The organism is Paracoccus sp. S-4012, from assembly GCF_009674885.1.
GTDB lineage: Bacteria > Pseudomonadota > Alphaproteobacteria > Rhodobacterales > Rhodobacteraceae > Paracoccus.
Genome location: NZ_WKKA01000012.1, coordinates 1 through 56,149, shown reverse-complemented (window position 1 = coordinate 56,149; position 56,149 = coordinate 1). Strand labels below are relative to the sequence as shown.

50 protein-coding genes, 1 tRNA gene and 4 pseudogenes (1 of these 55 cut by a window edge) are annotated in these 56,149 nt (G+C 70.6%); 24 read left to right on the top strand and 31 right to left on the bottom strand.

Annotation, left to right across the window (positions count from 1 at the left end):
- Together GI374_RS14285 and GI374_RS14280 are read right to left on the bottom strand one after the other, a co-directional pair.
- Positions 1-1,469, bottom strand: the 5' portion of a protein-coding gene (locus GI374_RS14285; protein WP_154337740.1) for a penicillin-binding protein 1A. The gene continues 1,084 nt to the left of window position 1, outside the view; 1,469 of the gene's 2,553 nt are visible here — the first part of the coding sequence; its start codon is at positions 1,467-1,469; its stop codon lies beyond the left edge, outside the window.
- A 69-nt stretch (positions 1,470-1,538) separates the two neighbouring features.
- Positions 1,539-2,771 (bottom strand): N-acetylmuramoyl-L-alanine amidase, encoded by a 1,233-nt coding sequence (locus GI374_RS14280; protein WP_229583305.1) that lies wholly within the window; start codon positions 2,769-2,771, stop codon positions 1,539-1,541.
- A gap of 121 nt (positions 2,772-2,892) precedes the next feature.
- Between GI374_RS14280 and GI374_RS14275 the strand changes: the two genes are divergently transcribed.
- Entirely contained in the window at positions 2,893-3,648 is a 756-nt protein-coding gene (locus tag GI374_RS14275; RefSeq protein ID WP_154337739.1) for a DsbA family protein, read from the top strand.
- Positions 3,649-3,653: 5 nt separating this feature from the next.
- On the opposite strand, the gene ispG is transcribed toward GI374_RS14275, so the two are convergent.
- From ispG to hemA, 3 genes are all read right to left on the bottom strand, one after another.
- A complete protein-coding gene (gene ispG, locus GI374_RS14270; RefSeq protein WP_154337738.1) occupies positions 3,654-4,784 on the bottom strand; it encodes a flavodoxin-dependent (E)-4-hydroxy-3-methylbut-2-enyl-diphosphate synthase in 1,131 nt (376 codons plus the stop codon).
- Positions 4,785-4,844: 60 nt separating this feature from the next.
- The gene (locus GI374_RS14265; protein ID WP_154337737.1) at positions 4,845-6,083 is read right to left on the bottom strand and encodes a helix-turn-helix domain-containing protein; all 1,239 of its coding nucleotides are present in this window, start codon (positions 6,081-6,083) and stop codon (positions 4,845-4,847) included.
- A gap of 112 nt (positions 6,084-6,195) precedes the next feature.
- Positions 6,196-7,425 carry a 5-aminolevulinate synthase gene (gene hemA, locus GI374_RS14260; protein ID WP_154337736.1) on the bottom strand — a complete coding sequence of 410 codons (1,230 nt, stop codon included), beginning with the start codon at positions 7,423-7,425 and terminating at the stop codon, positions 6,196-6,198.
- 160 nt (positions 7,426-7,585) lie between these two features.
- Between hemA and GI374_RS14255 the strand changes: the two genes are divergently transcribed.
- The 3 genes and pseudogenes from GI374_RS14255 (at position 7,586) to GI374_RS14245 (ending at position 9,526) form a co-directional block, all read left to right on the top strand.
- Positions 7,586-8,974 (top strand): M20/M25/M40 family metallo-hydrolase, encoded by a 1,389-nt coding sequence (locus tag GI374_RS14255; protein WP_154337735.1) that lies wholly within the window; start codon positions 7,586-7,588, stop codon positions 8,972-8,974.
- A gap of 64 nt (positions 8,975-9,038) precedes the next feature.
- A pseudogene (tnpB, locus tag GI374_RS14250) lies at positions 9,039-9,202 on the top strand (IS66 family insertion sequence element accessory protein TnpB); the annotation flags it as partial.
- Positions 9,203-9,262: 60 nt separating this feature from the next.
- Positions 9,263-9,526 carry a hypothetical protein gene (locus GI374_RS14245; RefSeq protein WP_154337734.1) on the top strand — a complete coding sequence of 88 codons (264 nt, stop codon included), beginning with the start codon at positions 9,263-9,265 and terminating at the stop codon, positions 9,524-9,526.
- 292 nt (positions 9,527-9,818) lie between these two features.
- On the opposite strand, the pseudogene GI374_RS14240 reads toward GI374_RS14245, so the two are convergent.
- Together GI374_RS14240 and GI374_RS14235 are read right to left on the bottom strand one after the other, a co-directional pair.
- Positions 9,819-10,122, bottom strand: a pseudogene (locus GI374_RS14240) (transposase); the annotation flags it as partial.
- 91 nt (positions 10,123-10,213) lie between these two features.
- Positions 10,214-11,265: pseudogene (locus GI374_RS14235) on the bottom strand (IS256 family transposase); the annotation flags it as partial.
- A 111-nt stretch (positions 11,266-11,376) separates the two neighbouring features.
- On the opposite strand from GI374_RS14235, the gene GI374_RS14230 reads away from it, so the two are divergent.
- Positions 11,377-12,441, top strand: coding sequence for an alpha/beta fold hydrolase (locus GI374_RS14230; protein WP_154337733.1), 1,065 nt, complete (start codon positions 11,377-11,379; stop codon positions 12,439-12,441).
- A gap of 136 nt (positions 12,442-12,577) precedes the next feature.
- Positions 12,578-13,630, top strand: a complete 1,053-nt coding sequence (locus GI374_RS14225; RefSeq protein ID WP_154337732.1) for a class I SAM-dependent methyltransferase — start codon at positions 12,578-12,580, stop codon at positions 13,628-13,630.
- Positions 13,631-13,801: 171 nt separating this feature from the next.
- Here the strand turns inward: GI374_RS14225 and rpsD are convergent, their stop codons facing one another.
- From rpsD to GI374_RS14195, 6 genes are all read right to left on the bottom strand, one after another.
- Complete coding sequence (gene rpsD, locus GI374_RS14220) at positions 13,802-14,422, bottom strand: 30S ribosomal protein S4 (protein WP_370515369.1); 621 nt, start codon at positions 14,420-14,422, stop codon at positions 13,802-13,804.
- 239 nt (positions 14,423-14,661) lie between these two features.
- Positions 14,662-18,309, bottom strand: a complete 3,648-nt coding sequence (locus tag GI374_RS14215; protein ID WP_154337730.1) for a vitamin B12-dependent ribonucleotide reductase — start codon at positions 18,307-18,309, stop codon at positions 14,662-14,664.
- A 422-nt stretch (positions 18,310-18,731) separates the two neighbouring features.
- Positions 18,732-19,319 carry a 5-formyltetrahydrofolate cyclo-ligase gene (locus GI374_RS14210; RefSeq protein ID WP_154337729.1) on the bottom strand — a complete coding sequence of 196 codons (588 nt, stop codon included), beginning with the start codon at positions 19,317-19,319 and terminating at the stop codon, positions 18,732-18,734.
- On the bottom strand, positions 19,304-20,677 hold the full coding sequence (gene mgtE, locus GI374_RS14205; RefSeq protein ID WP_154337728.1) for a magnesium transporter: 1,374 nt from the start codon (positions 20,675-20,677) through the stop codon (positions 19,304-19,306). The genes GI374_RS14210 and mgtE overlap by 16 nt, the downstream gene beginning before the upstream one ends.
- The gene (locus GI374_RS14200) at positions 20,674-21,462 is read right to left on the bottom strand and encodes an inositol monophosphatase family protein (RefSeq protein WP_154337727.1); all 789 of its coding nucleotides are present in this window, start codon (positions 21,460-21,462) and stop codon (positions 20,674-20,676) included. The genes mgtE and GI374_RS14200 overlap by 4 nt, the downstream gene beginning before the upstream one ends.
- Positions 21,463-21,572: 110 nt before the next feature.
- A complete protein-coding gene (locus tag GI374_RS14195) occupies positions 21,573-21,947 on the bottom strand; it encodes a helix-turn-helix domain-containing protein (RefSeq protein ID WP_154337726.1) in 375 nt (124 codons plus the stop codon).
- A 210-nt stretch (positions 21,948-22,157) separates the two neighbouring features.
- Here GI374_RS14195 and GI374_RS14190 point away from each other — a divergent pair, with 210 nt between their 5' ends.
- From GI374_RS14190 to GI374_RS14180, 3 genes are all read left to right on the top strand, one after another.
- On the top strand, positions 22,158-23,075 hold the full coding sequence (locus GI374_RS14190; protein ID WP_370515368.1) for an NADPH:quinone oxidoreductase family protein: 918 nt from the start codon (positions 22,158-22,160) through the stop codon (positions 23,073-23,075).
- A gap of 117 nt (positions 23,076-23,192) precedes the next feature.
- Positions 23,193-23,936, top strand: a complete 744-nt coding sequence (locus GI374_RS14185; RefSeq protein WP_154337724.1) for a Bax inhibitor-1/YccA family protein — start codon at positions 23,193-23,195, stop codon at positions 23,934-23,936.
- Positions 23,937-24,002: 66 nt separating this feature from the next.
- Positions 24,003-24,572, top strand: coding sequence for a DUF1643 domain-containing protein (locus GI374_RS14180; RefSeq protein WP_154337723.1), 570 nt, complete (start codon positions 24,003-24,005; stop codon positions 24,570-24,572).
- 5 nt (positions 24,573-24,577) lie between these two features.
- Here the strand turns inward: GI374_RS14180 and GI374_RS14175 are convergent.
- From GI374_RS14175 to GI374_RS14165, 3 genes are all read right to left on the bottom strand, one after another.
- Positions 24,578-24,654, bottom strand: a tRNA-Arg gene (locus GI374_RS14175).
- 49 nt (positions 24,655-24,703) lie between these two features.
- Positions 24,704-25,186, bottom strand: coding sequence for a GNAT family N-acetyltransferase (locus tag GI374_RS14170; protein WP_370515367.1), 483 nt, complete (start codon positions 25,184-25,186; stop codon positions 24,704-24,706).
- Complete coding sequence (locus tag GI374_RS14165) at positions 25,174-25,482, bottom strand: ETC complex I subunit (protein ID WP_154337722.1); 309 nt, start codon at positions 25,480-25,482, stop codon at positions 25,174-25,176. Before GI374_RS14165 ends, GI374_RS14170 begins: the two co-directional genes overlap by 13 nt.
- Before the next feature lie 152 nt (positions 25,483-25,634).
- Here GI374_RS14165 and GI374_RS14160 point away from each other — a divergent pair, with 152 nt between their 5' ends.
- Positions 25,635-26,354 (top strand): superoxide dismutase family protein, encoded by a 720-nt coding sequence (locus tag GI374_RS14160; RefSeq protein ID WP_154337721.1) that lies wholly within the window; start codon positions 25,635-25,637, stop codon positions 26,352-26,354.
- A gap of 88 nt (positions 26,355-26,442) precedes the next feature.
- The gene (gene uvrB, locus GI374_RS14155) at positions 26,443-28,629 is read left to right on the top strand and encodes an excinuclease ABC subunit UvrB (protein WP_154337720.1); all 2,187 of its coding nucleotides are present in this window, start codon (positions 26,443-26,445) and stop codon (positions 28,627-28,629) included.
- A gap of 154 nt (positions 28,630-28,783) precedes the next feature.
- Here the strand turns inward: uvrB and GI374_RS14150 are convergent.
- The 7 genes and pseudogenes from GI374_RS14150 to GI374_RS14120 form a co-directional block, all read right to left on the bottom strand.
- Positions 28,784-29,071, bottom strand: a pseudogene (locus GI374_RS14150) (S-(hydroxymethyl)glutathione dehydrogenase); the annotation flags it as partial.
- Positions 29,072-29,117: 46 nt separating this feature from the next.
- Positions 29,118-29,699 (bottom strand): S-(hydroxymethyl)glutathione synthase, encoded by a 582-nt coding sequence (gene gfa, locus GI374_RS14145; RefSeq protein WP_154337719.1) that lies wholly within the window; start codon positions 29,697-29,699, stop codon positions 29,118-29,120.
- A 90-nt stretch (positions 29,700-29,789) separates the two neighbouring features.
- Positions 29,790-30,161 (bottom strand): hypothetical protein, encoded by a 372-nt coding sequence (locus GI374_RS14140; RefSeq protein ID WP_154337718.1) that lies wholly within the window; start codon positions 30,159-30,161, stop codon positions 29,790-29,792.
- Positions 30,158-30,781 (bottom strand): hypothetical protein, encoded by a 624-nt coding sequence (locus GI374_RS14135; RefSeq protein ID WP_154337717.1) that lies wholly within the window; start codon positions 30,779-30,781, stop codon positions 30,158-30,160. The genes GI374_RS14140 and GI374_RS14135 overlap by 4 nt, the downstream gene beginning before the upstream one ends.
- A gap of 97 nt (positions 30,782-30,878) precedes the next feature.
- Positions 30,879-32,207, bottom strand: a complete 1,329-nt coding sequence (locus GI374_RS14130; protein WP_370515366.1) for a hybrid sensor histidine kinase/response regulator — start codon at positions 32,205-32,207, stop codon at positions 30,879-30,881.
- Position 32,208: 1 nt separating this feature from the next.
- Positions 32,209-33,309 (bottom strand): FIST N-terminal domain-containing protein, encoded by a 1,101-nt coding sequence (locus GI374_RS14125; RefSeq protein ID WP_154337715.1) that lies wholly within the window; start codon positions 33,307-33,309, stop codon positions 32,209-32,211.
- A gap of 65 nt (positions 33,310-33,374) precedes the next feature.
- Positions 33,375-34,088: a response regulator transcription factor gene (locus GI374_RS14120; protein ID WP_154337714.1), complete on the bottom strand. Its 714-nt coding sequence runs from the start codon at positions 34,086-34,088 to the stop codon at positions 33,375-33,377.
- Between the two features lie 172 nt (positions 34,089-34,260).
- Between GI374_RS14120 and GI374_RS14115 the strand changes: the two genes are divergently transcribed.
- Genes GI374_RS14115 through GI374_RS14105 form a run of 3 tightly spaced genes read left to right on the top strand, consistent with a single transcriptional unit; the run spans position 34,261 to position 36,689 of the window.
- Positions 34,261-35,256, top strand: coding sequence for an ABC transporter substrate-binding protein (locus GI374_RS14115; RefSeq protein ID WP_154337713.1), 996 nt, complete (start codon positions 34,261-34,263; stop codon positions 35,254-35,256).
- Positions 35,249-36,073: an ABC transporter permease gene (locus GI374_RS14110; protein WP_370515365.1), complete on the top strand. Its 825-nt coding sequence runs from the start codon at positions 35,249-35,251 to the stop codon at positions 36,071-36,073. Before GI374_RS14115 ends, GI374_RS14110 begins: the two co-directional genes overlap by 8 nt.
- On the top strand, positions 36,063-36,689 hold the full coding sequence (locus tag GI374_RS14105; protein ID WP_154337712.1) for an ATP-binding cassette domain-containing protein: 627 nt from the start codon (positions 36,063-36,065) through the stop codon (positions 36,687-36,689). Before GI374_RS14110 ends, GI374_RS14105 begins: the two co-directional genes overlap by 11 nt.
- Here GI374_RS14105 and GI374_RS14100 read toward each other — a convergent pair.
- From GI374_RS14100 to GI374_RS14075, 6 genes are read right to left on the bottom strand one after another with little or no spacing between them, the layout of a single operon-like run.
- Positions 36,652-37,251, bottom strand: a complete 600-nt coding sequence (locus GI374_RS14100; protein WP_154337711.1) for a hypothetical protein — start codon at positions 37,249-37,251, stop codon at positions 36,652-36,654. The two genes, GI374_RS14105 and GI374_RS14100, sit on opposite strands and share 38 nt — an antisense overlap.
- Complete coding sequence (locus tag GI374_RS14095) at positions 37,248-38,105, bottom strand: ABC transporter permease (RefSeq protein ID WP_229583303.1); 858 nt, start codon at positions 38,103-38,105, stop codon at positions 37,248-37,250. Before GI374_RS14095 ends, GI374_RS14100 begins: the two co-directional genes overlap by 4 nt.
- Positions 38,105-38,848 (bottom strand): ATP-binding cassette domain-containing protein, encoded by a 744-nt coding sequence (locus tag GI374_RS14090; protein WP_370515364.1) that lies wholly within the window; start codon positions 38,846-38,848, stop codon positions 38,105-38,107. Before GI374_RS14090 ends, GI374_RS14095 begins: the two co-directional genes overlap by 1 nt.
- Positions 38,845-39,390: a hypothetical protein gene (locus GI374_RS14085; protein ID WP_229583301.1), complete on the bottom strand. Its 546-nt coding sequence runs from the start codon at positions 39,388-39,390 to the stop codon at positions 38,845-38,847. The genes GI374_RS14090 and GI374_RS14085 overlap by 4 nt, the downstream gene beginning before the upstream one ends.
- 10 nt (positions 39,391-39,400) lie before the next feature.
- Entirely contained in the window at positions 39,401-40,378 is a 978-nt protein-coding gene (locus GI374_RS14080) for a YVTN family beta-propeller repeat protein (RefSeq protein ID WP_154337709.1), read from the bottom strand.
- 10 nt (positions 40,379-40,388) lie between these two features.
- Positions 40,389-41,570 (bottom strand): ABC transporter substrate-binding protein, encoded by a 1,182-nt coding sequence (locus GI374_RS14075; protein WP_154337708.1) that lies wholly within the window; start codon positions 41,568-41,570, stop codon positions 40,389-40,391.
- 124 nt (positions 41,571-41,694) lie between these two features.
- On the opposite strand from GI374_RS14075, the gene GI374_RS19670 reads away from it, so the two are divergent.
- Positions 41,695-41,961 carry a DUF2380 domain-containing protein gene (locus GI374_RS19670; protein ID WP_255453721.1) on the top strand — a complete coding sequence of 89 codons (267 nt, stop codon included), beginning with the start codon at positions 41,695-41,697 and terminating at the stop codon, positions 41,959-41,961.
- On the opposite strand, the gene GI374_RS14065 is transcribed toward GI374_RS19670, so the two are convergent.
- The gene (locus tag GI374_RS14065) at positions 41,935-43,317 is read right to left on the bottom strand and encodes an L-serine ammonia-lyase (protein ID WP_370515363.1); all 1,383 of its coding nucleotides are present in this window, start codon (positions 43,315-43,317) and stop codon (positions 41,935-41,937) included. The genes GI374_RS19670 and GI374_RS14065 overlap by 27 nt on opposite strands.
- A 222-nt stretch (positions 43,318-43,539) precedes the next feature.
- Between GI374_RS14065 and dusB the strand changes: the two genes are divergently transcribed.
- The 9 genes from dusB (at position 43,540) to hflX (ending at position 55,367) form a co-directional block, all read left to right on the top strand.
- The gene (dusB, locus tag GI374_RS14060; RefSeq protein WP_154337705.1) at positions 43,540-44,556 is read left to right on the top strand and encodes a tRNA dihydrouridine synthase DusB; all 1,017 of its coding nucleotides are present in this window, start codon (positions 43,540-43,542) and stop codon (positions 44,554-44,556) included.
- Positions 44,553-45,629 (top strand): nitrogen regulation protein NR(II), encoded by a 1,077-nt coding sequence (locus GI374_RS14055; RefSeq protein WP_154337704.1) that lies wholly within the window; start codon positions 44,553-44,555, stop codon positions 45,627-45,629. Before dusB ends, GI374_RS14055 begins: the two co-directional genes overlap by 4 nt.
- Before the next feature lie 10 nt (positions 45,630-45,639).
- Positions 45,640-47,019 (top strand): sigma-54 dependent transcriptional regulator, encoded by a 1,380-nt coding sequence (locus GI374_RS14050; protein ID WP_154337703.1) that lies wholly within the window; start codon positions 45,640-45,642, stop codon positions 47,017-47,019.
- Positions 47,020-47,134: 115 nt separating this feature from the next.
- Positions 47,135-49,360 carry a PAS domain-containing sensor histidine kinase gene (locus tag GI374_RS14045; protein ID WP_154337702.1) on the top strand — a complete coding sequence of 742 codons (2,226 nt, stop codon included), beginning with the start codon at positions 47,135-47,137 and terminating at the stop codon, positions 49,358-49,360.
- Entirely contained in the window at positions 49,357-50,745 is a 1,389-nt protein-coding gene (locus GI374_RS14040) for a sigma-54 dependent transcriptional regulator (RefSeq protein WP_154337701.1), read from the top strand. Before GI374_RS14045 ends, GI374_RS14040 begins: the two co-directional genes overlap by 4 nt.
- 27 nt (positions 50,746-50,772) lie before the next feature.
- Positions 50,773-52,149: a Trk system potassium transporter TrkA gene (trkA, locus tag GI374_RS14035; protein ID WP_154337700.1), complete on the top strand. Its 1,377-nt coding sequence runs from the start codon at positions 50,773-50,775 to the stop codon at positions 52,147-52,149.
- A 1-nt stretch (position 52,150) separates the two neighbouring features.
- Positions 52,151-53,701 (top strand): TrkH family potassium uptake protein, encoded by a 1,551-nt coding sequence (locus GI374_RS14030; protein WP_154337699.1) that lies wholly within the window; start codon positions 52,151-52,153, stop codon positions 53,699-53,701.
- Between the two features lie 103 nt (positions 53,702-53,804).
- A complete protein-coding gene (gene hfq / locus GI374_RS14025) occupies positions 53,805-54,038 on the top strand; it encodes an RNA chaperone Hfq (RefSeq protein ID WP_154337698.1) in 234 nt (77 codons plus the stop codon).
- The gene (gene hflX / locus GI374_RS14020) at positions 54,039-55,367 is read left to right on the top strand and encodes a GTPase HflX (RefSeq protein WP_154337697.1); all 1,329 of its coding nucleotides are present in this window, start codon (positions 54,039-54,041) and stop codon (positions 55,365-55,367) included. It begins immediately after the preceding gene.
- A gap of 238 nt (positions 55,368-55,605) precedes the next feature.
- Here the strand turns inward: hflX and GI374_RS14015 are convergent, their stop codons facing one another.
- The gene (locus GI374_RS14015; RefSeq protein ID WP_229583299.1) at positions 55,606-55,845 is read right to left on the bottom strand and encodes a hypothetical protein; all 240 of its coding nucleotides are present in this window, start codon (positions 55,843-55,845) and stop codon (positions 55,606-55,608) included.
- Positions 55,846-56,149 lie beyond the last annotated feature (304 nt).

Sequence of the window (56,149 nt, the reverse complement as noted above, 5' to 3'; positions counted from 1 at the left end):
TTAAAGGACGAGCCGGGCTGGCGCTGCGCCTGCGTGGCGCGGTTGAAGACCGAGGACTGGTAGCTGAAGCCGCCCTGCATGGCGTAGACGCGGCCGGTCTCGACGTCCATCGCCATGAAGCCGCCCTGCACCGCCGGCACCTGCCTCAGCGTCCAGCGGATGAAGCTGCCGTCCTCGTCGCTGGTCATGGCGCGGACCAGCACCACGTCGCCCACCTCCAGCAGGTCCGAGGCCCGCTGCGCCCGTGGTCCCAGCCGCCCGTCCGGCCCGCGCTTGCGCGCCCATTCCACGTCGCGGGCCGGGATCCAGTGGCCGTCCTCGTCCTCTTCGATCCCCTCGATGCCGATGCGGGCGTCGTTGTCGCCGAGCAACAGCACCACGGCTGCGTGCCAGCCAGGAATGTCGCGCGGCACTTCGGCGTCGCGCAGCGCCTCGCGCCACGCGGCCTCGTTGGCCAACGCCTCGGGGGCGAGGCTCTCGCCCGTCCCGCGCCAGACGCCGAGGCCCCGGTCATATTGCTCGAGCGCCTCGCGCAGCGCCTCGGCGGCGATGGCCTGCAACTCCGGCTCCACGGTGGCGCGGATCTGCAGGCCGCCGCCGAAGAACTCCTCCTGCCCGAACTGCGCCGAAAGCTGGCGGCGGATCTCGTCGGTGAAATAGTCGCGGGGCGGCAGGCCCTCGCGGAAGGAGGGAAAATCGCCGTTCTGCACGGTCCTCAGCGGCAGCTGCGCCTCGGCCTCATAGGTCTCGCGCGTGATGTAGCCGTTCTGCATCATCTCGCGCAGGACGTAGTTGCGCCGCTCGGTGATGCGCTCCTTGTCGCGGACGGTGGAGCGCGAGGGCGCCTGCGGCATCGCCGCCAGCATCGCCGCCTCATGCGGGGCGAGCTGGTCCAACGTCTTGTTGAAATAGGTCTGCGAGGCGGCGGCGACCCCGAAGCTGTTCTGCCCGAGGAAGATCTCGTTGAGGTAAAGCTCGAGGATCTGGTCCTTGGTCAGCGTCTGCTCGAGTCGGCTGGCGAGGATCAACTCCTTCACCTTGCGCTCGACCGTGCGGTCGGAGCTGAGCAGGAAGTTCTTCATCACCTGCTGGGTGATGGTCGACGCCCCCCGCACCGCGCCCCCGCGCGCCGCCTGCAGCGCCGCGCCGACCATGCCGCGCGGGTCATAGCCGCGGTGGACGTAGAAGTTCTTGTCCTCGGCCGAGATGAAGGCCTGTTTCACCAGGTCGGGCATCTCGTCGCTGGACTGGAAGACGCGCCGCTCCTCGGCGAACTCGTCCATCAGGTGGCCGTCGCCGTCGTAGATGCGGCTGATGGTCTTGGGACTGTAGCTGGCGAGTTGCTCGTGGCTCGGCAGGTCGCGCGAATACATCCAGAAGACGCCGCCGACGGTCAGCACGATGAAGGCGAGCGCGGTGACGAACCACGAGAAGACGCCACCGAGGAAGGAAAGCACGAAACGAAGCAAACGACCGGTCCCCGGAGGAATGGGGGCCGCTATAGACGCGGCCGCCCCTCAGGTCAAAACAAGCTTCGGTCAGCGGCGCAGCAGCGGCGCCCGGGCGGCGTCGTCCTCGGCCCAGGCGACCACGGCGCGCGCAACCGCCCCGGCGAGGCCCGCGCGCCATTGCGGGTCGAGCAGGTTCGCGCGGTCGCCCGCGTCGCTGAGAAAGCCGGTCTCCACCAGAACCGAGGGGATGTCGGGCGATTTCAGCACGCTGAATGCCGCGCCCTTCACGGGCCGGTTGCGGATCGCGATGCGGCCGAGGGCGAACTCGCTGAGCAGGAACTTGGAGATGTTCTCGGATCGCGGCTGGGTGTCGAGCCGGGCGATGTCCATCAGCGTCGCCGCGACCTCGTCATCGGCCCCGGCAAGGTCGAGCCCGGCCAGCAGGTCGTCGCGGTCGTGACGCAGCGCCAGTTCCGCCGCCGCGCGGTCGTCGCCCTCCGGGTCCCAGAGAAACACCGCCGCCCCCGCCGCCTCGCCCTCGGGCAGCACGTCGGCGTGGAGCGAGATGAGCAGGTCGGCATGGGCGGAGCGCGCGACGGTCATGCGCCGCTCGAGCGGCACGAAACGGTCACCGTCGCGGGTGAGCGTGACCTCGACGCCCTTGGCGCGCAGGGCGGCGGCGATCTCGTTCGCCACGGTCAGCATCAGCGCGGCCTCAGTGATGCCGCCCGCCACGGCGCCGGGGTCGAAGCCGCCGTGGCCGGGGTCGAGCGTGACGCGCAGAGCTCCCGGCGCGCGCGCTATGGCGGGCGGCAGGGGCGCGGGATCGGGCAGATCGAACAGCAGCGGCAACGCATCGCCCCGCGCCTCGGGGGCGAAGTCCTCGGGCGCGACGGGCACGAGCCGCAGCGAGAGCCGTGCGGCGGGGCCGGTGCCTGTCAGGACGGCGCGATCGATGGCCATCGGCGAGGGCAGCTCCAGCACGATCCGCACGCGGTCGCCCGCGATCGCCCCCCAGCGGATCGCCGGCACGAGCGCCGCTCCCGGCAGCGCCGTCGGCTCAGCGGCGGAGAGGCCGACGCCCTGCAGGTCGAGGACCAGCCGCGGCGGCCCGTCGAGCAGCATGGCGCGGTACGGCACCGCCCCGCCCGGCACGAGGGTCAGCGCGAGCGGCCGAGGCTCGCCCCGGTCCTTGCCCTCGGCCGCGAGCGAGGAGGCCGCCAGATCCAGCCGCGGCGCTTCCGCTGCCGCCAGCGGCGCCGCGCACAGCAGGACCAGCAGCGCCAGCATCGCCGCCCGGATCGTCGCACCTGCCTGCATCCATCCGCCCCCTTGTCCGAGGCGCCGCTATCACAAGCGTGTTCGCCACGGTCAAGCGCGCGCCTTGTCATCAAGCCTGCAAGGCCCCACTGTTTCGCGCGACCCTGAAAGGACGCCCCTCATGACCCGCACCCTCCTTGCCGCGCTCGCCCTGTCGGGCGCCCTCGCCGCGCCCGCCGCCGCCTTCGATCCGTCTGCCATGACGGAGGCCGAGAAGGCCGCTTTCGGCGAGGCAGTGCGTGAATATATTCTGAAAAATCCGGAGGTTCTGGTCGAATCCTTCACCATACTCGAACACCGGCAGGCCGCGGCGGAGGCCGCGGGCGACCGCGAATTGGTCGCGATTCACCGCGATGCGCTGACCGCCGACGGCCACTCCTGGGTCGGTGGCAATCCCGACGGGTCGCTGACCGTGGTCGAGTTCATGGACTATCGCTGCGGCTACTGCCGGCAGGTGCAACCGCAGGTCGCCGACCTGATCGCGACCGATGACGACGTGCGGCTGATCGTGAAGGAGTTCCCGATCCTTGGGCCGGAGAGCGAGGCCGCCTCGCGCTTCGCCATCGCCGTCAAGCAGGTGGCGGGCGATGACGCCTACCAGCAGGCGCATGAGCGGCTGATCGCGCTGCAGGGGCCGATGAACGACGACAGCCTCGGGGGCATCGCGGACGATCTCGGGCTGGACCGCGCGGCGATCCTCGCGCGGATGGACGCGGATGAAGTCACGGCCGTGATCGAGGCGAACCGCGCGCTCGCCCAAGCGCTGCGGATCGCCGGGACGCCGACCTTCATCATCGGCGACGAGATGATCCGCGGCGTGCCGCCGCAGGGCCTCGCCACGGTGGTGGATGCGGTGCGCGAGGCGGCGGGGGGCTGAGGCCCCTACTCCGCCGCGGCCACGGGCGCCTGCGCGGCCTCGATCGCCTCCGCGCGGCGCTCGACCAGTTCGACGATGTGGTCGATCATGCGCTCGTTGCCGAGCTTGTGGCTCTGCCGTCCGGCCATGTAGACCATCCCCGACCCGGCGCCGCCGCCGGTGAAGCCGAGATCGGTCATCAGCGCCTCGCCCGGCCCGTTCACCACGCAGCCGATGATCGAGAGGCTGATCGGCGTCTTAATGTGCTCGAGCCGCCGCTCGAGTTCCTCGACGGTCTTGATGACATCGAAACCCTGCCGGGCGCAGCTGGGGCAGGAAATGATCTGGACGCCGCGGGTGCGGAGGCCAAGGGACTTCAGGATCTCGAAGCCGACCTTCACCTCCTCGACCGGATCGGCGCTCAGGCTCACGCGGATCGTGTCGCCGATCCCGCCCCAGAGCAGGTTGCCCATGCCGAGCGCCGACTTGACAGTGCCGCCGCGCAGACCCCCCGCCTCGGTGATGCCGAGGTGGATCGGCGCATCGGTTGCCTCGGCCAGTGCCTGATAGGCGGCGGCGGCGAGGAACACGTCGCTCGCCTTCACGCTGATCTTGAACTCGTGGAAGTCGTTGTCCTGCAGCAGCTTGATATGGTCGAGCCCGCTCTCGACCATCGCATCCGGGCAAGGCTCGCCGTATTTCTCCAGCAGGTGCCGCTCCAAGGAGCCCGCGTTCACGCCGATGCGGATCGAGCAGCCGTGGTCCTTGGCGGCCTGCACCACCTCGCGGACGCGGCGGGCGTCGCCGATGTTGCCGGGGTTGATCCTGAGGCAGGCGGCGCCGGCCTCGGCCGCCTCGATGGCGCGGCGGTAGTGGAAATGGATGTCGGCCACGATCGGCACCGGGCTCTCGCGGCAGACCTCGCGCAGGGCCCGCGTGGTCGCCTCGTCGGGGGCCGAGATGCGGACGATGTCGGCGCCCGCCTCCGCCGCGGCGATGACCTGCGCCAGCGTCGCACGCACGTCCGAGCCGTCGGTGTTGGTCATGGTCTGCACGCTGATCGGCGCGTCGCCGCCGACCGGGACGTTGCCGACCATGATCTGGCGCGAGCGCCGACGCTCGATGTTGCGCCAGGGGCGGATCGGGTTGTGGCTCATCGCGGACCTCGGCTTCCTCGGGCAGGCCCTACATAGGCGCGCGGGTCCCCGAGGTCTATGTCAGTCCGCGGGATCGGGCGCGAGCGGCGCGGCCGAAGCGAGCGCGATCATCGAAGCCAGCTCCGGGTCGGCGTCGAGGTCGGCCGCGGCATAGTTCGCGGTCAGCGCCGCGGGCGAGAGCTCGACATTGCTCACCACCTGCGCGCCCGGCGCAGCGGGGCCGTAGGTGCGCCCGGCGATGTCGAAATAGACCCCGCCGGAGTTCCCGGTCCGCAGCACCGGCGCGGCTTCGAGCTTCGGCAGCGCGAAACGCTCGCCCGCATCCATGGTCTTTTCGAGGATCACGGTGCCATCGCCCGAGGTCACGCGCACCCAGGCCGGGCGCACGGCCAGCAGTTCGACCTCGGGCGCGTCGGGGGCGAGCGTGCGGACCGCCTCGCCCGCGTCGGGCAGTTGCGGGCCGGCGGCCATCGCCTGGCTCAGCGCGGTCATCACCGCACCCCCCTCGGGCGAGGTCGTATCGGCCGCGGCCCCGGATTCCGCCGCCACCGAGACGGTCAGGCCGGGGTCGATCGCGGCGATCGGCGTGTCGCGCTTGGTCAGCACCGGCACCTCGAGCGCCTGCGGCCGGTAGACCCGGTCGAGCGCCTCGGGCTGCGGCAATTGCACCGCAAGCTCGGCCGCCGCCGGATCGGGCGGGGCCAGCGTCACGTCCTGCGCCGGGTCGAGCGCAGCGATCACGCCGGGCGCGCGGTCCACGGGCGTGAGATTGACCTTCTGCACCTCGCGCAGCACCGACCAGCCGCCATAGCCCAGTCCCGCGACCAGCACCGCGAGGACCAGCAGCGAGCCGATGGCGCGCGGCTCGACCTGCGACCAGATCGATTCCGGCTGCGGCAGGAAGGTCGGGCGCGGATTAGCGAGCGCCTCGGCCACGTCCGCGGGCCGGCGCTGCGGCTTCGGCCCCGAGGCCTGCGGCGCCATGCCATGCACCGGCTGGAAGCCCGCCTCCTCGCAGAAGCGGCGGAAGGTCCAGTCGGCGTCCATGCCGAGATAGCGCGCGTAGGAGCGGACATAGCCCGAAATGAAGCTCGGCGTCTCGAAGGCGGAGATGTCGCAGTTCTCGATCGCGGCGATGTAGGAGGCGCGAATCCGCAGCTCGCGCTGCACGTCCAGCAGGCTCTTGCCCAGCGTCGCGCGCTCGCCCCGCATCACGTCGCCGAGTCTCAGTTCAAAATCGTCGAATCCCGGCGCAGCCTGCACCTCACCCTCCAACACCGGGTCTACCCGCATGTTCATGCGACTGCTCAATCCTCTGTCCCTCATGCCGGTTCCGAATCGGACCTTGGCGTTTTTTGGTTAAGGACAGATTATCACACCCGCGGGAGCGGCTGCACCCCGCATTCGCGTGTCAGGCGACAGCCACCGAGCGATTGAGCGCGCAGCGTGCCCAGAGCGCATCCATGCCTTTCACCAGGTGGTCGATCTGCTTGGGATCGTGCACCGGCGAGGGGGTAAAGCGCAGCCGCTCGGTCCCGCGGGGGACGGTGGGGAAGTTGATCGGCTGGACGTAGATGCCGAACTCGTCGAGCAGCATGTCCGACAGCATCTTGCAGTGGACGGGGTTGCCGACATGGACCGGCACGATGTGGCTGCCGTGGTCGATGATCGGCATGCCGAGCGCCTTGAGCCGCATCTTCAGGATGCGCGCGTGGAGTTGCTGCGCATCGCGCAGGTGCTGGCCCTCGGCCGTCTTGAGAAAGGCGATCGAGGCCGCCGCGCCCGCGGCCACCGCAGGCGGCAGCGAGGTCGTGAAGATGAAGCCCGGCGCGTAGCTGCGGATCGCGTCGCACATCTTGGCGGAACCGGCGATGTAGCCGCCGAAGACGCCGAAGGCCTTGCCCAGCGTGCCGTTGAAGATGTCGATGCGGTCGGTCAGCCCGTCGCGCTCGGCCACGCCGCCGCCGCGGGGGCCGTACAGGCCGACGGCATGGACCTCGTCGAGATAGGTCAGCGCTCCGAACTCGTCCGCGAGGTCGCAGATCGCCTCGATGGGGCTGAAGTCGCCATCCATCGAATAGATCGACTCGAAGGCGATCAGCTTCGGCGCGGCGGGGTCGTCCGCGCCCATCAACTCGCGCAGATGGGCCACGTCGTTGTGGCGGAAGATGCGCTTGGCGCCGCCGTTGCGCTTGATCCCCTCGATCATCGAGGCGTGGTTCAGCGCGTCGGAATAGATGATGAGGCCCGGAAACAGCTTGTGCAGCGTCGAAAGCGTCGCGTCGTTGGCGATGTAGGCGCTGCTGAAGACCAGCGCCGCCTCCTTGCGGTGCAGGTCCGCCAGCTCGCGCTCGAGCCGCTTGTGATAGACCGTGGTGCCCGAGATGTTGCGCGTCCCGCCCGACCCGGCGCCTGTCGCGTCCAGCGCATCATGCATCGCAGCGAGGACCGCCGGGTGCTGGCCCATGCCGAGATAGTCGTTGCCACACCAGACGGTTATGTCCTTCTCGGTCCCGTCGGGCCGCTTCCACACCGCCTGCGGGAACTTGCCCTTGCGGCGCTCGATGTCGATGAAGGTGCGGTAGCGGCCTTCCTCATGCAGGCGTCCGAGGGCCAGGTCCAGGGCGGCGTTGTAATCCATCTTGGGTCTCCTTGCCTGCATTGCCGCCGTCACCATTCTCTGATGACGTGAGCCACGCCTTGATAGAGGTCAAGACCGTGAAAGGACAGGCCGAAGTTGTCGCATGTGCCTGAACTTGCCGGATCTCTTCCCAAGTAAAACACTCAGGAAAGTAGTGGACATGACCCCTGACGCCAGGCTTGACGAGGTTCTGAAGCGGCTCGACGACCAGTTGCCGGATGCCCTGGAGCGGCTCAAGGCGCTGCTCCGCATCCCCTCGATCTCGACCGATCCGGCCCATGCGGGCGACTGCCGCCGCGCCGCCGAGTGGCTGGTCGCGGACCTCGCCTCGATCGGTTTCGAGGCGCGCCTCGTCGAGACGCCCGGCCATCCGATGGTGGTCGCGCATGGCCCGCGCGGGGCCGGACGCCGGGTTCTGTTCTACGGCCATTATGACGTTCAACCCGTTGATCCTCTGTCGCTCTGGGACCGGCCGCCCTTCGAGCCCGAGGTCGAGGAGACGCCGCGGGGTCGGGTCATCCGCGGCCGTGGCGCGTCGGACGACAAGGGCCAGCTGATGACCTTCGTCGAGGCCTTCCGCGCCTGGCGCGAGGTGCATGGCGCGCTGCCCGAGGGCGTCTCGATCCTGCTCGAGGGCGAGGAGGAATCGGGCTCGCCCTCGCTCGACGCCTTTCTCGCGGCGCATCGCGAGGAGCTGAGCCTCGACCTCGCCGCGATCTGCGACACCGCGTTGCATTCGGACGGCCGCCCGGCCATCACGACGCAGCTGCGCGGCCTCGTTGGCGAGGAGATCGTGCTCCGTGCCGCCGACCGCGACCTGCATTCTGGCATGTTCGGCGGGCTGGCGGCGAACCCGCTGCAGGTGCTGGCGAACGCCCTCGCCTCGATCAAGGACGCAGAGGGGCGGGTGACGCTGCCGGGCTTCTACGACGCGGTGCCGGAGATCCCGGACGCGCTGCGCGCCGACTGGGACGCGCTCGGCTTCGATGCCGGAGAGTTCCTCGGCGCGGTCGGGCTGAACCATCCGGTCGGCGAGCGCGGGCGGACCGGGCTCGAGATGATGTGGGCGCGGCCCACCTTCGAGATCAACGGGCTCTCGGGCGGATACACCGGCGAGGGCTTCAAGACCGTGCTGCCGGCCGAGGCCCGCGCCAAGGTCAGCTTCCGTCTCACGGGCCAGCAGGCCCCCGACGCCATCCGCGCCGCCTTCCGCGCCCGCATCCGCGAGCATCTGCCCGCCGATTGCACGGTCGAGTTCCACCCCCATGGCGGCTCGCCCGCCGGGCACATGGACACCTCCGACCCCGCCTTCGCCCTCGCGCGCGGGGCGCTGACCGAGGAATGGGGCCGCGAGGCGGCCTTCGTCGGCTCGGGCGGCTCGATCCCGATCGCCGGGGCCTTCCAGGAGGTGCTGGGAATGGACTCGCTGCTGATCGGCTTCGCCCGCGACGATGACCGCATCCACAGCCCGAACGAGAAATACGACCTGGAGAGCTTCCACAAGGGTGCGCGCAGTTGGGCGCGAGTGATCGCGGCGCTGCGGGGGTGATGCGGGGAGTTCTGTATCCGTCCGGTCTGACCGCTCTGCCGAGGTGAGGGAGTGATCGAATGGGCAAGGTGCGTGCATGTTCATGAAGCGGCTGGAACGGGGGCGCTTCGTCTGGCCTGCGACGCACGACGGCAAGATCGCGCTGTCGGCCGCGCAGCTGTCGATGCTGCTCGAAAGGATCGACTGGCGGACACCGTGCGGACCTGGCAGCCGCTGGCCGCCGGATAAGGGACTGGTCCTGATCGTTGAGGATTCGCACAACGGAATCCTGCAGGATGCGCTCGTCTCATGCTCGACGAGCCCGCCATCCTGCCGGAAGATCCCGAGGAGCTGCGCAGCTTCACGGTGCGGCTGATCGTGACGCTCCGCCACCCGTTGGCCGGCACCGGGCACACCGGTTCGGGGCCTCGTCGGAGACGGTCGAATGCTGCATCTGGCCTGGAGTTGAGCGAGATTGCCGCCGCAACGATTACGCCCGGGAATGTCCGACATTCTATGGATGGTCTCCCTTCCCGTTTCCATCTGACCGCCTTCAGCCGCCGAGCGGGTTGAAGCGGTCGTCGAACATGATGGCGGACTGATTGACCGCTGTCCGCCAGCCTCTGGATCAGCAAGGTCGGCCGAAGCCTGCTCTGCTGGAATTTGCTGGCGAAGGAGCAGGACTATCTCTGGGCGCGCCCGGCTCTGGCCGCCAGGAAAGCGCGCGACATCGAGCTCCGGGCCGGGCTGCCACAGAAGAAGGGCAACCGGCGCCGACCAGCCCACGCTTACAACGGGAAGGAGTTGCGAGCGCAGGAAGCCGCAGCCACGCGCAGGCCGAGAAGGCCCACGAGCGCCAGGCCTCGTCGAAGGCATCCAGGGCGGCCTCCGCGGTCTCGGCGCCGCAGACCTCCCTCAGCCGGGCGGCGATCGCCTTGCGGTCCTTCCACCAGCGGAAGTTCAGCGAATGGCGGACCAGATGGACGATGCAGGTCTGGACCGTGGCTTCCGGGAAGGCGGCGGTGATCGCCTCCGGGAAGCCCTTCACCCCCCACGGCGATCAGGATGTGCCTTCAGCCCGCGATGGCGCAGTCCGGTCATCACCGACAGTCAGAACTTCGCGCCGCGGTATCGGCGATCCACAGGCCGGGGACCTCGCGCCGGCCGTCACCGGAACGGCGATCGCCAGCGCACCGTCCGGTGCTGTCCGGGGGTGGGAATTAGCGGTCGGCGATCTCCGGTGCGTCGAAGGTTACGTGATCATGCGGCGAGATCAATGGAACTGGCGGCGAGAGGCTCGGCGAGCGTCTCCCAGCCATCGACCTTGCGCATGACGATCTCCCCGGAGGCGAGCAGCGCCCAGAACAGCATCGGCGCGGTCTCTGACGGTCTGGGTGTTGATGCGGCGGCGGAACTCCTCGTGCAGACGCTTGATGGCATTGGGGGTGCGGGCCGATTTCCATTGGCCGGGCGGCAGGCGCGTGAAGGTGAAGAGCCGGTCGCCGGCTTCCTCGAGGCTGTCGGCGACGGCTCGACACTTCAGCCGCCATTGCGCAGAAACGCCTTTCGATCGGCCTCCACGTCGGCGGCAGTCTCGGCGTAGATCATGTCGCGATAGTCGTTGGTCAGTTCGTCGTGCAGCCGCCTTGGCGCGTGCGCCAGCAGGTTGCGGTGCTGTGAACCGTGCAGCGCTGGACGGGGGCGTCGGGCCAGAGCGCCGCCACTGCCGCCTCGAGCCCGGGCGCGCCGTCGACGATGACGAACTCGGGCGCGTTCAGGCCGCGCCGGGTCATGTCCGCGAGGAAGGCGGCCCAGGCGTCGGTGCTCTCGCCGTCCATGCTCCTGAGCGCCAGCAGCACCTTCTGGCCGTTTCGACGCACCCCGCCCGCCACCAGCAGGGAATGGCGGCGGCCTGCGGTCGATCTTCGTTCGACCGTGCCGTCCAGGATGAGCCGGACGATGTCCTCACCTGGAGGTCGCGGCCGTTCCAGCCCTCCCAGTCGGTCCGAACCTTGCGCCAGGTGCGGCTGACCACATCCTTGCCCAAGGCGCCGTCGAACAGCGCCGCCAAGGCACGGCGCACTCTCCGGGTGTTCGTTCCGGCGAGATAGGCGCCGGCGATCAGCGCCTCGGCCCGCTTCGTCAGCCGCTGGTAGCGGCGCAGCGCCTGCGAGCGCCGTCCCGCCATCCTCGCACACGAGCCGTGCCCGCGGCACGCGCACCGTCTCGGCGCCGAACGCTGCTGGCAAAAAAAGGTGACGCCCGCGGCCAGGCGGAGCGCCGTCGCCCACGCCATGCAGGCCACGGCCTAAGCCGGCGGCGGGCGAGCGCCATCATCTTGGCGGACGAGTGCATCAGCGCCTCCGATCCAAGCCGCACCTCCGCCCTGTCGCGACTCCCGGCGTTGCGGTATGATCCGGGCCATGAGGCTCAGCCAGAGCATACGGTTCTGCACCTCGGCTGACGGGACGCGCATCGCCGTGGCGTCGTGTGGAACGGGACCGGTGATCCTGCGGGCGGCACACTGGCTGAGCCATGTCGATTACGATCTCGACAGCCCCGTCTGGCAGCCCTGGGTCCGTGCGCTTTCGGCCCGCAACCGCTTCGTGCGCTATGACCCGCGCGGCTGCGGGCTGTCGGACCGGCATGTCGCGGACCTCTCCATCGACGCCTGGCACGCCGATCTCGAGGCGGTGGCCGCGACGATCGAGGCGCCGCGCTTCATCCTGCTGGGCCTCTCGCAGGGGGGCGCGCTCGCCATCACCCATGCCTTGCGGCACCCCGAGCGCGTCTCGCATCTCGTGCTGCTCAATGCCTATGGCCGGGGCGGGCGGGTGCGGGCGCGGACCGATGCCGAGCGGCTGGAGGCCGAAACGCTCGTCAACTTCATCCGCATCGGCTGGGGCCGGGACAACCCTGGTTTCTGGCAGTTCTTCACCAGCCAGTTCATCCCTGACGGCACCCCCGAGCAGCATCGCTGGTGGGCCGATCTCGAGCGCATCACGGCGGCGCCCGAGGTCGCGGCAGAGCTGCTCCGGCAGATGCAAGGGATCGACGTCTCGGCGCTCGCCGCGCAGCTGCGCCTGCCGGTGCTGATCGCGCATTGCCGGGGCGACCTGCGGGTGCCCTTCGAAGAGGGGCTGCGGCTCGCCGCGGCGATTCCCGGCGCCCGCTTCGTGCCGCTGGAGAGCCGCAACCACGTGCTGCTGCCGGAGGAGCCGGCCTGGCGGGTGCTTCACGGCGAACTCGCCGCCTTTCTCGGGCAGGAGCGCGAGGAGCCGCGCGCGATCCGGGAGGCGGGCCTGACCCCTGCGGAGGCCGCGCTGCTTGACCTCGTGACCGAGGGCCTCGACAACCGCGCGATCGCCGGCCGCCTCGGCAAGAGCGAGAAGACCGTGCGCAACCAGCTCTCGACCGTGTTCGGCAAGCTCGGCGTTCACAGCCGCTCGCAGGCGATCGTCATGGCTCTGGGCGAGCGGGCACAGTGACGGGACATCCGCCCCGTGGCGACGCGGGGTCATGCGGCCCGGACGGGACTGCGGCCTCATGTGCAAGGCGGCGGGCGGCCTCATCCTGGGCATGCAGACGGAGCGTCACGCCCCGTCCATGCCAGTGAGGCACATCATGGCACAGCAACTCAATGAGACGACCCTCAACGAGCTCGTGGGCCGCATCCTCGGTGATCTCGGCGGCGCGGTCAGCGTGCCGCTGGTCCGCATCGGCGACGCGCTCGGCCTCTACGAGACCCTGAAGCGCATCGGCCCCGCAACGCCGGAGGAACTCGCCAGCGCCGCCGACTGCGCGCCCCGCTACGTGCGCGAGTGGCTCTCGGCACAGGCGGCCTCCGGCTACGTCACCCATGAGGACGGGCGCTTCTCGCTCACGCCCGAGCAGGCCTTCGTCTTCGCCGAGCCCGACAGCCCGGCGAACCTGCTCGGCGGCTTCGACACTGCCGCGGCGATGTTCGAGAACCAGCCCAAGGTGCAGGCGGCGTTCAAGACCGGCCGCGGCGTTGCCTGGGGCGACCTCGCCGGCTGCATGTTCTGCGCCGTCGCGCGGATGTTCCGGCCGGGCTATGTCAACGCACTCGTGCAGGAGTGGCTGCCCGCGCTCGACGGCGTGGTGCCGAAGCTCGAGGCGGGGGCGAAGGTGACGGATGTGGGCTGCGGCCACGGCGTCTCGACGATCCTGATGGCGCAGGCCTACCCGCGCTCGCAGTTCACCGGCTACGACTTCCACCCGGCCTCGATCGCCGCTGCCACCGCTCATGCGATGGCCCACGGGGTCGAGAACGTCCGCTTCGAGGTCGGCACGGCGCAGGATTTTGCGGGCGAGGACTACGACCTCGTGACCTTCTTCGACTGCCTGCACGACATGGGCGACCCCAAGGGCGCCGCCACGCATGTCCGGAAGGCGCTGAAGGATGGCGGCACCTGGATGGTGGTCGAGCCGATGGCCGGGGACACGCTGGAGGACAACCTCAACCCGGTCGGCCGGCTCTACTACTCGGCCTCGACGATGATCTGCGTGCCGACCTCGCTGGCGCAGGAGACCGGCCTCGCGCTTGGCGCGCAGGCGGGCGAAAGGCGGCTGGCCGAGGTGATCCGCGCCGGCGGGTTCCGGAACGTCCGCCGGGCCGCGCAGACGCCGCTGAACATGGTGCTGGAGGCGACCTGAGGAGCGGCGGTTCTCGCCGTTGGGGACTTTGTCAGCCCTCTCGAGGACCGCTGAGGAGGCCGTGCTGGGCCCCTGCCCGGAGCATTTGACGGACATGAGCGCCTGTGCGCGGTCAGGTGACAAAAGGGCGCGCCCTCGCAGGCGCGCCCTTTCAATCGGCATGTGCCGCAATCAGTTCTGGGCGTAGAATTCGACGACCAGGTTCGGTTCCATCTGCACCGGATAGGGCACGTCGCCCAGCGCCGGGGTGCGGACGAAGGTGGCGGTCAGCTTGTTGCCGTCCACCTCGAGATAGTCGGGGATGTCGCGCTCGGCGGACCCTTGCGCCTCGAGCACCATCACCATCTGCCGCGAGCGTTCGCGGACGGCGATCACATCGCCTTCCTTGCAGCGGTAGGAGGGGATGTTCACGCGCACGCCGTTCACGGTCACATGGCCGTGGTTGACGAACTGGCGCGCGGCCCAGACGGTCGGCACGAACTTGGCGCGGTAGACGACCGCGTCGAGGCGACGCTCCAGCAGGCCGATCAGGTTCTCGCCGGTGTCGCCGCGGACCCGCTCGGCCTCGGAATAGATGCGGCGGAACTGCTTTTCGGTCAGGTCGCCATAGTAGCCCTTGAGCTTCTGCTTGGCGCGCAGCTGGGTGCCGAAGTCCGACAGCTTCTGCTTGCGACGCTGGCCGTGCTGGCCGGGACCGTATTCGCGGCGGTTGACCGGCGACTTGGCGCGGCCCCAGATGTTCTCGCCCATGCGGCGGTCGAGCTTGTACTTGGCAGCGGTGCGTTTGGTCACGCGCTGATCTCCTTCGTTGTTGAAGGGCGTTGTCCTTTGTCCCGAGGGACCGACAGGCATCCCCTCGCGGGGGCCACCAACACCAATGAAGTGGGCGCTTATAGAGGCGGCGGCGAGGGTGTCAAGGCGCGGCTGCGGGCGCTTCTGGACGAAAGAGACCCGGGACGCCTTCGCGGCCCGGGTCCAGTCTGCTGCTCGCTAGGCGTTGCCCCGCCTGTTCTCCCCCGCTGCCGGGGATCTCAACTGCACCCGCTGGTCCCGCCGCAAGTGTTGCACTTCATGCAGGTGCCGTTCCGCACCAGCGTGTAGTTGCCGCACTCCGTGCAGGCCTCGCCCTCGTAGCCCTGCATCCGGGCCTTGGCGCGGGCGTCCATCGAGACCGTCGCCACCGCCGCGCCGACCTCGTAGGTCGCGCCCTCCTCCGACATGCCGCGCATCGCCACCGCCTGCATCGCCGTCGCCGAGGCGCCGCCCTGCAGCACCATCAGCTCCTGCGGCAGGCGCTTGCGCAGATAGCCCGTGGAGCTGATCTGGCGCAGCATCTCCAGCCCGCGCGACTTGTCCTCGCTCACCGTCGCGATGTTGCGCCCCTCGGCCTCGCCCCCACCCAGCGAGTCGAAGCTGGTCCCGTTCGGCTTCACATGCGCGAGGTCGGTGCGGTCGAGATAGCTGACCGCCAGCTCGCGGAAGATGTAGTCGAGGATCGAGGTCGCGTTCTTGATGCTGTCATTGCCCTGCACCATCCCGGCCGGCTCGAAGCGGGTGAAGGTGAAGGCGTCCACGAACTCCTCCAGCGGGACGCCGTATTGCAGGCCCACGGACACGGCGATGGCGAAGTTGTTCATCATTGCCCGGAAGCCCGCGCCTTCCTTGTGCATGTCGATGAAGATTTCGCCCAAGCTGCCGTCGTCGTATTCGCCGGTGCGCAGATAGACCTTGTGGCCGCCGATCAGCGCCTTCTGGGTGTAGCCCTTGCGCCGGCCGGGCAGCTTCTCGCGGTGGCTGCGGACCATCTCCTTGACGATGATCTTCTCGACGATCTTCTCGGCGATGACCGCGACCTTCTCCTGCTGGGTGCCGGTGGCCAGCACCTCCTCGGCCTCCTCGTCGTCCTCGACCAGCGCCGCGGCGAGCGGCTGGCTCAGCTTCGAGCCGTCGCGGTAAAGCGCGTTGGCCTTGATCCCGAGGGACCACGACAGCTCATAGGCCGCCAAGGTGTCGGCGATGGTCGCCGTGTTCGACATGTTGATCGTCTTGCTGATCGCGCCCGAGACGAAGCTCTGGGCCGCGGCCATCATGCGGATGTGGCTGTCCACCGAGAGGAACCGGCGGCCCTTCTTGCCGCAGGGGTTGGCGCAGTCGAAGACCGCGTAGTGCTCGGGGCGCAGATGCGGCGCGCCTTCGATCGTCATGGTGCCGCAGACATGGTCGTTCGCGGCGTCGATCTGGGCCTTGGTAAAGCCGAGGTGGCGCAGCAGGTCGAAGGACGGGTCGAACAGCTGCTCGGCCGGGATGCCGAGTGTGCCGCGGCAGAAGTCCTCGCCCAGCGTCCACTGGTTGAAGACGAAGCGGATGTCGAAGGCGGAGGCGAGCGCGGCCTCGACCTTGGCGATCTCGGCGGCGCCGAAGCCGTGGCCGGAGAGGCTCGTCGGGTTGATGCCGGGGCAGTTGCCCAAGGATGCGTGGCCGACCGCGTAGGCCACGATCTCGGCGATCTCGGCCTCGCCGTAGCCCAGCGTCCGCAGCGCTGCGGGGACCGACTGGTTGATGATCTTGAAGTAGCCGCCCCCGGCGAGCTTCTTGAACTTCACCAGGGCGAAGTCCGGCTCGATCCCGGTGGTGTCGCAGTCCATCACCAGGCCGATCGTCCCCGTGGGTGCGATCACCGTCGCCTGCGCGTTGCGGAAGCCGTGCTCCTGCCCGAGGGCGAGCGCCTCGTCCCAGGCCGAACGCGCGAGCGCCACCAGCCGCTGATCCGGGCAGTTCGCCGCGTCGAGCGCCACGGCCGGCACGTTCAGCCCCTCATAGGCCAGCCCATGCGCCGCCGCGCGGTGGTTGCGGATCACCCGCAGCATCGCCTCGGCGTTCGGCGCATGGCGCGGGAAGGCTCCAAGCTCGCCCGCCATCTCGGCCGAGGTCGCATAGGCGACGCCCGTCATGATCGCCGAAAGCGCGCCGCCGAGCGCCCGCCCTTCGGCCGAGTCGTAACCGAGGCCCATGTTCATCAGCAGCCCGCCGATATTGGCGTAGCCGAGGCCGAGCGTGCGGTAGTCGTAGCTGCGCTGCGCGATCTCCTTCGACGGAAACTGCGCCATCAGCACGCTGATCTCGAGCGTCACCGTCCAGAGGCGCGTGGCGTGGACATAGCCGTCGGCGTCGAAGCGGCCGTCCTTGAGGAAGGTCAGCAGGTTCATCGACGCCAGGTTGCAGGCGGTGTCGTCGAGGAACATGTATTCGCTGCACGGGTTCGAGGCCCGGATCGGCCCGTCGCCGGGGCAGGTGTGCCAGGCGTTCACCGTGTCGTGGAACTGGATGCCGGGATCGGCGCAGGCCCAGGCGGCATGGCCGATCTGCTCCCACAGTTCGCGCGCCTGCACGGTCTTGGCGACCTTGCCATCGGTGCGGCGCACCAGCTCCCAGGGCAGGTCCTCGCGCACTGCCTTGAGGAAGGCGTCGGTCACGCGGACCGAGTTGTTCGAGTTCTGGCCCGAGACGGTGATGTAGGCCTCCGAGTCCCAGTCGGTGTCGTAGGTCGGGAACTCGATGCTGTCGAAGCCCTGCCGCGCGTATTGCAGTACGCGGTTGATGTAGGTCTCGGGGATCATCGCCTTCTTGGCCGCGCGGATGGCGCTCTTCAGGGCCGTGTTCCTGGTTGGGTCGGTCGCGTTCTCGATCGAGCCGTCCCAGCCCTTCACCGCGGCGAAGAGCCAGTTCAGCTTCTGCTCATGCGCCTTCGAGCCCGCGACGAGGGAGGCGACCTTCTGCTCCTCGATCACCTTCCAGTTGATGAACTGCTCGATGTCGGGGTGATCCATGTCGCAGATCACCATCTTCGCGGCGCGGCGCGTGGTGCCGCCCGACTTGATCGCCCCCGCCGCGCGGTCGCCGATCTTGAGGAACCCCATCAGCCCCGAGGACTTGCCGCCGCCCGAGAGCCGCTCCCCCTCGCCGCGCAGCGACGAGAAGTTGGTGCCGGTGCCGGAGCCGTATTTGAACAGCCGCGCCTCGCGGACCCAGAGGTCCATGATGCCGCCCTCGTTCACCAGATCGTCAGCGACGGACTGGATGAAGCAGGCATGCGGTTGCGGATGCTCGTAGGCCGAGGTCGAGGCGGTCAGCTTGCCGGTCTGGAAATCGACGTAGAAATGCCCCTGACCCGGCCCGTCGATGCCATAGGCCCAGTGCAGGCCGGTGTTGAACCACTGCGGCGAGTTCGGCGCGCCCATCTGCCGCGCCAGCATCGCGCGCATCTCGTCGTAATAGGCGCGGGCGTCTTCTTCTGTCGAAAAATATCCCCCCTTCCAGCCCCAATAGGCCCAGGCGCCGGCCATGCGGTCGAAGACCTGCCGGGCCGAGGTCTCGCCGACCAGCCGCTCGCCCTCGGGCAGCGCGGCGAGCGCCGCCTCGTCAGGGACGGAGCGCCACAGGAACTCGGGCACGCCCTTCTCGCGCACGCGCTTGAGGCGCGCGGGCACGCCGGCCTTGCGGAAGTATTTCTGCGCGATCACGTCCGAGGCGACCTGGCTCCAGCCCTGCGGCACCTCGACGGCGTCGTTGCGGAAGACCACCGTGCCGTCCGGGTTGCGGATCTCCGACACCGTGGTGGTGAAGGCGAGGCTGCCATAGGCCCCGCCGGTTTCCGTGGTGAAGCGCCGCTCGATCCGCATTCCTTGCCCCTCGTCTTTCCCGGACCCGGGTTCGCCCCCGGTGCCCATCCCTCGTTCCGCCAACGGAGCGCCGGCCTGCATCGCCATGATGCAGCCGCCGGGGCGAGGCCCCGTTTGCGTCCCGTTTCTCGCCTCTGGTTCCGGGGCTGCGGCTCACTACATCTGGTGTGCTTCGCTGCCCTCTGACACAAGGTGCCGTATCTGGCGGCAGTTCTCAACCAGTTTTTGTCCCTGCCTCCTGAAAAGCTGGGGACAGGCGGCGGGGCGGGTGATGGCCGAACTATCCACAGGATCATCCACGGGCCAACTGACCGGCATCCACCTGTCTTTGCTGGCCCGGACGCGTCCTTCCCCATGCAAGGCGGTGCGGCGCCGAGCGGCTCACGCGAGGGTTGACGGCAAGTTGTCCACAGGCCCGCAGGTCAGGCGTCGCGAAATCGACGCAATCCGTCCTCGGTGATGATGGCGTCGAGGCGCTCGTCCGTGGGCTCGACGGGAATCACCCCGACCTCTTGCACGTTGAAGGCGAGTCCGACCGCCGTGACCGGCCCGCCCGCGCGCAGGGCGGCGAGCGTGCGGTCGTAGAAGCCGCCGCCATAGCCGAGACGGTTGCCGGTGGCGTCGAAGCCGGCGAGCGGACAGAGGACCAGTTGCGGCCGCAGGACCGGGGCCGATTCGGGCGGATGGCGGGTGCCGAAGACGCCCGCGTCCATCGCTTCCCCCTCGCGCCACTCGCGGAAGACCAGCGGCTGCCGGGGGCGCACCACGACCGGCAGGACGATGGGGCCGCGATGGTGGCGCAGGCCGGGCAGCGGGTCAAACTCGTCGCCCATCGCGGCATAGGCGGCGACCACGGCCTCGGGGGTGCGCGCCGCCAGCCCGGCAATCGCTGCCGTGATCGCCGCCTCGCGGGCCGCCCGGTCCGCGAGCCCTGCCCGCGCGTCGAGGGCCTGCTGGCGCAGCGCCCGCTTGGCCGCGCGGCGCTCGTCGTCGGTCAGAGCAGTATCCATGTCGCAAGCCCCAGGAAGGCAAAGAAGCCCATGACGTCGGTCAGGGTGGTCACGAAGGTTCCCGACGCCAGCGCCGGATCGAGACCGAGGCGGTTCATCGTCAGCGGCACCAGAACCCCGCCGAGCGCGGCGACGATCTGGTTGACGATCATCGCGCTGCCGAGAACGAGGCCAAGCAGCGGGTTGCCGAAGATCAGCGTGCCCCCGAGGCCGAGAATCAGCGCCAGCACGATGCCGTTCAGAAGCCCCGCGACCAGTTCGCGCCTTACCACGCGCCGCGCGTTGCGCGGGGTCAGGTCGCGGGTGGCGAGGGCGCGCACCGCGACCGCCAGCGACTGCGTCCCGGCGATGCCTCCGGTCGAGGCGACGATGGGCATGAGGGCGGCGAGCGTCACGAGGGCCGCGATGGTGCCCTCGAAGAGCGAGATGACCATGGCCGAGAGCGAGGCGGTGAACAGGTTGGCGACCAGCCACGGCAGGCGCCGGCGCGCGGTCTGGACGCCGGTGTCGCTGACGCGGCTTTCCTCGCCCACCCCGGCAAGCCGCAGGATGTCCTCCTCCGCCTCCTCGTCGAGGACCGACATGGCGTCGTCGATGGTGATAACACCCACGAGCCGGCCGTGATCGTCCACCACCGGCGCGCTGATGAGGTGATACTGGTTGAAGAGATAGGCGACCTCGGCCTCGTCCTCGGCCGCCTCGATGGTGCGGAAGCTCTGCTCGGCGATGTCGGCGAGGCGGACGCTGCGCTGTGCGCTCAGCAGCCGCCCGAGAGTGACGTAGGCGATCGGGTTCCGCTTCGGGTTGACCAGAATCACATGGTAGAACTGGTCGGGCAGCCATTCCTCGGCGCGGAGGAAGTCGATGGTCTCGCCCACGGTCCAGTGCTCGGGCGCGGCCACGACCTCGGACTGCATGAGGCGGCCGGCGGAATGCTCTGGCCAGGTCAGCGCATGCTCGACCGCGACCCGGTCGCTGTCGTCAAGCGCGGCGAGGATCTCGGTGCGGTCGGCGTGGTCGAGGTCCTCGACGAGGTCCACGACGTCGTCGGTGTCCATCTCGCGGACGGCCTCGGCCAAGGCCTCGCGGGGCATGGCGTCGATCACGTCCTCGCGGATCGCCTCGTCGATCTCCGACAGGATCTCGCCGTCGATCTCGCCCGAGTAGAGGCCGAGGAAGACCCGGCGCCGGGCCGGGGTCAGCTGCTCGATGATGTCGGCGATATCGGCGCCGTGCATCGGCTCCAGCAGCGCGTTGAGGCTGGCGCCGTCGCCCGCGTCCACCGCCGCCTCGACCGCCGCGACCTGCAAGGGCGGCAGCGGGTCATTCTGCTCCGGGGGCGCCGGATCCAGGGTCATGCGAGCAACTCCATCGCCGCGCGGTGCAACTCCGGCGTGGCCGCGGCGATCACCCGCCCGCCGCCCTGGGCCGGGCCGCCGTCCCAGGCGGTGACGATGCCGCCCGCGGCGAGGATCACGGCCATGGGCGCGACGATGTCGTAGGCCTGCAGCCCGCTCTCGATCACCAGATCGACATGGCCGGCGGCCAGCAGCGCATAGGCGTAGCAGTCGAGACCGTAGCGCGTCAGCCGCGCGCGGGCCGAGACGCGGCGGAAGGCCTCGGCCTCGCCGGGGCCGCCGAGTTCGGGGAAGGTGGTCATCAGCGTGGCGTCGGCAAGCGCGGTCGTCCCGCGCACCCCGAGCGGCGTCTCGCCCCGCGGCGAGGTCAGGCGCGCGGGACCGCGGCCGCCCTCGAACCGCTCGCCGGTCCAGGGCTGGTCCACGAGGCCGTGGATCGGCATCCCGTCCGCGCCGGTCACGCCGATCAGCGTGCCCCAGCTGGGGATGCCGGAGATGAAGGCGCGGGTGCCGTCCACCGGGTCCAGCACCCAGGTCAGGCCCGAGCGGCCGGGCGTCGGCCCGTATTCCTCGCCCACGATGGCGTCATCCGGCCGGCGGCGGGCCAGCACGGCCCGGATCGCGCGCTCGGCGGCGCGGTCGGCTTCGGTCACGGGATCGAAGCCGCCTTCGAGCTTGTTGTCGGCGCCGAGGTCGCGGGTGCGGAAACGCGGCAGCGTCTCGGCGCGCGCGGCATCCGCGGCCTCCCGCGCGGTGGCGGCGATGTCGTCAGCCTCGTCGGTCATTCCCGCGCCCCTCTGCCGCCCTCCCGTCGCGGCCGAGGTCTAGCGGCTGCCGCCCGCCCTTGCCAGTGCCGCCCGTAATTGACGGCGCATGGAGGGCGGGGGAGCGGTCGTCAGGCGGCGCGCGAGAGCACCCGCGCCAGTTCGAAGATCTGGCGGCGCTGCTCTTCCGGCATGGTGTAATAGGCGCGGATGAGCTGCAGCGCCTCCTTGTCGGCGAGGACGTCGCGGACGGCTTCGCCAGCCTCGCCCTCCTCGACGGCGTTGCCGTTCTCGATGCCGTCGAAGAAGAACGACACCGGCACCTCGAGGGCGCGGGAAATGTCCCACAGCCGCGAGGCCGAGACGCGGTTCGCGCCGGTCTCGTATTTCTGGACCTGCTGGAACTTGATGCCGATGGTCTCGGCAAGCTGCTGCTGGGTCACGCCCATCATCCATCGGCGATGGCGGATGCGTTTCCCGACGTGGGTGTCTACAATATGTGGCATTGATGCAATCCTCTCAGATAGGCTTGGCGTAGCCCCGAGAACTGGGAGAAACGAGTGGAAAAGCACGGAAAACACCCCGACCTGACCAAATATACAGGTCCATCGCGCCCCGGCGAAGTCACAAGCACGGGTAGAGACGGGGCCGGGGCGCTCCACCCCCGATCTTTGGTGCGGGCGGCGCGAATCACTGCCGTCGGCGCGGCCCCCGAAGTGGCCGAGCTGCCCGCCCCGGATGAGCCGGGCGAGGGGCAGGTCATCGTGCGGATGCGCGCCGCGGCGCTGAACTTCGCCGACCTGCTCTCGGCCGAGGGCAGCTACCAGGACAGCCAGCCGCCGCCCTACACGCCCGGCATCGAGGGCGCGGGCGAGGTTCTCGCCGCCGGTCCCGGCAGCGGCTTCGCGGAAGGCGACCGTGTCGTTGTCTGCACCCCCGGCACGCTGGCCGAGGCCGGGGTCTTTCCCGCTGCTGCATTGACGCCGCTGCCCGAGGGCATCGGCTGGCCCGAGGCGGCCGGCCTGCAGGTCGCCTATGGCACCAGCCACATCGCGCTCGGCCACCGGGCCGCGCTTGCCGCGGGCGAGACGCTCGTGGTGCTCGGCGCCGGGGGCGGCGTGGGGCTGACGGCGGTGGAGCTGGGCGCGGCCCTCGGCGCGCGGGTGATCGCGGTCGCGAATGGCGAGGCCAAGCAGGCGGCCGCCAAGGCCGCGGGTGCGGCCGAGGTGCTGGACGGTGCCGATCCCAAGGCGCTGAAGGCGGCGCTGCGCGGCCTGGGCGGCGTCGATGTGGTCTATGACCCGGTCGGCGGCGCCCCTGGCCTCGCCGCCTTCGGGGCGCTGAACCGGGGCGGGCGCTTCCTCGTCATCGGCTTCGCGGCGGGCGAGCCGCCGCAGCTGCCGCTGAACCATGCCCTGGTGAAGAACCTCGCCATCCACGGGGTCTTCTGGGGCGGCTACCTGTCCCTCGACCCCGCGCTCCTGCGCCGTTCGACCGGCGAGCTGCTGGGCCTTGTGGCCGGGGGCAAGCTGCGCCCGCATGTCGGCCACCGGCTGCCGCTCGACCGCATTGCCGAAGGCTTCGCGCTGCTGCGCGACCGCCGCGCGGTCGGAAAGGTCGTGATCGAGCTCTGAAATCCGGGTGACCGGGGCCGGAATCGGCCTTGAAAGCATTGAATTGCCGGCGCCGAAAAACGATATTGGACCGCAAGGGGACGGACCCACCGCCCCGTCGATTTGCTGGAGGGCCGCATGGCTGAATACAATACGATCCGCCGGACGCAGGCGGACGCGCGCGGGGTGGTCTATGACGAGGGCCTGCGCGCCTACATGAACAAGGTCTACGGGCTGATGTCCGTCGGCATGATCATCACCGCGCTTGCCGCCTGGGCCGTCAGCGGCCTTGCCGTCACGCCCGAGGGGCAGCTGTCGCAGTTCGGCGTGGCGATCTACGCCAGCCCGCTGAAATGGGTCATCATCTTTGCGCCCCTCCTGATGGTCTTCGCCTTCGGCGCGGCGCTGAACCGCCTCTCGACCGGCGCGGCGACGACCCTCTTCTACGCCTTCGCGGCGCTGATGGGCCTCTCGATCAGCTCAATCTTCCTCGTCTACACCGACTACTCGATCGTGCAGACCTTCCTGGTGACGGCGATCTCCTTCGCGGGCCTGTCGCTCTACGGCTACACGACCAAGCGCGACCTGTCGGGCATGGGGACGTTCCTGATGATGGGCCTGATCGGCCTGATCGTCGCGATGATCGTGAACATCTTCCTGCAGTCGAGCGCGATGCAGTTCGCGATCTCGGTCATCGGCGTGCTGATCTTCGCCGGCCTGACCGCCTATGACACGCAGAACATCAAGCGCACCTACCTGGAGCTGTCGCGCTCCAACAGCGACTTCCTCGGCAAGTCGGCGATCATGGGCGCGCTGCAGCTCTATCTCGACTTCCTGAACCTGTTCATGTTCCTGCTGCAGTTCATGGGCAACCGCGAGTGATCGCATCCATCTGACGCTGACGGAGGGGCCGGGGATTTCCCGGCCCCTCTGCTTTGGAGAGCCGCCATGTCCTGTCCCGCCGCCGCCGCCCATGATCCGGGCGGGAGGGTGCGCTACGCCCTCGCCGCCGAGACGCGCGCCGGGGCCGAGTTCTCGGCCTGCAGCCGCTACCGCCCGCGCCTCTGGCGCGAATGGGAGGTCGGCGGGCTGACGGTCCTCTGGGTCGGCATGAACCCCTCGACCGCCGACGCCGGATTCGACGATCCCACCTGCCGCCGCGAATGCGACTTCACCCGGGCCTGGGGCGGCAGCCGATACCTCAAGGGCAACGTCCTCGACTGGCGCGCGACGCGGCCGCAGGACCTGCCGCGTGACCCGGCCCTCGCCTGCTCGCCCCGGAACCTCGAAGCCCTGACCGGGATGGCCGGCGAGGCGGACCTGGTCATCGCCGCCCATGGCCGGCTGCACCGCCGCTTCCATCCCGTCCTGCGCGAGGTGCTGGCGGCGCTCCGCGATGCCGCCGCGAAGCCGGTGCAGCGCCCTGCCGTGAACAGCGACGGCAGCGCGCGGCATCCCTTGTACCTGCGGGCCGGGTTGCGGCCGGAGGCGTATGACATGGGCTGGATCGGATTGTGACGGACTGGCGGCCCCGGCAGGGCTCGAACCTGCAACCTTGGACTTAGAAGGTCCCTGCTCTATCCAGTTGAGCTACGGGGCCGCATGGATTGCGTCATGCCGCGAAACCGCGGCGGGGCGCAACCGCGCGCTCAGACCGCGCGGGTCATGTAGACGCTCATCGGGTCGAGGCGGTAGTCGCCGAAGGGCGGACACTCCACGAAACCCGCGCCGAGATAGAGCGCCCGCGCCGCTGCAAACGAGGGCTGCGCACCGGTCTCGAGGCTGAGCCGGCGCATCCCCATCCCTCGCGCCGCCGCCACCAGCCCCGCCAGCAGCGCCCGCGAGAGCCCGCGACCGCGATGCTCGGCAAGGACATGCATGGACTTCAGCTCGCCCTGGGCGTCGTCCAGGCGCTTGATCGCGCCCATGCCGGTCGGTGCGCCTCTCTCGTCGCGCATGACGTAGAAGGCGATCCCGGCGCCGGCGAGCGCCTCGCGCGGCAGCATGTGGATCGACTCGGGCGGGGTGTCGGCATGCATCTCGGCGTGATGGCGGGCGAAGAGGTCGGTCAACTCCGCCGCCATCGGGTCGGCGCGGGTGATGCCCGAGGGCACCGCCGTCAATGCGTCCACGGCACCCGACGATCCGGCGCGAAGTTCTCGCCATAGCCCCGCGGGCGGACGTTCACGGCCCTGCGGTTGGCCTCCTGCACCACATAGGTGATGCCGTTCTCGCGGGCATAGGCCTCGGCCTGCTCGCGGGTCTCGAAGCGCAGGCGGACCTGGCGCTGGGTGTCGGCCGACGAGGTCCAGCCCATCAGCGGATCGATCTCGCGCTTCTCGGCGGGCTCGAAGTCCAGCACCCAGCCGCGGGTCCGGGCGCCGGACTGCATGGCGTTGCGGGAGGGCTGGTAGATGCGGGCGCGCATGGGAAACCTCGGGGCGGTGTCGTTCCCGCTTATCGGCCAGTGGCGCGGCGCGTTCAAGCGCCCCCGCGGTCGCAGGGGGAACGGGGAGGGAGTGCGGGCGTTGTGCCCCTGTCCGCGGCCGCGCTGGCCGCTCCTCAACCGGAGGGCCACCGATGTCCCGACTCCCCCGCGCCGCCGTCTGCAGCCTCGCGCTCGCGGCCGAGCCGCGCCTGCTCGCCGCCCTGACCCTCGCCACCGGCCTCGCGGCGTTCGCGCCGATGGCCTTCGGCCAGAACGCCACCCCTCCCGAACCGCGCCCCGACGCGGCGGCCGAGCAGCCTGCCGATGCCGCCGCCCCGGCAGATGCCGCCGGCCAGTCGGCTGACGCCACCCCGGCCGAGGCCCCCGCCGGAGACGCACCGATGGCTGAGATCACCGTGCCGGGCGTCGAAGGCGACACCGTCGGCGCCACGATCCGGGACACCGAGGGCAGAACCGTCGGCTCCGTCGCCATTCGCGACACCGCGTCGGGTGCGATGCTGGTTCACCTGACGGTCATGGACATGGAGCCCGGCGTCCGCGCCGTCCACATCCACGAGACCGGCAATTGCGAGGGCGATTTTAGCGGTGCCGGCGGCCATCTCGCGGGGGGCCGTGAGCATGGCGTGCTGACCGCCGGCGGCTACCATGCGGGGGATCTGCCGAACATCATCGTGGCCGAGACCGGCCGCTTCGAGAGCGAGTTCTTCGCCCATGGCATCACCTTGGCCGACGTGATGGATGACGACGGCGGCGCGCTTGTCATCCACAGCGACAAGGACGACTACCAGTCGCAGCCCTCGGGCGATGCCGGCGACCGCATCGCCTGCGGTGTCTTCGGCCCCCCGGCCTGAGACCATGAGCCGGCGCCGCGACCCCGCGGCGCCGGCCTGCCGCCCCTACTGGACGGCGCGGCCATGATCCCCCATCTCTGGCCCTGAGATGGCCCACAACAACCTCAACGCCCCGACCCTCATCCCCCTGCCCCCGCGGCGCGAGAAGCTGGAGGGCGGGCGGCGTTTCGTCATGCAGAGCGAGTTCCAGCCCGCCGGCGACCAGCCGACGGCGATCGCCGAACTGGCCGAGGGGGTGAAGGACGGCGAGCGCGACCAGGTGCTGCTGGGCGCCACCGGCACCGGCAAGACCTACACCATGGCCAAGGTGATCGAGGAGACGCAGCGCCCGGCGATCATTCTCGCGCCCAACAAGACCCTCGCGGCCCAGCTTTACGGCGAGTTCAAGGGCTTCTTTCCCGAGAACGCGGTCGAGTATTTCGTCAGCTACTACGACTACTACCAGCCCGAAGCCTATGTCCCGCGCTCGGACACCTATATCGAGAAGGAATCGCAGATCAACGAGGCGATCGACCGGATGCGCCACTCGGCCACCCGGGCGCTGCTGGAGCGCGACGACGTCATCATCGTGGCCTCGGTTTCCTGCATCTACGGCATCGGCTCGGTCGAGACCTACTCGGCCATGACCCAGGACATGGCCGTCGGCCAGTCCTACGACCAGCGCGAGTTCATCCGCGAGTTGGTGGCGCAGCAATACAAGCGCCTAGACGCCGCCTTCATCCGCGGCGCCTTCCGCGTGAAGGGCGACGTGGTCGAAGTCTGGCCCGCCCATCTCGAGGACCGCGCCTGGCGCTTCAGCTTCTTCGGCAACGAGCTTGAAACTATCACCGAGTTCGACCCGCTGACCGGCGCGAAGACTGGCGACTACAAGCAGATCCGCATCTACGCCAACAGCCACTACGTCACGCCGCGGCCGACTATGAACCAGGCGATCAAGGGAATACGCGAGGAACTTCGCGTCCGCCTGAAGCAGCTGGAGGACGAGGGCAAGCTGCTCGAAGCCCAGCGGCTGGAGCAGCGCACCAATTTCGACCTCGAGATGCTGGAGGCCACCGGCGTCTGCAACGGCATCGAGAACTATTCCCGCTACCTCACCGGCCGCGCGCCGGGCGAGCCGCCGCCGACGCTGTTCGAGTTCATCCCCGACCACGCCATCGTCTTCGCAGATGAGTCGCACGTCTCCGTGCCGCAGATCGGCGGCATGTATCGCGGCGACTTCCGGCGCAAGTTCACGCTGGCCGAGCACGGCTTCCGCCTGCCCAGCTGCATGGACAACCGGCCGCTGAAGTTCGAGGAATGGGACGCCATGCGGCCGCAGTCGGTCTTCGTCTCGGCCACGCCCGCGGACTGGGAGCTGAACCAGACCGGCGGCGTCTTCACCGAGCAGGTGATCCGTCCCACCGGCCTTCTGGACCCGGTGATCGAGATCCGCCCCGTCGAGACGCAGGTGGACGACCTGCTGGACGAGGTGCGGCAGGTGGCCAAGCAGGGCTACCGCACCCTCGTCACGACGCTCACCAAGCGCATGGCCGAGGACCTGACCGAATACCTGCACGAGCAGGGCATCCGCGTGCGCTACATGCACTCCGACATCGACACGATCGAGCGCATCGAGATCCTGCGCGACCTGCGCCTTGGGGCCTATGACGTTCTGGTCGGCATCAACTTGCTCCGTGAAGGCCTTGATATTCCTGAATGCGGTCTTGTCGCCATTCTCGACGCCGACAAGGAGGGGTTCCTGCGTTCCGAGACCTCGCTGATCCAGACCATCGGCCGGGCGGCGCGCAACGTGGACGGGCGCGTCATCATGTATGCCGACCGCATCACCGGCTCGATGGAGCGGGCGATGAAGGAGACCGAGCGCAGGCGCGCCAAGCAGCACGCCTATAACGAGGCGCATGGAATCACCCCGCAGACGGTCCGCAAGAACGTGGACGACGTGCTGGCGGGCCTCTGGCAAGGCGACACCGACCAGTCGCGTGTCACGACCAAGATCGACAAGCCGCTGGTCGGCGCGAACCTGCAGGCGCATCTCGACGCGCTCCGGGCGCAGATGCGCAAGGCGGCCGAGAACCTGGAGTTCGAGGAGGCCGCGCGGCTGCGCGACGAGGTGAAGCGGCTGGAGGCGGTGGAGCTGGCGGTGTCGGACGACCCCCTCGCGCGGCAGCAGGCGGTGGAGGAAGCAGCGGAGCTTGCGGTGAAATCCGCCGGGCGCTCGACCGCAGGGCGTGCGGGTCAGCGCGGGGGCAACAAGCGGAGCAAGAGGCGGAGATGAGACGGGGGCGGTGATCGCCCCCGCCCGACTCTCCCCGCGAGGTCGGTCCCCATCGCTGCTTCGTCAAGAGGGGCAGAGAACCCCGCCAGGCCCGCTCGCGCTGACGAGGTTCATGCCTCACGTGCCGGCGCGCGAAAGGTTCGCGCGCGCCGCGTCAATACACCACGACCGAGCGGATCGACTCGCCCGCATGCATCAGGTCGAATTCCTTGTTGATCTCGTCCAGTGTCAGGATATGGGTAATCATCGGGTCGATCTCGATCTTGCCCGACATGTACCAATCCACGATCTTCGGCACGTCGGTCCGCCCCCGCGCGCCGCCGAAGGCTGAGCCCTTCCACACCCGCCCCGTCACCAGCTGGAAGGGCCGCGTCTGGATCTCCGCCCCGGCCGGGGCCACGCCGATCACGATCGACTGACCCCAGCCGCGGTGGCTGGCTTCCTTCGAGGCGGCCGCGGGGCCGCCCTGGTGAGCGGCGGGTGCAGGCTCACGCGGCGGGGACCGCGTCCTGCCGTTTCCGGGTATGCGTAGCGATGGCGTCCATCAGCGGCGGCGAGAGCGCGTCATAGGGCTCCAGCCCCAGTTCTTTCAGCCGCGCGCGGACGGCGGACATGCCGTCGGGCGGGTAGCCGCCCTCGATGATCGAGGACACGAAGGCCGCGAATTCGGGCGCCGACCAGCCCTGATCCGGGGAAAGCTCGGTATGGACGAAGTCGAGTCCGTAGAACGGGTGGTTCCGGTTCTCGATCCGGCCAAACATGTGCACCCCGCAATCGCGGCAGCGGTGGCGCTGGATCGCGGCGTCCTTGTTCACCACCTCCAGCTTCTCCTCCCCGGCCACGACCTCGAGCTGATCGCGCGGGATCACGGCGACCATCGAGAAGACCGCGCCCTGCGGCTTCCAGCACTTGGTGCAGCCGCAGACGTGGTTGTGCGCGGTGTTGCCGTTCAGCCGCACGCGCACCGGATTGCTGGCGCAATGACAGCGCAGTTCGCCGCCCGCGAAGTCGCTGCGGCCCGGTTTCACGCCCCCGTCCACGGCGGGGTGGATCTTGACGTCGCTCGGCATCGATTCCTCCCTCGGGATGATCGTGCAAAGCGTCACACACGGCGCGCCCCTGCGGGTAGCTGGACAAAGGGATTAGGCGCCTGCGCCGGCTCAGTTTCCGGGCGTGAAGCACAGGATTTCGGCTTCCGCCGCGGCGAGGCGCAGATGGTCGACGAACTCGTTGGCGAAGGTCGTGTCGCGGAAGACGGTGGCGCGCTCGCCGGTGGTCTGGCGCATCCGCAGCACCGTCTCGGCGGCGACATAGCCCTCATAGGGCAGGACGGTGGCGATGTGGTCGATGGTGCAGGCGCATTCGGTCAGCGCCTTGCGGGAGTTGCCGTTGGCGGCCATGCAGGCAAAGACGTATTCCGCCCGCGCCTCGGTCGGATAGTCGTTCACGGCGGCCCGCTCCGCCACCGTCTGGGCCGCGGGCGTCGCCTCGAGCAGCGCCAGACCGCCGGCCAGCAGGGCGGCGGGGATCATCGCCCCCCTCCCGCGAGCTTGAAGGCATAGCCGGTGCCGGGCGCCTCGGCCTCGAGGCTGCGGATCGGCGCGCCCGGCTGCGGCGCGAGGCCGATCTGCAGCGTCAGACGGTCGAAGCCCCGCATCCGGTCGGCGTTCCGGTCCCCGGCGAAGGGCGAGAGGATCACGATCCGTCCGCCATCCGGGCTGTCCACCACCGCCCCGCCGCGGCGCAGCGCCTCCTTGATGCGGTTGCGGATGTAGAAGGGGCTGCCGCCGGCGAGGGCGGCCATGTGCCGGGTCGCAGTCTCGAGGAAATAGACCAGCACCGGGTCCATGCCGGCGGTCGGATAGCGGGCGATGAGCCGCTCGCGCCCGCCCCCGCTCTCGCGCAGCTCCAGCATGGGGCGGCCAATGTCCGGGTCGGCGCCAAGCGCGAGCGTCAGCTGGCCGTCGGCGAGCGGCTGGAAGCCCTCGACCTCCGGCCCGGTCCGGGTCAGGTGCCAGCGGACCGGCCCCTGGCCCAGGGCGGAGAAGTCGCGCTCGGCGAAGACCAGGTCCATCGTCTGGCCGGCAAAGGCCGCCGGCGCGGCCGCGAGGAAGGCGACGGCAAGGAGGCAGCGGAGGGCGGATCGCGGCATCGGGACCTCTCGGCGCGCGCGGCTCGGATGCGGGCAGCGTCGCATGGCAGGCCGCGCGCCGCCAAGCCCCCTGCCCCTCCAACCTTGGTCGCAGGCCTCAGCGCTGCGCCGAGATCGCCTGCTCGATGGCGCGGCGCAGCTCACCCGCGGTCAGCGGCTTCATCAGCATCGGGATCTCCAGCTCGGCGCAGGCGCGGGCGATCTCGGGCGCGGCATGGGCCGTCACCATGACCGCGGGAACCGCGCCCAGCCGCTCGCGCAGGGCGGCGATGGTGACGAGGCCGGTATCGCCTCCGTCGAGGTGGTAGTCGGCGAGGATGACGTCGGGCGCGAGGCCCGGCTCGGAGGTCAGCAGCCGTTCGGCCTCGGCGGTGGAGGCGGCGGTGTGCACCACCATGCCGCCCAGATCGCGCAGCAGCATCGCATAGGCCCGCTGCAGGGAGGCATCGTTCTCGACCAGGATTGCCGTCGCGCCGCGCAGGGCGGCGGTCGGCGCCGCCTCGGGTTCGGCCGCGGCCGCCGGGTCCGCCCCCTCGGCGCGTGGCAGGCCGACCCGGAACACCGTCCCGCGCCCCGGCATGCTCTCGAGATGGATCGGGTGGCCCAGCTTGGCGCAGGCGCGGCGGACGATGGCCAGGCCGAGGCCCATCCCCGGCTCGCCGGCCTCGCCCGGCACCCGCTGGAACTCGTCGAAGATGCGCGTCCGGTCCGCCTCGGCGATGCCCACGCCGCTGTCGCGCACCTCGAGCCAGACCCCGCAGCCGCGCCGCCGCGCACCGACCACGACGCCGCCGCGACGAGTGTATTTGATCGCGTTGGAAAGCAGGTTCTGCGTGATGCGGCGCAGGAAGGTCGGGTCGCTGACCACCACGGCGGAGGTCGGCGCGAAGACCAGCTTGAGGCCGCGCGCCGCCGCCTGGGGGGCGTATTCGCGGCCAAGGCGCGCGAACAGGTCCTGCAGCGCGACCGGCCGGCAGCTGAGCTCGATCCGTTGCGAATCGAGGCGGCTGATCTCCAGCACCGCCTGCATCAGCTCCTCGATCGACTGGAAGGCGCTCGTCAGCTTGGCGACGATCTCCTGCTGCGGAGGGTCGAGCGCCGAATCGCCGAGCGCGCCGAGAAACAGCTTCGCCGCCGCGATCGGTTGCAGCAGATCGTGGCTCGCCGCCCGCAGGAAGCGCGTCTTGGAGCGATTCGCCTCCTCCGCCGCCGCCCGGGCGAGGGCCAGCTCGCGGTTGCGGTGACTGAGGTCGTCGAGCGCCCGCTCGAGGTCGCGGGTGCGGGCATGGACCTCCTTTTCCAGCGCCACGGCGGCGAGGAACATCGACCGGGCGGAGCCCTTCGACGCCTCCAGCCGCTCGACCCGGTCCATCAGGACCTCGTTCACGCGGGCGAGCTTGCGGATACGCTCCGTCGGGTCGGGCACCTCAGTCGGCGCCGAGGAAGGCGATTCCCACGAAGGTCTGGTTGACGTGCATCCCGTCATGCAGCTCACCGTAGGTATTGAAGCCGCAGATGTTATAGCGCGAATGCAGCCGCGCGACCTCTTTTTCGTAGCCCGCCTGTTCGAGGGCCAGCCGCCGCAGGATGCAGTCGAAGCCGAGGACCAGTTCGGGCGGGCGCGGCAGCCCGGCGAGCGCCTTGGCGAAACCCTCGATCAGATCCTCGGCCCGCCCCAGGGTCAGCAGGGTGCCGACCTCGATCGAGGCCAGGAGTTGCAGTCCCCCATCCGCGCGCACGCCGGAGATCGAGCGCACATGATGCCGCCGCCCCACCCGCAGCAGCAACGGGTGGCGGGCGAACTCCAGCGGCGTCAGGCGGGCCGGATCGAGACCGGCGAGACGGGCGTATTCCGCCGCGGCCGGCTCGGCGTTGATCTCATGGATCGCATGCCCCGCCGGGTCGGCCGCCGTCACCACGCCCCGCCGCCCCGTGGAGGAGAAATGCGCGAAGACCAGCTCCTCGACCGGCCGGTCCGTCGCCAGCAGGCACAGGACGGCGGTATCGGTCGTGACCTCGCCATCGGCCAGAACCTCGACCCCGGCGAATTGCAGGCCGTTGCCCGCGAAGCCGCCGATGACCGGCGCGCCCGGTAGTGCCGCGTCGAGGGTCGCCGCCAGCACGTCTTCGCGCCGCGTCAGCCCGTCCGCGACCACGAGGCCGAACATCGCGCCGCAGCCGCGCACCTTGAGGCGGTCGGCGGCGGAACGGATATCGGCCATCCAGCGCGTGACCTGCGAGCGGCCGAGAAGTTCGAGGCGCACCATCTCGACCGCAAAGCCGGCGCGCGGGAAGGCCACCGCGACGACGCTGCGGTCGCTGTATCCCTGCGGGACCAGCTCGCCTGCCGTCGAGCAGCCCGCGACGCGGCAGCCCGGCGGCAGGATCGGCATGAGGGCCGAGGCGATCGGGCCGAGGACGCCAGCAGGCGACGCGAAAAGCAGCAGCAGCGACGGATCGGACGCGGCGGCAAAGCCCGCCAGCTGCGCCGCCGCCGCTTCTGGCGCCAGGTCGGCCGGCAGTGACATGGCCCGCGGTCCCAGCGGCGGCGGGTCCGACGCGGCCGGCCGTGCCGAGGATGGCGGGTCGCCCATCAGGGTGTTTCGAACAGCCTCGCGGTGTTGGCCAGCAACACCGCCTGCGTCCGCCTGCGCGCGTCGAGCTTGGCCATGATGGCGGTGACGTGCGTCTTCACCGTCGCCTCGGCGATGCCAAGCTCGTAGCTGATCTCCTTGTTGGCCTTGCCGAGGCAGATCAGACGCAGGATCCGCATCTGCTGCGGCGTAAGCGTGGCGCAGCGCCGCATCAGCTCCTCGCGGCCGTCTGAGGCGGGGCGGGCGCGCGGGTCGTAGTCCTCGGGCACGACGATCTCGCCGGCCCAGATCCGCTCGAAGGCGTCGATCAGCGCGTCGCGGGCGAGCGACTTCGACACGAATCCCTGCGCCCCCGCATCGAGCGCGGCGCCGATCTTCTCGGCGTCCATCTCGGCCGAGATCATCGTGATCGGGACGTCCGGCAGCAGCCGCCGCAGGGTGACGATGCCCTGGGCCCCGCCCGAGTCGGGCAGGTTGAGATCGAGGATCACGGCGCCCGGCGCCCCCTCGGACCGGATCTGCTCGACCGCGCCCGCGAGGCTGCGCGCCGATCGTGTGCGCTTCAGCCCGAAGGCCATCTTCAGCGTCAGCGCAAGCGCGTCGCACATCAGCGGGTGGTCGTCGACGATCAGCAGCGTCTCGACCCGCGGAGGAATCCGGCGCGGCGATGCCCCGCTCTCGCCCGCCCTTTCGGCCGTGCCGATCTGAGCCATCCCTTCCTCCCCGGACTGCTCGCGCTGCCGGCGCAACCTCAAGGCTAGAAGCCGCAGCCCGGCGATCAAGCGAAAACCCCGGACAAGGCTGGCTCCTCCGACCTATGTCGTATTGGTTGGGGCAGCAGCGGGTGCGACCGTGCCGCTGTCCAGCCGCAGGGAGATTTCCGCCATGCCGATCCTTGGCCGCCCGATTCTCGGCCGCGTCTGCGGCCTCATCGCCGCGGCCGCGCTGGCCGTCGGCCTGGCCGCGCCGGCCGCCGCGCAGGACCTCCCGACGCTCCGCCTCGGCACGCTCGCGGGCGGGACCAGCAGCTGGGAGCTGGCGGTGATCCGCGACCACGGCCTTGATGTCGAGAACGGCTTCCGCCTCGAGACTCAGGATTACGCCGGCAACCCCGCCACCCATATCGCCATTCAGGGCGGCGAGGTGGACGCCATCGTGACCGACTGGCTCTGGGCGGCGCAGCAGGACGCAACCGGGCTGGACCTGACCTTCGTGCCCTATTCGACCGCGGTGGGCGGGTTGCTGGTCGCGGGCGACAGCCCGGCCGAGAGCCTCGTGGACCTGCGCGGCCAGAAGATCGCCATCGCCGGCGATCCGGTGGACAAGAGCTGGCTGATCCTGCGGGCGCTGGGGCTGAATCAGGGCATCGACCTCGCCGCCGAGACCGAGCAGATCTTCGCCGCCGCGCCGCTCGTCATGCAGGCGGGGCTCTCGGGCGAGGCGCAGGGCGCGGTGAACCTGTGGCATTTCATGGCCAAGATGAAGGCCGCGGGGATGCGTGAGCTGGTCTCGATCAGCGATGCCGCGGCCGAGCTTGGCCTCGACCCGGACACGCCCCTTCTGGGTTATGCGATCTCGAAGCGCGCGGTGGCCGACAAGCCCGAGGTCGTGGACGGGCTGGCACGGGCCTCGCGCGCGGCCAAGGAGATCCTCGCCACCGATGACGCCGCGTGGGAGGAAATCCGGCCGCTGATGAATGCCGCCAACGACGCCGAGTTCGAGGCCCTGCGCGAGGGCTGGCGCGCGGGCATCCCGCCCGAGGGTCCGGTCGATCCCGCGGCCGCGGCCAAGCTGTTCGCGGTGCTGGCCGAGATCGGCGGGACCGAGTTGACCCTCGGCCTCGAAGCCCTGCCCGAGGGGTTGTTCTACACCGGTGACTGACGGCCACGATCTTCCGTTGTCGCGCCACGAGGTCGCCGCGGCCGCCACGCGCGCGCGCCGGCGGGGGCCGTGGGGGCTGGAGGGCGTCGTCGCCGTGGCCGGGCTGCTGGCGCTCTGGGCCGTCGCGGCTGTAATCGCGGACCAGCCGCGCATCCTGCCCACCCCCTGGGCGGTCGGCGCCGAGATCGTCCGCCTTGCCGGGACGGGCGAGCTCTGGCGGCACATGTCGGCGACCTTCGGACGGGTGGTCGCCAGCTTCGTGCTGGCGCTCATCGCGGGCACCGGCATCGGCGTGCTGATGGGCCGCCGCGCCGGGGCCGACCGCTGGCTGAACCCGCTGCTGGTGATCGCGCTGAACATGCCCGCGCTCGTGGTGATCGTGCTTTGCTACATCTGGATCGGCCTGAACGAGACCGCGGCCGTCACCGCCGTGGCGCTGAACAAGGTGCCGCTGGTCGCCGTCATGATCCGGGACGGCACCCGTGCGCTCTCGCCCGCGCTCGACGACATGGCGCAGGCCTTCCGCCTCCCGCTCGCCGACCGCTGGCGCCACGTCATCCTGCCGCAACTGGTGCCGCACCTCGCCTCCGCCGCGCGGGCGGGGATTTCGCTGATATGGAAGATCGTGCTGGTAGTCGAGTTCCTCGGCCGCTCCACCGGGGTCGGTTTCAAGCTGCACATGAGCTTCTCGCTCTTCGACGTGACCGGGGTTCTGGCCTGGGCGCTCGGCTTCGTGGTGCTGATGCTGGCGATCGACGGGCTGGTCCTGCGCCCGTGGGAGCGGCGGGCAAGCCGCTGGCGGCGCGATGCGGCTTGAACTGGAGCGGCGCTCCTTCGGGGAGACCGGGGTGCTCGGCCGGCTGGTGCTGGAGGTCGCGCGGGGCGAGCGGCTGGCGATCCTGGGGCCGTCGGGCATCGGCAAATCGACGCTGCTGCGGATCCTGCTCGGCCTCGACCGCGACTTCGAGGGCCGCCTCGACGCGCCCGAGCGCACCGCCCCGGTCTTTCAGGAGCCGCTGCTGCTGCCGTGGCGGGACGCGCGCGCGAACCTCACCATCCCGGCGCGGATCGGCGCGGCGGAGGCCGACCGCTGGCTCGCACGCGTTGGCCTCGAGGGCCTAGGCCATCGCTACCCCCGGCAACTCTCGCTCGGCCAGCAGCGGCGGCTGGCACTTGCCCGCGCTTTCGCTGCGCGGCCCGACCTGCTGATGATGGACGAGCCCTACGCCTCGCTCGATGCCGCCACCGCCGCGCGGATGCTGGCGCTGACCGAGGGGATGCTGTCCGAAACCGGCGCCGGGCTGGTGCTGGTCACGCATGACCCGCGCGAGGCCGAGGCGCTGAAGGCGCGCAAGCTGTGGCTCGACGGACGCCCGGCGCGACTGGCCGGCGCAGTCACTCAGGCGGCAGATGCGACTGGATCATGCGGCTGAGTTCGTAGAGACGTTTCTCCAGCAGGACCGGGCTCTCGCAGACGGCGGTCAGCATGTGCTGGCGCTCCTCGAAGATGCGGCGGTCCCAGTCGAGCGCCGCCTCCTCGGCGTCGATGGCGTCGAAGTCAGGGCTGGCGGCGGCTTCGAGCTCCTGCATCCGGGCCCGCCGCGTCTCCATCTCCGCGGCGAGGCCCGCCTGCCCGGCGCCGAAGCGCGCGATGCCGTCCATGAGCGTCGTGCGCTCGGCGTCGATGCGGTCGAAGACGCCCTGAAACAGCGCCGTCAGCCGGGCGGCATCCGCCGTCGCGGCGAAATCCGCCACAAGGCCCTCCGCCTCCTGCGGCGTGGTGCGGCGCTGCGCGAGGCGATCGGCCAGAGTCGCCACCTCGCGGTCCTGCCGGGCCAGCGCGGCGGTCGCCTCGTCGGGCAGCGGGCCGGTCCACATGGAGCCCACGGACAGATGCGGCTGGCGCACCTGGACGCAGGGCCAGTCGCGGGTCGCCTGCGCGCCCATCACGGGCGTCGCCAGCAGACCGATGGCAAGGGCGATAACGGCTCTCATCTTCCCCCCTTCCGGCGCGGCCATAGCCCGCGCCCCGGATCATACATCAGGACCGCGCCGCCGAAGAACAGCGCGAGGCAGCCCAGGACCACGCCCAGCGACAGCCAGTTGACCTGCAGGTAGAGCGCGAAGCGGATCAGCTCGACCGCGTGGGTGAACGGGTTGGCGGCGCAGATATCGTGCAGCAGCACCGAGGACTCGCGCATCCGCCAGAGCGGGTAGAGCGCGGTCGAGGCGAAGAACATCGGGAAGATGACGAAGTTCATCACCCCCGCGAAGTTCTCGAGCTGGCGGATGGCGGAGCTGAGCAGCAGCCCGAGCGCGCCCAGCATCAGCCCGGCAAAGATCAGCGCCGGCAGCACCGCGAGATAGCCGAGCGCCGGAGGGCGCACGTCCCAGAACCAGGCGATGGCGAGGAAGGCATAGGCCTGAAGGATCGAGACCAGCACGCCCGCCATGAGCTTCGAGAAGAGCAGGAACCATCGCGGCAAGGGGCTGACGAGCAGCGTCCGCATCGCCCCGGTCTCGCGGTCATAGACCATCGACAGCGATGACTGCATCCCGTTGAACAGCTGGATCATGGCGACGAGGCCGGGGACGACATAGACCTCGTAGAGGACATAGGTCTGGTAGGGCGGCGTGATCGACAGGCCGAGCACCGAGCGGAAGCCCGCAGCGAAGATGAAGAGCCAGACCAGCGGCCGCACGAGCGCGGCGAGGAACCGGCCCCGCTGGCGCAGGAAACGCAGCGCCTCGCGCGCGGCGATGCCCTGGAACGCGATGGCCCAGGCGCCGCGCGGCAAGCCCGTGCGGGTGGCGGGCGCGGGTGTGGCGCGTGGCACCGCTTCCGTCATCATGCCGCCTCGGCCGCGCCGGTGAGGCGCAGGAAGGCGCCGGTCACGTCGCCGTCCGGGGCGAGGGCGGCGGGCGGTCCGTGCCAGAGCACACGGCCGCGATGCAGCAGGACGAGCGCGTCCGCCTCGCCCACCTCATCGAAGAGATGCGTGGCCCAGAGGACGCCGACCCCCTGCCGCGCCGCCAGCCCCCGCGTCAGCGCCAGCACCTCGGCGCGGCTGCGGACGTCAAGGCCGACCGTGGGCTCGTCGAGGATCATCACCTCGGGCCGGTGGATCAGCGCGCGCGCGATCTCGGCCCGGCGCACCTGCCCGCCGGAGAGGGCCGAGACACTGACGCCCGCGCGGTCGGCCAGCCCAACCAGCCCCAGCACCTCGGCGATCCGTGGGGCGGCGGCGCGGCGGCCGATCCCGTGCAGCGCGGCGTGATAGGCGAGGTTCTGGCGCACCGTCAGGTCGGCGTCGAGCGCGCGGGACTGGAACACCACGCCCAAGCTGGCGAGCGCCGCGCCCGGATCGCGGCGCAGGTCGTGCCCGGCGATGCGGATCGACCCGCCGCCGCCGTCATAGAGGCGCGTGGCGAGGTTCACGAGCGTGCTCTTGCCCGCGCCGTTGACGCCGAGGAGCGCCACGAAGGCCCCCGCCGGAACGGTCAGCGACACGCCGTCGAGCGCCCGCACGGTCCCGAAGGCATGACTGACGCCCGCAATCTCGAGGGCGGCCGGGGGCGGGGTTCCGCTCACCGGATCACGAACACCGCCCGCTGCGTCTCGCCGCTGCTGCCGGGGATCGAGAGCGTGTAGCGCCCCGGCTGGATCGCCACGAAGCTCATCAGCGCGGTGCCGGCGGAGTCGAACTCGATGCTGTGGACGCCCATGGGGCGGATCTCGATGTCCTCGATGACGATCTCGTTGATCCAGATGGCGCGGAAGAAGTCGCCGCCGGAGAGGGCAAGCTCGGCCGTGCCGTCCGCCACGATCTCGATACGGTAAAAGCCGCCGGACCGGAGCTGGTATTCCCCCTCGGCCACCGGCTTGCCGGAGGCGAGGGTGAGCGGGGGGAGATCCTCGCGGTTGGTGCGGACCATGATGCCCGAGGGGCCGTAGTCGTGGTGCTCGACGGTGGCGACCGGAGCCGCGGCGGCATCGTCGTCGCCCGCCGCCACCGCAGGCGCACCGGCCGCGGGCGCACCCTCGACCGGCGCCGCGGGCAGCGTCTGCGCCGTCGCGACTGCACCCGTCATCGTCAGCGCCAGCAGCGTCCCCGTCAGTTGCTCAAGCCTCATGCCGATCCCCTCACTGCTTGTCCGGCGCGACGACCACGCCCCAGGGCTGCTCGCCCACCTGAATCGACTTGACGACCTCGCGCCGCGCCACGTCGATCACCGACACGTCGTTGGAGTTGCCGTTGGTCGTGAAGAGCAGCGACTCATCCGGCGTGAAGCCCATCTGCCAGACCCGCTGGCCGACCAGCAGATAGTCCACCACCTCGTCGGTCACTCCGTCCACCACCGCGACCCGGTTCGCCGGCCCGAGCGCCACGAAGACCGTCGAGCCATCCTTCGTCGCCCGCACCCCCACCGGCTGGATCGCCTCGGGCAGCACGCCGGGGATCTCGAAGCGGATGGTGTCGGTGATCTCCTTCGTGGCCGGGTCGATCACGCTCACCGTGCCGCCGATCTCGGCGCTGACGTAGAGCTTGGTGCCGTCCGCAGTGAACTCGGCGAAGCGCGGGCGCTGATCGACGAGCACGTTGGCGACGATCTGGTGCGTGTCGGTGTCGATGAAATGCGCCATGTTGGTCGTCTCGGAGGTGTTCACCACCACCTTGCCGTCGGGCGAGACGCCCATGCCCTCGGGCTCCACCCCCACCGGGATCTCGGCCAGCAGCTGATGCGTCTCGGTGTCCACCACGGTCACGAGATTGTCGTCCTCGTTGGCGATGTAGAGGGGGTTGCCCGAGGGATGCAGCACGAAGAGCTCCGGGTCGGGACCGGAGGGAAGCCGGTGCAGCTCCTCCATCGACTCGGGGTCGTAGACCTTCACCGTGTCCTCGTCGGAAACGCAGACATAGAGTTCGCTGCCGTCGGGCGAGATGGTGATGCCGCGCGGCCGCGCGCCGACCGGATAGGTGCCGATCACCTCCAGCGTCTCGCTGTCAAGGACCGTCACGTCGTTGCCTTTCTCGTTGGTGACGAAGACCCGGTTGGCGAGGGCGGGGCCTGGTCCGAGCAGAAGCAGCGCGCAGGCGGCGGTCAGCGATCGTCGCAGCATCGGAGTCCTTTCACTGGAACTGGCAGGTCGATTCGGGCCGGTCGGTGCCGAGCGTGTCGAGCTGGCTGACCTGGTGCAGATACTCGGACTGCGGCGAGACCGAATGGACGAGCGCGGGGCTGGCCAGCAGAATTGGCTGGCGCAGCTGATGGTCCCAGTCGCGGATGGTCAGCTTCTGGCCCTTGAAGGCTCCGATCTCGAAATTCGGCCCCAGCAGCCAGTCGCGCAGGGCCGGGAAGTCGAGCGCGGGCGCGCGGCTCGCGGCTTCACCCAGCAGCCGCAGGGCGACCCAGGTCTGGTAATCCTCGGGCCGCATCGGCCGCCCGGCGAGGGCCTCGAAGCGGTTCTGGAACTGCGTCGCCCCCCAAGCCTCCATCGAGGCGTGCCAGCTGACCGGCGTCAGCCCGGCCGAGCCGGTGACGGGCCGCGGGTCCCAGGTCTGGAAGGGCAGATAGGCGGCAAAGACGCCGTGCTCGTCGGCGGTCACGACCACGTCATGCTCGGCCGCCCGCTGCGTGAAGACCGGCATCTGCGCCTGGACCTGCACATGGCCGCTGTCGGTGCGCCGCGCGCCGCCGGTATCCTCGAAGACCCGCTGCTCGACGATCTTCGCGCCGAACTTGCTGGCGGCGCGTCGGTAGGCGTCGGCAAGCGCGGTGTCCTCGGGGTGGCTGCCCTCGATCAGGAACCAGCGCGGCCAGCGTTTCCACATCAGGAACTGCGCCAGGGCGTCGGTCTTCATCGCCCGGCTGGGAGCGACGTGGATCACGTTGGCGCGGCAGTCGTCGTTGCGGAGCGCGTCGGCCTCGGCCCCGGCGTTGAGGATCAGCGCCGCATCGCCGGCGCGGTCGGCGAGGCGCAGGGTGGTGGCGTCGTCGGCCAGCACGGCGATGAAGCGGATGCCTTGCGCCAGCAGCGCGTCGAGGGCGGCCTCGGCCCCCTCCGGCGGGATCGCCACGGTGCCGGTCGTGAAGGTCTGGTTGAGGAACCCGCCGGTGGTGGCGTTGTCCTCGGTCGCGAGCGCGGCGCCAGCGAAGCCGAGATCGTCGGGCCGGGCGTCGAGGCGCGAGATCGGCGGTTGCGCCGGGACATCGACGCGCAGCACGGCGGCGCGCACCTCGCCCTCCGCCGCGGCGGCCATTCCGGCGGCCAGTCCGAACGCGACCGAAACGACGGCGGCGATGGCGCGCATTCAGGTTCCTCCCCCGGAAAGCCTAGCCGCCGCAGGACCGTCGGGAAAAGCCTCTCGGCTTCATACGATGGTCGTATGGACCGCTGCCCGGCGGGCGTTCAGGCCATGCGCTCCGGTCTCGGCCTTGCCGCCCTCCCGGCCTTCGCGCCCACTGGTCCGCCGAAGTGCCATCCGCGCCCGCGCGGGGGCCGGGCTGGCCTGTGCAATCAGCGGGCAGGTCCAGAAGGTCTCGAACCTGACCCTGCCGATGAACCTGTCGATCCGCGATGCCGAGAGTGGCGAGACGCTTGCCGCGGGGGCCGTTAACATCATCCGTGGCAACACCGACGAGAGCTGTAGCCGGGCATATCGCGCCGGGGAGCCCTCAGCAGTTCGGCACGTTCACCGCTAGGCCGCCGAGCGAGGTCTCCTTGTATTTCTCGCTCATGTCCCGCCCCGTCTGGCGCATGGTCTCGATCGCCGCATCGAGCGGCACGAAGTGCTGCCCGTCGCCCCGGAGCGCGAGGCTCGCCGCGCTCACCGCCTTGATCGCACCGAGGCCGTTCCTTTCAATGCAGGGCACCTGAACCAGGCCGCGCACCGGGTCGCAGGTCATGCCGAGGTGGTGTTCCAGCGCGATCTCGGCCGCGTTCTCCACCTGCTCGGGCGTGCCGCCGAGAACCGCCGCAAGCCCCGCCGCCGCCATGGCTGCGGCCGACCCGACCTCCGCCTGACAGCCCGCCTCCGCCCCCGAGATGCTGGCATTGTGCTTGACCAGCCCCCCGATCGCGGCGGCGGTCAGCAGGAGTTCCGGCAACTGCCGCTCGGACGCGCCGGGCACATGGTCGAGCCAGTAGCGGATCACCGCCGGGATCACCCCCGCGGCCCCGTTCGTCGGCGCGGTTACGACCTGACCTCCGGCCGCGTTCTCCTCGTTCACCGCCATCGCATAGGTCGACATCCAGTCGTTGATGTGGTGCGGCGGCGCGAGGTTGCTGCCGCGCTCGGCCAGCAGCGCCTCGTGGATCGCCTTCGCCCGCCTGCGAATCGCGAGGCCGCCGGGCAGCGTGCCGCCGGTCGCAAGCCCCCGGTCCATGCAGTCGCGCATCACCTGCCAGATGCGGGCGAGGCCGTCGCGGATCTCGGCTTCCGAGCGGAACACGCGCTCGTTCTCGTGCTTCATCCGGGCGATGGATTTCCCCGAGGCGGCGGCCATCGCCAGCATCTCGGCGGCGCTTGCAAAGGGGAACGGCACCTTGGGCACGTCGTCGCTGCGCGTGTCGTCGGCGCGGGCGGCGAGTTCGGCCTCGGTCAGCACGAAGCCGCCGCCTATGGAGTAGTAGACCTCGCGGAAGATCACGTCGCCCTGCGCGTCCACGGCGGCCAGCACCATTCCGTTCGCGTGGCCCGGCAGGGCCGGGCCGCGGTCGAAGACCAGGTCGCGCTCGGGGTCGAAGGCCAGTTCGCCGAGGCCCTCCGGCGTGACGCGGCCGGTCTCGCGGTTGGCGGTCAGCGCGGCGTCGGCGGCCTCGAAATCCATCGTCGCGGGCGTGAAGCCCATCAGGCCGAGGATCACCGCCCGGTCGGTCGCGTGACCCTTGCCGGTGAAGGCGAGCGAGCCGTGCAGCCGCGCGCGCAGCCCATGGGCGCGGAACGGCTGGCCGCGGAGCGCCTGAAGGAAGCGCGCGGCGGCGACCATCGGCCCCATCGTGTGCGACGAGGACGGGCCGACGCCGACCTTGAAGAGATCGAAGACCGACAGGAACACGAGGGTTTTCTCCAGTTGAGCCGGCCCGAGACTAACCGGACGGTGCGGGCGGCGGAACCGCCAAAGCCGACCGCCCGGCGCGCGGCGGCGACGCTGTTGCGCTGCCCAGATTTTGGGCATACTGCGCCAACCCTCGGCAAAGCGCCAGAACCAGCCCGCCGCGATGGCCCCGACCCACGACTGCCCATTGGCCCGTTGCCCCCTCGCCCGCAGGACTCGACCATGACCGTGCAACCCATCCGCCTCGGCTCAGCGGCGCTCGCCTTCCCGGTGATCCTCGCGCCGATGGCGGGGATCACCGACCTGCCGTTCCGGCGCATGGTGGCGAAGTTCGGGGCCGGGCTGATGGTCTCGGAAATGGTCGCGTCGAGCGAGATCGCGTCGCGGCGGCCCTCCTCGCGGGCCCTTGCAAGGGCGCGGGCGGAGGTCGAGGGCGCGGTGCCGGTCTCGGTCCAGATCGCCGGGCGCGAGGCCGATGTGATGGCCGAGACGGCGCGGCGGGTCGCCGATCTCGGCGCGCGGATCGTGGACATCAACATGGGCTGCCCGGCGAAGAAGGTGACGGGCGGCCTCGCCGGGGCGGCGCTGATGCGCGACCTCGACCGGGCGCTGTCGCTGATCGAGGCGGTGGCCGAGGCGGTGCCGCAGCTGCCGGTGACGCTGAAGATGCGGCTGGGCTGGGACGCGGATTGCCTGAACGCGCCCGCGTTGGCCTCGCGGGCTGCGGCCGCGGGGGTGCGTATGCTGGCGGTCCATGGGCGGACGCGGGCGCAGTTCTACACCGGCAGCGCAAACTGGGATGCCATTGCGGCGGTCGGGGTGGCGGTGGCGAGCCTGCCCGATGCGCCGCCGCTGGTGGCGAATGGCGACGTGACCGACGCGGCATCGGCCCGCGCGGCGCTGTCGGCCTCCGGCGCGGCGGCGGTGATGGTCGGCCGCGGGGCGCAGGGGCGGCCGTGGCGGCTGCAGCAGATCGCGCATGAGTTGTGGGGGGCGGCGGCGCCCGTGGTTCCGCGCGGGGCCGCTCTGGCTGCTGCCGTGACGGAGCATTACGACGACATCCTCGATTTCTACGGGGTCGAACTTGGCGGAAGGGTCGCCCGCAAGCACCTGTTCTGGTGGGCTGAAGCCGCTGGCATCCCGGAGGCGCGCACGCCCCTCGTGCAGGCCCCCTCGCCCGCCGAGGCGCGGCGCGAGATCGCCGCGCGCTTCGCCGATGCGCCGGGGGAAACCGGATGATCGCGCCCCTCGCCGACCTCTGGGAGGCGCTGCCGCTGCCGGCGCTCGCGCTGGACGCCGAGGGCCGCCTCGCGGCGCTGAACGGCGCGGCGGAGGAATGGCTGAACCTTTCGCGCCGCGCCGCCCTCGGCCAGTCGGCGGCGGCGCTCGCCCGCGATGCGCGGCTGACGGTCGAGCCGCCGCTGACCGACCTCGCTCGCCGCGCGGCCGAGGGGCATGACGCGATCATCCATCCCGCGGCGCGGATCACGCTTGGCGCGCGCTCGGCCGCGCCGGTGACGCGGCGCGCGGCGATCCATGCCGCCCCCGCGCCGAGCGGCGGCCTTTCGGTCGTGCTGGTCCCCGAGGAGCCGTTCCGCGACGCGCCCGCCCGCGCCGCCCGCGGGGCCGCGCGCGCCGCGACCGGCATGGCGGAGATGCTGGCGCATGAGATCAAGAACCCCCTCGCCGGCATCCGCGGCGCCGCGCAACTCTTGGCGATGGAGCTGCCCGAGGGCCGCGGCGACCTCGCCGACCTCACCGAACTGATCGTCGCCGAGAGCCGCCGCATCGTCGCGCTGCTCGATCAGGTCGAGCGTTTCGGCGACACCTCGCCCCCCGCCCTCGCCGCCGTCAACCTGCATGACGTGCTGGAGCGCGCGCGGCTTTCGGCGGAACTCAGCTTTGCCCGCGCCGTGCGGATCGTGCCCGACTACGACCCCTCGCTGCCACCCGTCGCAGCCGATCCCGACCAGCTGATGCAGCTGGTGCTGAACCTGATGCGCAACGCCGCCGAGGCGCTGGACCGCACGCGCGGCGGCACCATCCGGCTGCGGAGCTTCTACGACGGCGCCTTGCGCCTTTCCGACCCGGCGCGGCCGCTGCCCATCCATCTCGAGGTCGAGGACAACGGCCCCGGCCTGCCCGAGGACATCGCCGAACGCATCTTCGAGCCCTTCATCTCGGGGCGCGAGAACGGCACCGGCCTCGGCCTCGCTCTGGTCGCCAAGATCGCGGCGGATCACGGCGCCTGGGTCGGCGTGGACAGCCGGCCGGGGCGCACGGTGTTCCGGCTGTCGCTGGCGAAGGCATGAGGAGGGACGCATGGACGGCACGGTTCTGATCGCCGACGACGACCGCACCATCCGCACGGTGCTGACCCAGGCGCTGACGCGGGCGGGCTGCAAGGTCCATGCGACCGGGAGCCTCGCGCAGCTTGCGAAATGGGTCGAGGAGGCGCGGCCGGACCTCGTCATCACCGATGTGGTGATGCCGGACGGCAACGGCATCGACGTGATCCCGGCGCTGAAGAAGGCGCGGCCGGACCTGCCGGTGATCGTGATCTCGGCCCAGAATACCATCGTGACGGCCGTGCGGGCGCAGGCGGCGGATGCCTTCGACTACCTGCCGAAGCCGTTCGATCTGCCCGAGCTGATGGGTCGCGCGCGCGCCGCGCTCGACCGCCGCAGGCGGCTGTCGCCGGCCGCCCCCGAGGCCGTGCCGCAGGCTGACCCGACCCTGCCGCTGGTCGGCCATGCGCCCGCGATGCAGGCGCTGTTCCGCCAGGTGGCGCGGCTGCTGGAGGCGGACCTGCCGGTGCTGATCGCGGGCGAGGCGGGCGCGGGGCGCACGACGCTTGCGCGCAGCCTGCACGAACTGTCCTCGCGCCGGGACCGGGGCGTGACGGTCCTCAGCCCCGCCGACGCCAGCGACGCGGCGTTCGAGCGCGCGCGACAGGCGGGGGCGACGGGCGGCACGCTGCTGGTCGAGGACCCGGCCGGCATGGACCCGGCGGCGCAGGCGCGCCTCGCCGCGCTGCTGGAGACGCTCGCCGCCGCGCCCGAGCCGCCGCGGGTCGTCGCGACGACCGAACCCGAGCCGCAGGCGGCCATCGCCGCCGGGCGACTGCGCGCCGACCTCTACTGGCGGCTCGCCGGCGCGACGCTGACGATCCCGCCGCTGCGCTCGCGGGCGGGCGACATCCCGGCGCTCGCGCGGCATCTGCTGGCGCGGGTCGCGGCGCAGGGGCTGCCCGCACGCGAGCTGTCGGACAGCGCCGCGGCGGCGCTGAGGGCGCATGCCTTCCCTGGCAACGTTCGCGAGCTGGAAAACCTCGTCGCCCGCCTCGCCCTCACGGCGACGGCGGCCGAGATCACCGAGGCCGAGGTCCGCGCCGCGCTCGACGACGCGCCCGAAAGCCTCCCTCCCGCGCCCGCCACCGGACCCGCCGTCACCCGCCTCGCCGATGCCGTCGAGGCGCAGCTGCGGCGCTACTTCGACCTGCATGGCGAGGTGCTGCCGCCCGCGGGCCTTTACGACCGCGTGCTCGCCGAGGTCGAGCGGCCGCTGATCGAACTGACCCTCGAAGCCACCGGCGGAAACCAGCTTCGCGCGGCCGATCTGCTGGGCATCAACCGCAACACGCTTCGCAAGAAGGTGAACGCGCTGAATATCGGCGTGACACGGAGGCGTCGCCTGATGTAAAACCGCCACAGGCACGGTGGCGGGAGTCGCCGCGCTGCAACAGGCAGTCCCAGGCAATGGGGCGCGAGGGCGAGCGGTGGCAGGACGGGTCTCCAACGGCAGCTGGGAGCGGCTTATGCGGCTCAGACGGCTGCGCCGGGTGCAGAACGCGGCGACGCTGGGGCTGGTAATCCTCGGCCCGATCCTCGCCCTGGCGACGCTGGCGGTCCTTGGCCCCCTCGACCGCGGCCCGGCGAGCAATGCGCTGCGCCTGGTGCTGATGTCCGACCTGATCTACCTGATCCTGCTCACGGGTCTCGTCGGCTACCGTCTCACGCGGATGATCACCGCGCGCCGGCAGTCGGCGGCGGGCTCGCGCTTGCATCTGCGGCTCGTCAGCATCTTCACCATCATCGCGCTCGTGCCCACGGTGCTGGTCGCGATCTTCGCCGGGCTGACCGTCAACATCGGCCTCGAGGGCTGGTTCTCGTCGCGCGTGCAGCAGGTCGTCGCCTCCGCCCTCTCGGCGGCCGAAGCCTACCAGGCGGAGCATCAGGCCGACCTCGCGCAGGACGTGCGCGCGCTCGGCGCCTTCCTCGACCGCGCCGCGGTGGCCGACCCGCTGATCGAGGACGGCGCGCTGAGGCAGCTGCTGGCGCAGGGGCAGGCGCAGATCCAGCGGGGGCTGCGCGAGGCTTACATCATCGACGAATCGGGCAACATCCGCGCCCGCGGCGAGGGCAGCTACCGCTTCTGGTTCGAGCCGCCGGGCGAGCCGGCGATGAACGAGGCGCGGGGCGACGGGATCGCGCTGATCGAGGACTGGCCCAACAACGAATACCGCGCGCTGCTGCCCTTGCAGGCCCTGGGCGGGCGCTACCTCTACGTCACCCGCGATGTGAACGGCGAGCTTCTGGGCCTGCTCGATCGCACGCGCGAAACCGGGGCCTTCTACCAGCAGCTCGAGCAGACCCGCGGACGGGTGCTGTTCGAGTTCAGCCTCGTGTATCTGGGCTTCGCTCTCCTCCTCGTCGCCGCCGCGATCTGGCTGGGGCTGGTCTTCGCCGAGCGGCTGAGCCGGCCGATCGGGCGGCTGGCCTCCGCCGCGGATGCGGTGGCGGCGGGGCATGTCGGCCTGCAGATCCCCGAGCCCGACACCGGCGACGAGATCCAGACGCTGGGCCAGGCCTTCAACCGCATGACCCGGCAACTCCAAGCCAGCCGCGAGGAGCTGGTCGCCTCCTACGAGGCGTCGGACGCGCAGCGGCGGCTGTTCGATTCGGTGCTGTCCTCGGTCACGTCGGGGGTGATCGGCCTCGACGCGGGCGGCGACATCGACTTCGTCAACCGCTCGGCCACGCGGCTGCTGGGGATCGACGGCGGTGACATCGACGCGCCGCTCGCGGTGGCTGTGCCGGAGTTCGCGGCCCTCTTCGCGCGGCTGAAGCCCGCCGTCGCCGACAGCGTGCAGGACGAGATCCGCCTGACCCGCAACGGCCGGATGGAGAGCCTGCTGGTGCGCATGGCCGTCCGCCGCGGCGCCGAGGGCAGGCCCGAGGGCTATGTGGTCGCCTTTGACGACGTGACCGAGCTGGTCTCGGCGCAGCGCATGGCCGCCTGGGGCGACGTGGCCCGGCGGGTCGCGCACGAGATCAAGAACCCGCTGACGCCGATCCAGCTCTCGGCCGAGCGGGTGCGGCGAAAGTTCATGAAGCTCGCCGACAGCGAGGCCGACCGCGAGGCCCTGGTCCAGTATACCGACGTCATCATCCGCCAGACGGGCGATCTGCGCCGGATCGTGGACGAGTTCAGCCGCTTCGCCCGGATGCCCGACCCCGACCGGCGCGAAACCGACCTCACGCGGTTGCTGGCCGACGCGGTTCTGCTGCAGCGCGACGCCCTCGGGGATGGGCTTCAGGCGATGATCCCGGCCGATCCAGTGCTGATCGAGGCCGATGCGGGCATGATCGGGCAGGCGCTGACGAACCTGATGAAGAACGCGGGCGAGTCGGTGGCCGAGAGCGCGGCCGCAGACCCGGAGCCCGGGTGGTCCCCGAGGATCGTTGTCACGCTCGACGCGCGGCCCGACGTCGCCGTCATCCGCATCGCCGACAACGGCGTGGGCCTGCCCGAAGACCGCTCGCGCCTCTTCGAGCCCTACGTCACGCTGAAATCCGGCGGCACCGGCCTCGGGCTGCCGATCGTCAAGAAGATCATCGAGGAGCATGGCGGCAGCCTGACCCTCAGCGACAACCCGCCACGGGGTGCGGTGGCCGAGATCCGGCTGCCGCGCGGACCACACCTCGTCGCCCCGCCCCGTCCCCGAAAACAACAAGAACATGAACCGGCAGGAACCCCATGAGCGACATCCTGATCGTCGATGACGAACGCGACATCCGTGAGCTGATCTCGGACATCCTCCGCGACGAGGGCTTTCCGACGCGCCTTGCCGCCAATTCGGACGCGGCCCTGGCGGCGCTCAACGATGAGCCGCCGGGGCTGATGATCCTCGACATCTGGCTCAAGGACAGCCGCATGGACGGGATCGAGATCCTCAAGACCGTCAAGCGCAACAACCCCGACGTGCCGGTGGTCATCATCTCGGGCCATGGCAACATCGAAATCGCCGTGGCCGCGATCAAGCAGGGCGCCTACGACTTCATCGAAAAGCCGTTCAACATCGACCAGCTGATGGTGGTCATCAACCGCGCCATGGAGACCTCCCGGCTGCGGCGCGAGAACGCGAGCCTGCGCCGCAAGGAGGTGGCGAGCACCGAGATGCTGGGCGGCTCGGCGTCGTTCCGGCGCCTGCGCGAGCAGCTGGAGAAGGTGGCGCGGTCGAACGCGCGGGTGCTGCTCTCGGGCGCGCCTGGCGCGGGCAAGGAGCTGGCGGCGCGCTACCTGCACGCCAATTCCAACCGCGCCGAGGCGCCCTTCATCACCGTCCCCTGCGCCACGATCGAGCCGGACCGCATGGAGGAGGTCCTGTTCGGCCGCGAGACGACGGAGCGCGGGATCGAGCCGGGGCTGCTGGAGCAGGCGCATGGGGGGGTGATCTATTTCGACGAGGTGGCCGACATGCCGCTCGGCACGCAGCCTAAGATCCTGCGCGTGCTGACCGAGCAGCAGTTCACCCGCGCCGGCGGCAGCGACCGGGTGCGGGTGGACCTGCGCGTCGTAAGCTCCTCGAACCGCGACCTCGCGGCCGAGATCGCCGCCGGGCGCTTCCGGCAGGAGCTCTACGACCGGCTCAACGTGGTGCCGGTGACGGTGCCGCCCTTGAGCGACCGGCGCGAGGACATCCCGGTTCTGGCGCGGCATTTCATCGAGCAGTTCAACCAGTCCCAGGGCCTGCCCGCGCGCGAGCTGCCGGAGGAGACCGCGGCCGCGCTGCAGACGATGCGCTGGCCCGGCAACATCCGCCAGCTTCGCAACGTCATGGAGCGGGTGCTCATCCTGGCCGAGGACTTTGGCCCGATCCGCCCCTCGGAGCTGGAGCCGCAGGGGGCCACGCCGGACAATGGCGACGCGCTGGCGCTGGGGCCGCAGATCACCGCGCTGGCTTTGCGCGAGGCGCGGGAGCTGTTCGAGCGGGAATACCTGCTGGCGCAGATCAACCGCTTCGGCGGCAATATCAGCCGCACGGCGCAGTTCGTCGGCATGGAGCGCAGCGCGCTGCACCGCAAGCTGAAGTCGCTGGGGGTTGTCGGCGGCGTGCGGGTGGAGGATGAAGTCGCGGCGAAGTGACGCACGGGCCTCAGGGCGGAGACGCGCATGAAGGTCATCATCTGCGGCGCGGGCCGGGTCGGCTGGCAGATCGGCCGCCAGCTCTCGGCCGAGGGCAATGACGTCACCCTGATCGACATCGACCCCGAACTGATCCGCCGCGCGACCGACGCCCTCGACGTGAAGGGCGTCGCCGGCTTCGCCAGTCACCCGGACGTGCTGGACCAGGCGGGGGCGCGCGACTGTGACCTGCTGGTGGCGGTGACGCCCTCTGACGAGGTCAACATGGTTGCCTGCGAGGTGGCGCATGCGGTCTTCGAGGTGCCGAGGAAGATCGCCCGGCTGCGCTCGCCCGCCTATCTCGACGCGATCTGGCAGGACATGTATCGCACCGACCGCCTGCCCATCGACCACGTCATCAGCCCCGAGCGGGAGGTGGCGCGGGCCGCACTGGAGCGCCTCGCCGCCCCCGCGGCCTTCGACACCGGCAGCTTCCTCGACGGTCAGGCGCAGCTCTACGGGATCGTGCCGGAGGCGGGTTCCGCCGCGCTCGATACGCCCTTGCGGCAGCTGACGGAGTTGTTCCCGCGCCTGCGCGCGGTCGTGCTGGGGCTGCAGCGGCAAGGGCAGCTGTTTGCACCGGAGCCGGACGATCAGATCCTCGAGGGCGACCGGGTGTATCTCATGGCGCATCAGGACGATGCCGCGCGGACGCTGGAGCTGTTCGGCCGGCGGCTGCGGCGTCCCCGCCGGGTGATCCTCGTCGGCGGCGGGCCGGTGGCGGTCGCGCTGGCCGAGATGCTGGAGCAGGGCAGCCCGCCCGCGCAGGTCACGATCATCGAGCCCGATCAGGGCCGCGGCGAGGCGGCGGCCGACGCGCTGAACCGCGCCGTGGTGCTGAAGGGCAGCGGCCTCTCGACCGACCTTCTGTCCGAGGCCGGGGTCGGCGGCGCGGACGCGGTCGTGACGATCACCGGCGACGACCGCACCAACATCCTCGCCGCCGTCCGCGCGCACCAGATGGGCGCGCCGCTGACGGTGGCGGTCATCAACGACCCGACGCTCGTGCCGCTCGTGGACGCGGTGCCGGTCGGCGCCTGGATCGAGCCGCGCGGCGTCACCGTCTCGACCATCCTGCGCCATGTCCGCCGCGGCCGGGTCCGCGACGTGCAGCTGATCGCCGACGGCGCGGCCGAGGTGATCGAGGCCCAGGTGCTGCCGAGGAGCGGCCTCGCGGGCCGCACCATCGGCAGCGTCGGCCTGCCCGCGGGCGCGCTCTTCGGCCTCGTGCGGCGCGGCGACGAGGTGGTCGCGGCCCGCCCCACCCTGCGGCTGGAGCCTGGCGATCTCGTCACCCTCCTCGTGCTGACGGGCGATCTGGGCGAGGTGGACCGGCTGCTGCAGGTCGGCATCGACTACTTCTGACATGGCGCAGCTCGCCCGCGTCCCGCTGTTCGTCCTGCTGCTGGGGATCAGCGCCGGCGCGATGCTGGTCCCGGCGCTGCAGGCGGCGGTCATGGGCCAATGGCCGCTGGCCTCGATCTTCCTGCGCTCGGCGGCCATCCTCGGCCTTGTCGCGGCACTGCTGGGCCTCGCCACGATGTCCGCCGGGCGGCGGCGGACCCATGGCGGCCTGCTGACGCTCGCCGGGGCCTACACGCTGATCCCGGCCGCCCTCGCCTTGCCGCTGGCCCAGGCATTGCCCGACACCGGCTGGCTCAACGCCTGGTGGGAGATGCTGTCTTGCCTGACGACGACCGGCGCCAGCCTCTACGAGCCGGCGCGGCTGCCCGCCCCGGTGCATCTCTGGCGCGGGCTGGTCGGCTGGCTTGGCGGGCTCATGGTCCTCGCGGCCGCCGTGGCGATCAAGGCGCCGCTGCAGGTCGGCGGCTTCGAACTGGTCGCACCGCCCCTCGCCCCGCCGCAGGGGCGCGCGGCGATCCCCGGCGAGACGCGGCGCATGGCGCGCGCGGCCTCGGCGATCCTGCCGCTCTATGCCGGGGCAACGGCGGCGCTCTGGGCGGGGCTCGGCGCGGCGGGGGACGGCGGCTTCCCGGCGCTGATGCGGGCGATGGGGACGGTCTCGACCTCGGGCATCTACGCGGTCCACGGGCCGGTCGGCGCGCGGACCGGCTGGCTCGGCGAGGCGATGGTGCTGTCGGTGCTCTGCCTCGGCCTCTCGCGCCGTTTCTGGCCCGGGGGCGATGCGCTGCGCACGACGGCCCGGCTGCGCGACGACCCCGAGCTGCGGCTGGCCTTCGGAATCGTTGCCCTGGTCGGGCTGGTGGTGCTGCTGCGCCACGGCGTCGCCGTGGCCGATCCGGCGACCCCCACGCCGAACGTCATCAAGAACATCGCGAACGGCGCCGCGGCAGTCTGGGGCGCGGTCTTCACCGCGCTGAGCTACCTGACCACGACCGGCTGGACCTCGAGCGACTGGCGCGGCGCCGTCACCTGGTCGGGGCTGACCGCGCCGGGGCTGCTGCTGGCGGGCCTCGCGGTGGTCGGCGGCGGCGCGGCCACGGCCGCGGGCGGGGTCAAGCTGCTCCGCATCGCCGCCCTCGCCGTCCATTCCAACCGCGAGATGGAGCGCATCGTCCACCCCGCCTCGGTCGCCGGCGGGGGGCCGATCTGGCGGCGGCTGCGGGGCGAAGGGGCCTTCCTCGCCTTCGTCTTCTTCATGCTGTTCGCCGGCTCCATCGCCGCCACCGTCCTGCTGGTCACGCTGCAGCGGGTGGAGTTCGAGACCGCCACGATCCTCGCAGTGGCCGCCTTGACCAACACCGGCGCGCTGATGACCGCCGTCCCCCTCGCCCCCACGCTAGAAGGCGGCGCCGGGGTCGCGGGCGCGCCATGGGAGGGCTGGGCGGGGCTGCCGGGCTTCACCAAGGCGGTGCTGGCGGGCGCGATGGTGGTCGGGCGGCTGGAGATCGTGGCCGTCCTCGCGCTGTTGTCGCGCGGCTACTGGCGCCGCTGAGAAGGAGCCGGGCGTCCCACCACGCCGCTTGCAAGGGCGCAGCGGCGGTCATAAGTCTCGGAACAGCAAGCCCGATCAACGAAAAACAAGAAGGTTGCGTGCAATGGCGGACAGCAAGCAGAATCTTCAGGACGCCTTTCTCAATCACGTCCGCAAGAACAAGGTGCCGGTCACGATCTTTCTCGTGAACGGCGTCAAGCTGCAGGGCGTGATCACCTGGTTCGACAATTTCTGCGTGCTGCTGCGCCGCGACGGGCAGTCGCAGCTGGTCTACAAGCACGCGATCTCGACCATCATGCCGGGCCAGCCGATCTCGCTCTACGAAGCCGAGGACTGATTGGCCACCGCCCCGCACGAGACCGCCGCCCGCCCCACCCGCGCCTGGGTGCTGCATCCCGACCTCGGCCACGCCCGCACCACCCGCCGCGAGCCTGAGCACGCGCTGGCGGAAGCCGTGGCGCTGGCCGAGGCGCTGCCGGCGATCGAGGTGATCGGCGGCGAGGTCGTGCGGCTGCGCGACCCGCATCCGGGGCACCTGTTCGGCACGGGCAAGCTGGCCGAACTGAAGACGCACCTGGAGGAAGGTGAAATCGAGCTGGTGCTGGTGGACGGGCCGGTGACGCCGGTGCAGCAGCGCAACCTCGAAAAGGAATGGGGCGTGAAGCTCCTCGACCGGACCGGGCTGATCCTCGAGATTTTCGCCGACCGCGCGCGGACCCGCGAGGGCGTGTTGCAGGTGGAACTGGCGGCGCTCAGCTATCAGCGGACGCGGCTGGTCCGCGCTTGGACCCACCTCGAACGGCAGCGCGGCGGCTTCGGCTTCGTCGGCGGCCCCGGCGAGACCCAGCTCGAGGCCGACCGCCGCGCCATCGACGATCAGGTCGTGCGCCTGCGCCGCCAACTCGACCGCGTCGTGCGGACGCGGACGCTGCACCGGACCGCGCGGGCGAAGGTGCCTTACCCCATCGTCGCCCTCGCCGGCTACACGAACGCGGGCAAGTCGACGCTCTTCAACCGCCTGACCGGGGCCGAGGTGATGGCCAAGGACATGCTGTTCGCCACGCTCGACCCGACCATGCGCGCGATCCGCCTGCCCGGCGCCGCCTCGGACGGCGGCGGGCGCAAGGTGATCCTGTCGGACACGGTGGGCTTCATCTCCGACCTGCCGACCGAGCTGGTCGCGGCCTTCCGCGCCACGCTCGAGGAGGTGCTGGAGGCCGACCTGATCCTCCACGTCCGCGACATCGCCCATCCCGAGACCGAGGCGCAGTCGGCGGATGTGAAGGCGATCCTCACCAGCCTCGGGGTCGAGGAGGACGTGCCGCTGATCGAGGTCTGGAACAAGATCGACATGCTGGACCCGGCCGAGCGCGAGGCGATCGAGACGACCGACGCCCGGCGGCCCGGCGTGGTGGCCGTCAGCGCCCTGGAGGGCACCGGCATGGAACGGCTGGTGGCGGCGGTGACGGACGGCCTCGCCGCCTCGCTCGGCGGCGCACTGACCGAGGCGGAGGTGACGCTGCCCTTCGCCGACGGCCGCGGCCGCGCCTGGCTGCACGAGGCGGGCGTGGTGCTGGAGGAGCGGACCGGCGAGGACGCGGTGCATCTGCGCGTGCGCTGGACCGACCGGCAGAAGGCCGCGTTCGAGGCGCGCGAGAGTGGCTGAGGCTAGTGTCGAAACCCGATCATCTTTTTGTTTCTCCTGTGACACAGGTTATTCACTCGGCCCTGCCCACTCGGGAGGGAAGTTCGTGATGGCATCGGTATAATGCGAGCCTGGGCGACGATTGCCGAGCAACCGACCCGGTGCACGAGGGTGTGTGGTCGGCGCGTGATCAGGGGATTGTCCATGTCCTACCGGCCGGCTGCCCGCGGCCAACGATCTGGTGGGCGCATGGCCGCGCCTAGGGGGAATGTCCGACATTCCGCGGATGGGCTTTCGGCTCGTTTCCGTTTGACCGCCTTCCGCCGCCGAGCGGGTTGAAGCGGTCGTCGAACATGATGGCGGACTGATTGACCGCTGTCCGCCAGCCTCTGACGTTTCGCGCGGTTTTCTCGTGCTCGCGGATGGCCAGGCAGATCAGCTTCTCGGCGGCTTTCTCGGACGGGAGCGGGCCGGGGGTCTTGATGGCCTTGCGGATCACCCGGTTGAGGCTTTCCACGGCATTCGTAACCGGTATGAGGTGACCGGGGCCAGATTCCGGCCGTCGGTTCGCGCTGGCGGCGTAGGCTGTGAGCATCCGGGACAGAGGCTCCGGGAGCACGAAGCTGCGGGCAGGCCGATGTATTCGATGAGCCTCGAGCTGGCGTCAGTAGATGGCCGCCTCTGCGACTCGCCCGGTTGCGCTGCGCGTGCGGCTCCGCAGGTGTCGTGTCCCCCACGCCGCTCCCGTCATTGAGGCTGACAAGGAGGCGCAGATGCGACGCGTGATCGGCATCGACGTCCAC

Bases quoted from the DNA above. Each gene is read 5' to 3' on its own strand.
- GI374_RS14280 (WP_229583305.1), bottom strand. From the start codon at position 2,771: ATGCAGGCAGGTGCGACGATCCGGGCGGCGATGCTGGCGCTGCTGGTC.
- GI374_RS14275 (WP_154337739.1), top strand. From the start codon at position 2,893: ATGACCCGCACCCTCCTTGCCGCGCTCGCCCTGTCGGGCGCCCTCGCC.
- ispG (WP_154337738.1), bottom strand. From the start codon at position 4,784: ATGAGCCACAACCCGATCCGCCCCTGGCGCAACATCGAGCGTCGGCGC.
- GI374_RS14265 (WP_154337737.1), bottom strand. From the start codon at position 6,083: ATGAACATGCGGGTAGACCCGGTGTTGGAGGGTGAGGTGCAGGCTGCG.
- hemA (WP_154337736.1), bottom strand. From the start codon at position 7,425: ATGGATTACAACGCCGCCCTGGACCTGGCCCTCGGACGCCTGCATGAG.
- GI374_RS14255 (WP_154337735.1), top strand. From the start codon at position 7,586: ATGACCCCTGACGCCAGGCTTGACGAGGTTCTGAAGCGGCTCGACGAC.
- GI374_RS14245 (WP_154337734.1), top strand. From the start codon at position 9,263: ATGCTCGACGAGCCCGCCATCCTGCCGGAAGATCCCGAGGAGCTGCGC.
- GI374_RS14230 (WP_154337733.1), top strand. From the start codon at position 11,377: ATGAGGCTCAGCCAGAGCATACGGTTCTGCACCTCGGCTGACGGGACG.
- GI374_RS14225 (WP_154337732.1), top strand. From the start codon at position 12,578: ATGGCACAGCAACTCAATGAGACGACCCTCAACGAGCTCGTGGGCCGC.
- GI374_RS14215 (WP_154337730.1), bottom strand. From the start codon at position 18,309: ATGCGGATCGAGCGGCGCTTCACCACGGAAACCGGCGGGGCCTATGGC.
- GI374_RS14210 (WP_154337729.1), bottom strand. From the start codon at position 19,319: ATGGATACTGCTCTGACCGACGACGAGCGCCGCGCGGCCAAGCGGGCG.
- mgtE (WP_154337728.1), bottom strand. From the start codon at position 20,677: ATGACCCTGGATCCGGCGCCCCCGGAGCAGAATGACCCGCTGCCGCCC.
- GI374_RS14200 (WP_154337727.1), bottom strand. From the start codon at position 21,462: ATGACCGACGAGGCTGACGACATCGCCGCCACCGCGCGGGAGGCCGCG.
- GI374_RS14195 (WP_154337726.1), bottom strand. From the start codon at position 21,947: ATGCCACATATTGTAGACACCCACGTCGGGAAACGCATCCGCCATCGC.
- GI374_RS14185 (WP_154337724.1), top strand. From the start codon at position 23,193: ATGGCTGAATACAATACGATCCGCCGGACGCAGGCGGACGCGCGCGGG.
- GI374_RS14180 (WP_154337723.1), top strand. From the start codon at position 24,003: ATGTCCTGTCCCGCCGCCGCCGCCCATGATCCGGGCGGGAGGGTGCGC.
- GI374_RS14165 (WP_154337722.1), bottom strand. From the start codon at position 25,482: ATGCGCGCCCGCATCTACCAGCCCTCCCGCAACGCCATGCAGTCCGGC.
- GI374_RS14160 (WP_154337721.1), top strand. From the start codon at position 25,635: ATGTCCCGACTCCCCCGCGCCGCCGTCTGCAGCCTCGCGCTCGCGGCC.
- uvrB (WP_154337720.1), top strand. From the start codon at position 26,443: ATGGCCCACAACAACCTCAACGCCCCGACCCTCATCCCCCTGCCCCCG.
- gfa (WP_154337719.1), bottom strand. From the start codon at position 29,699: ATGCCGAGCGACGTCAAGATCCACCCCGCCGTGGACGGGGGCGTGAAA.
- GI374_RS14140 (WP_154337718.1), bottom strand. From the start codon at position 30,161: ATGATCCCCGCCGCCCTGCTGGCCGGCGGTCTGGCGCTGCTCGAGGCG.
- GI374_RS14135 (WP_154337717.1), bottom strand. From the start codon at position 30,781: ATGCCGCGATCCGCCCTCCGCTGCCTCCTTGCCGTCGCCTTCCTCGCG.
- GI374_RS14125 (WP_154337715.1), bottom strand. From the start codon at position 33,309: ATGTCACTGCCGGCCGACCTGGCGCCAGAAGCGGCGGCGGCGCAGCTG.
- GI374_RS14120 (WP_154337714.1), bottom strand. From the start codon at position 34,088: ATGGCTCAGATCGGCACGGCCGAAAGGGCGGGCGAGAGCGGGGCATCG.
- GI374_RS14115 (WP_154337713.1), top strand. From the start codon at position 34,261: ATGCCGATCCTTGGCCGCCCGATTCTCGGCCGCGTCTGCGGCCTCATC.
- GI374_RS14105 (WP_154337712.1), top strand. From the start codon at position 36,063: ATGCGGCTTGAACTGGAGCGGCGCTCCTTCGGGGAGACCGGGGTGCTC.
- GI374_RS14100 (WP_154337711.1), bottom strand. From the start codon at position 37,251: ATGAGAGCCGTTATCGCCCTTGCCATCGGTCTGCTGGCGACGCCCGTG.
- GI374_RS14095 (WP_229583303.1), bottom strand. From the start codon at position 38,105: ATGACGGAAGCGGTGCCACGCGCCACACCCGCGCCCGCCACCCGCACG.
- GI374_RS14085 (WP_229583301.1), bottom strand. From the start codon at position 39,390: ATGAGGCTTGAGCAACTGACGGGGACGCTGCTGGCGCTGACGATGACG.
- GI374_RS14080 (WP_154337709.1), bottom strand. From the start codon at position 40,378: ATGCTGCGACGATCGCTGACCGCCGCCTGCGCGCTGCTTCTGCTCGGA.
- GI374_RS14075 (WP_154337708.1), bottom strand. From the start codon at position 41,570: ATGCGCGCCATCGCCGCCGTCGTTTCGGTCGCGTTCGGACTGGCCGCC.
- dusB (WP_154337705.1), top strand. From the start codon at position 43,540: ATGACCGTGCAACCCATCCGCCTCGGCTCAGCGGCGCTCGCCTTCCCG.
- GI374_RS14055 (WP_154337704.1), top strand. From the start codon at position 44,553: ATGATCGCGCCCCTCGCCGACCTCTGGGAGGCGCTGCCGCTGCCGGCG.
- GI374_RS14050 (WP_154337703.1), top strand. From the start codon at position 45,640: ATGGACGGCACGGTTCTGATCGCCGACGACGACCGCACCATCCGCACG.
- GI374_RS14045 (WP_154337702.1), top strand. From the start codon at position 47,135: ATGCGGCTCAGACGGCTGCGCCGGGTGCAGAACGCGGCGACGCTGGGG.
- GI374_RS14040 (WP_154337701.1), top strand. From the start codon at position 49,357: ATGAGCGACATCCTGATCGTCGATGACGAACGCGACATCCGTGAGCTG.
- trkA (WP_154337700.1), top strand. From the start codon at position 50,773: ATGAAGGTCATCATCTGCGGCGCGGGCCGGGTCGGCTGGCAGATCGGC.
- GI374_RS14030 (WP_154337699.1), top strand. From the start codon at position 52,151: ATGGCGCAGCTCGCCCGCGTCCCGCTGTTCGTCCTGCTGCTGGGGATC.
- hfq (WP_154337698.1), top strand. From the start codon at position 53,805: ATGGCGGACAGCAAGCAGAATCTTCAGGACGCCTTTCTCAATCACGTC.